Consider the following 57,671-nt stretch of genomic DNA (forward strand, 5'->3'; position numbering starts at 1 on the left):
TTTAATATCGATATTTGTGCCTATGCCATCATGTCTAACCATTATCATTTAGTGTTGCATGTGGATGAACTGCTTAATGAAGGGCTAAGTAATGAACAGGTCTGTGAACGTTGGTGTGAGCTCTATTCTAAGCCTGTATTAGTAGAGCGGTGGTTGAGTGAACAAACCATCTCAGTAGCGGAAAATAAAGCGGCATTAACTATCATTCATGGTTGGCGAGAACGTTTAGTCGATATATCTTGGTTTATGCGTTGTTTAAATGAGTTTATCGCTCGTAAAGCGAATAAGGAAGATGAGTGCTCTGGTCGGTTTTGGGAAGGTAGATTTAAGTCTCAGGCTTTGCTAGATGAAGATGCATTGTTAACTTGCATGGCTTATGTCGACCTTAATCCAATTCGAGCCAAAATGAATAATAGCGTTGAAACGTCAGAATACACTTCTGCTTATGAGCGCATACATGGTGTTGCTTTTAAAGAGGAAAACAACAAAGAGTCTTCTTTGGTCGGGTTAAGTTTTAAGAAAAAGCCATTATTGGGCTTTATAGGTGATGAGCATGAAACTCAATCTCTTGTAAGTAGTCAGAAGGGTATACCATTCTCACTGCTTGATTATATCGAGTTGGTCGATTGGAGCGGTCGTATTTTACGAGATGGTAAACGCGGTGCAATTGTTAGGCATCATCCTAAATTGCTTAACATACTTGGACTTGACAGTGAAAGTTGGTTATCACTAGCGAGTAGTTTTGGAAAAGACTACCAAGGCGCGGTAGGCTCATTAGATGAATTAGCCGCATTTGCAGCGCATACCGGTAAGCGTTGGATTGCCAGTAAAAACGAATTACGACGAAATATGCATTAATTTATTGCTTTTTTTCTTTCTTTCTTTCTTAATAAGCTATTAGCGAAAGCTAAAATATTTACCTGTCTAAAACACTATAAAATCTATTTTATATTCAGAAATTTCTCTTCAGCTTTCACCTGTTGACGAGAATCTACAGTTTTTTGACCATATTTCACTCAGCTTTGTGCATCATTAACTCATTAACTAATTATAAAAGTTTTTGGCTGTCTAGAAGTTTTATTTTTGGCTGTCTAGAAGTTTTATTTTAATGGCCATGAATTATGGAAAGGTCGTTTGCCTGCTGGTGGATAAGCAACACCTATGACTTATTTAAATAGTAACGGTGAGCAAATGGTGGTTCAAGTTGCAGGTGGGCATGGTTCTATCGGTACAACTATCGGAGACTATGTTGTTGCTTACAAGTTAAATAATAAATTATCTACAAAATAAATATTACTCGCATTGCAGGCATATTTATAACGTTTTAACTGCGAATCCCGAGTTGCGGCTCGTTGTTTTATATTGATGGATAAACTTATTGTCCTTGTATGCTGGCGTATCGAGTCCAATAATAGACTACTGATAATGACTCTTCTATCTCTTAGTTATGTCGCTTTTACATGCTAAGAGATAGTTGTTATGACTCAGTCTCGCCAATCTTAAGTGTCGTTATCAGATACACCTTATTACCACTGTAATTCACGTTATTATTTATGTGGCGAAGATAAATACAATAGCTTTTCCACAGAAGTAAAAATCCAAATTCCTCCTTATGATAACAATATCGAAAGCACAACTTATTGCTTTGTTATTTTTGATCTTATTTTAAGCGAGTAACGTATAAATAATTTTTAAACTGTTGGATTTTTCAATGAAACGCTCTCTCTACTTTGTCACTAAAGACCTTCGAATCAATGATAACCTAGCACTCAAATTAGCCAGTGACAGTGAGCAATTACTTTGTGTTTTTGTTGTTGATAAGAAATGGTTTAAACCTAGTAAATACCAATCTAAAGCATTGGGTGATAATCGTTGGCATTTTTTACAAAGCTGCTTAAGCGATTTTAATCGCAGTTTATTAGCTATAGGACAACAGTTGCATATTGTTTATGGTGATTCGTTGTCGGTATTGGTTGATCTTTGTCAGCAATATCAAATTACTGATTTAATTAAAACTCGCTTACCGGGTACTAATGAAAATCGTTTGATGGAATCTCTTGCCACTCACATGCCATCGGTTGCTATACATCAAGTTGAACAATTCACTCTTTTTGAAGAGAGCATACTACCTTTCGCTATTAAAGAATTACCTGGCAGTTATTCAAAATTTAAAAAATTGATGAGTAACATAATAGTACCTGAGCCACTATCTGAAATTAATAGCTTGCCTAACATGTTTAACCAGTGGTTAGCACCAACAATTAACAGACCTGAATGGCTAAATAATAAACCCTATAAGGAAGCCCAACAGGGGCATTATTTTGATGGAGGAGAGCATGAGGCTTTAGAACATCTTAAAAGCTATTTTTCATCAGATGCTCCTCTCACTTATAAGGAAGTGAGAAACGAGTTAGACGGGTTTCAAAATAGCACTAAGCTATCACCCTGGTTAGGTTATGGCTGTATTTCTCCACGGCAAGTATTTCATACTCTTACGCAGTTTGAACTTCAACGTGAAAAAAACAGTTCTACCCAATGGATTTATGCTGAACTATTATGGCGTGAATATTTCCAATGGTTACATTTCAAGGTAGGCGAAAAAACCTATCAATTTAAGGGACTTGCAACATCTTACCCACTGACTTCTTTTTATCCTGAACGTTTTACTAAATGGTGTTTGGGGCTCACGCCTTATCCCTTAGTCAATGCATGTATGAATGAACTCAGACTAACGGGATACTTAAGTAATCGTGGCCGACAAATTGTGGCGAGTTGCCTAGTCAATGAATTAAGTGTTGATTGGCGATTTGGTGCTGCCTGGTTTGAAGAGCATTTGATTGATTATGATGCTGCCGTCAACTGGGGGAATTGGCAATACATTGCGGGTGTTGGCGTTGATCCTCGAGGTGGGCGACATTTTAATATCCAAAAGCAAACGGCGCTTTATGATCCTGATGGTTTATATCAAAGCAAATGGATTGAAGATAAAGCTCTGTTAAATGAGCCGTTAGACTCGGTTGATATGGCTGATTGGCCATTATTAAATATAAACAATGGTTGAAAAAAACGCGACTGAGCAGACTGTCTTGAAAAACACCGAACATTTAAATGTAGTTTGGCTTAAAAGAGATCTGCGTTTGAGTGATCATGAACCCTTAGCGAATGCGCTAAAATCAGGTAAAACCTTACTCTATTACGCTTTTGAACCTGAGCTGATTGCCGATGCCCATTATGATGAACGCCATTGGCGATTTGTCTTACAGTCTATCGAGGACATTAACCAACAACTTTTAGCTTTCAACGCTAAAGTGTATGTCTATTTTGGTGACGCTATAAAGGGGCTAATTGAAATAAATGAAAGCTTCACGATAAATCATTTATTTAGCCATCAAGAAATAGGTTTGCTTAACACCTTTAATCGCGACAAATTGGTTAAAAAATGGTGCGAGCAAAAACAGATTGTTTGGCAAGAAACACCTTCAGGAGGTGTTATTCGTGGCAAGAGAAACCGAGATAACTGGGACGAAAATTGGCAAAAAATAATGAGTGCTAAGCTAGTGCAACCTACTTTAACCTCTGAGTCTTTATTGACTCTAAAATCGATTCAAATGTTAAAAACAACCCCCTTTCCAGAGTCATGGTCTATCCCTAATCAGCTTATGCTAACAGGTGGTGAAGGTTGGGCGAAAAAAATACTGTTCTCTTTCCTATCTGATCGTGGCAAAGATTATCATTTTAATATTTCCAAGCCTTTGCAAAGTCGTAAAAGTTGTTCACGAATTTCGCCTTATCTCGCTTGGGGAAATATCAGTTTAAGGCAATTATACCAACAAATTTTATTAAAGCGGTCGCAGAAAGGTTGGCAAAAACCTATAAATGCTTTGGCTTCTCGATTACATTGGCATTGCCATTTTATTCAAAAATTTGAAAGTGAACACCAAATGCAATGTCGGCCTGTCAATAATGCATACAGCCAGTTAACTTATCCTGAAGTGCATTGTATGTTAACCATAGAAGTGCGTTTAGAACGATGGAAAACAGCACAAACAGGATATCCGCTGGTGGATGCTTGCATGCTTTGTTTGATCAAAACGGGTTACCTTAATTTTCGTATGAGGGCCATGCTAGTGAGTTTCTTATGTCATCATCTTCTGGTTGACTGGCGGTTAGGCGCTGCTTATTTGGCAAGCTTATTTCTTGATTTTGAACCTGGTATTCACTACCCTCAATTTCAGATGCAATCAGGCGTGACCGGTACCAATGTTATTCGTGTTTATAATCCTGTTAAGCAGTCTACCGACAAAGATCCCGATGCTGAGTTTATCTGTCAATGGTTACCTCAATTAGCTGAATTACCAAAAGAAATAGTCCATAGCCCTTGGTTATTATCACCTATGGAACAACAGTTTTATCAGTTCGAACTAGGAAAAGATTACCCACATCCAATGATTGATATTGAGATAACAGGAAAAATAGCTCGCGATTTACTTTGGGGATTTCGAAAACGGGCTGATAGTAAAAGTGAAGGGCGTCGTATCGTTGCTAAACATGTGCGCACAGCTTCATCAGCTAAAAAGAAAAAGAATAGATAATGCATAAAAAATTAACCTTAGCGCATAAGACTTGCCTTACCTGTGAAAAGGATTTTGCATGGCGGAAAAAATGGCGATCCTGCTGGGAAAGAGTCTTGTATTGCTCTGAACGATGTCGACGAAATAAAAAAGTAGCAAACGCTAATAATACCAATCCCAATCGTAATATTTAGCTGAACAATTTAAATGCTCAGAGGTCGTTGTTATGACTCAGTCTCGCCAATCTCAATTGTCGTTATCATATACACATTATTATTACTGTATTTCACCTTGTGTTCCTCGTACTTATTTATGGGCAGAAAATATTGAGCAGACATCGAAGCTAGCGCTTGATAAAGCATATTGAAGTAACACGGTTATAACCCAACAGATTAAGGGGTTAATCTGTTGGGAAGCTGTAAATAGTTCTGTGAGTGATTTTATCGTTCCTGCAAATTAACCGTTAATACACACGTTCCTGTGTATCGGGGTCAAAAAACACTACCTTTGACATATCTAACAATAATGGCATTAACTTATCGACTTTGCTTTCTGCAGTTGGGTGGATACGACAAACCGTTTTTACACCATTTATCCTCACTGTCACTAGGGTATCTGGGCCTGTTGGTTCTATAAGTTCGACATCACAATTCAACATGGCGCTATCGGGTTTTTCTTCACCTTGCTGAGTAATTTGCTCTGGTCGAATACCCAAAATAACAGATTTGCCAGCGTATGCTTCTAATCCTTTAATATTCTGTTTAATTGGCACCTTCACTTTCTCATTGCCGCTTTCAAGAGTTATTTGCATAGTCGGCATATCACCATCCACTTTTTCAGCCTGACAAGGGATGAAATTCATTGAAGGGCTTCCCATGAAGCTGGCAATAAATTGATTACGCGGATTGTCATAAATTTCTTGTGGTGGTCCAAATTGCTGTATTTCACCATCTTTCATCACTGCGATAACATCACCCAATGTCATGGCTTCAATTTGATCATGAGTAACATAAACAATGGTGGTTCCTTCTCGCTGATGTAATTCTTTAATTTCACCTCGCATCTCAACACGTAATTTAGCATCAAGATTTGATAGAGGTTCGTCAAATAAGAAAATCGAAGGATCGCGGGCTAACGCTCTGCCCATTGCAACACGTTGCCGTTGGCCACCAGAGAGTTGCTTGGGTTTTCTGTCCAGCAATGATTCTATTTGTAATAACTTTGACACTTTTTCTACAATCTTTTTTTGTTCTGATTTTTCCGTCTTACGAATGGTTAAACCAAATTCAATATTCTGACGAACGGTCATATTTGGATAGAGTGCATAGGATTGAAATACCATCGCAATATCACGGTCTTTTGGATCTAAGTGCGTGACGTCTCTATCTCCAATAAAAATATTGCCATTACTGACAGGCTCTAAACCGGCAATCATATTAAGCAGGGTTGATTTACCACAACCAGATGGACCCACTAAAATCAAAAACTGACCCGGTTGTATCTCTAAATCAATGCCCTTGAGTACTTTGACTTTTCCATAGATTTTTTCAATATTTTGTATTTTTAAAGCGTGCATATAATGTCCCTTAACCTTTAACAGCGCCTGCTGTGAGTCCTTTAACGAAATACTTGCCGGCAACGATATACACGAACAAGGTAGGTAGTGCTGCAATAATGGCAGCTGCCATATCTACGTTATATTCTTTAACACCCGTACTCGTGTTAACAAGATTATTCAGTGCAACTGTAATGGGTTGTGAATCTCCTGATGAATAAACTACGCCAAATAAGAAGTCATTCCATATTTGCGTAAACTGCCAAATCACCGATACAACAATAATTGGTATTGAAAGAGGTAGAATAATACGGTGGAAAATCATCCAAAATCCAGCACCATCAATACGTGCGGCATTGACTAATTCTGAAGGAATACTGATGTAATAATTACGGAAAAATAATGTAGTAAATGCCAGACCATAAATGATGTGTACCATGATCAAGCCAGAGGTGGTTCCTGCAAGCCCAAGAAAACCTAGCATGCGCGCCATTGGCAATAGGACAACCTGAAATGGGATCATCGTACCAATCAGTAACATGCCAAAAAATAGAGTACTACCACGAAACTTCCATTTGGTCAGTACATATCCATTTAATGCACCTATTACCGTAGAGATTATGACGGCAGGGACTACGATCAATACTGAGTTCCAGAAGTAGCCTTTCAAGCCCTCACAAGTTACTCCTGTACAGGCAGAGCCCCATGCTTTATCCCACGAATCGAAGTTCAAAGCCTGTGGCATTGATAATAGGGTGCCTGAACGGATTTCGTCCAAGTCTTTAAGCGAAGTGATCACCATAACTACGAGAGGCAATAAGTATATAAGGGCGGCAAAGCTTAGAATGCTATAAATCAAAACTCTTTTAATGTTCATTATTTTTCTCCCTTAGCTCCGAATACAGATACGGGACGATAATGGTAATAACCGCCATTAACATCATCATAGAAGCTGCTGAACCCAATCCGATTTGTCCGCGAGTAAAGGAAAAGGTATACATAAAGGTAGCAGGTACATCGGTTGCGAATCCGGGGCCTCCTCCTGTTAAGGCAATAATGAGGTCGAAGCTCTTAATCGCAATATGGGTCAGTATTATAAATGCACTGAAAAATACTGGGCGTAACCCAGGAATAATTATTTTTCGATAGATAAGTGGCATTGAAGCACCATCAACCTTAGCTGCTTTAATTATATTGTCATCAACGCCTCGTAAACCAGCAAGGCACAGTGCCATAACGAAACCTGATGATTGCCAGACACCAGCGATAACCACGGTATAAATGGCCATATCCGTGTTGACTAACCAATCAAAAGTGAATGATTCAAATCCCATTTCGCGCACTAATCGTTGGATCCCCAGTTCAGGATTCAATATCCACTTCCAGGCCGTACCGGTAACAATAAAAGACAGTGCCATCGGGTATAAATAGATGGTTCGAATAGCGCCTTCCGCACGAATTTTTTGATCCAGAAAAATCGCCATAAACAATCCAAGTACTAAGCAAATTACAATGAATAAAACACCGAATATAAATAGGTTTTCAGCGGCTACCCACCAACGATCATTGGCAAACAGCTTTTCATACTGAAGAAATCCTGCCCAATTATATTTTGGCAACATACGGGATGAGCTAAAGGATAACCAAGCATTCATCAACATAAAGCCATAGATAAAAATCACTGCCACAACAAAAGTTGGCGCTACGACTAGTTTTGGTAATAATTCCCCTAGCGATTGACGGGGAGTGCTGGATTTATTCATAAGAAGATCGATCCTCTTAAATAGCTAAATGAGATAGCTAAAATGAAAGCCGGATAGCAACTAGAAATAGCTGATATCCGGATGAACTAAAGGGTTAAACTTTATTGAGCGGCTGCGACTGCTTTTACTAGTTTTGCAGCTGCGGCTTCTGCCGTTATTGAATCTGAGTTGTAAAACTCAGTAATGGTGTCGAAGATTGCACCTTGAGTAGAAGAGAACGTAGACATACCGTGCGCCATACTAGGTAATAAGGTGTTTGCTTTAGCAGTTCTGACAAAGTCTTTTGCTGATATTTTTGCACAGTCATCAAACTTATCCATAGGTAGGTTTAAACGAGCAGGAATTGAGCCTTTATTCAGGTTGAATATCTCCTGAAAAGCAGGACTTAGTATAGTACTCGCTAAATCGTTTTGGCCTTTTTGTAGTTCTTTGTCATCCACTTCAAACATAACAAAACTGTCGATATTAAAGGTGTAATCATTGGTTGTACCTGGTGCAGCTACACATAGATAGTCTTTACCCGGCATTTTACCCGCAGCAGTGAATTCACCTTTTGCCCAATCACCCATGAATTGCATACCCGCTTCGCCATTAATCACCATGGCTGTCGCTAGATTCCAATCACGTCCTGGTGAACCTGCATCGGTGTAGTCTTTGATTTTATGAAAAACCTTCAAGGCCTTAATCATGGTAGGGCTATTCAATGATTTAGGATCTAAGTCAATGAATGCTTTGTTATAAAATTCTGCACCAGCGGTACCTAATACAACTGTTTCAAACGTTGTTGCGTCTTGCCAAGGCTGTCCGCCATGGGCAACAGCTGTCATGCCCGCTGCTTTAATTTTGTCTGCCGCAACAAAGAACTCATCCCACGTTGTTGGTACAGTCGCACCCGCTTTTTCAAATACTTCAGGGTTTGTCCACATCCAGTTTACACGGTGGACATTGACTGGAACGGCTACATATTCACCTTTATATTTCATTGTGTTCGAAACAACGGTAGGTAACAGATTGTCCCAATCTTCTGTTTTAGCTAGGTCATCAAGGTCAGCCAATACGCCTTCTTCACCCCACTCTTGAATACTTGGGCCTTTGATTTGGGCAGCTACAGGAGGATTACCAGAAACGACACGAGATTTTAACACCGTCATGGCACTTTCACCGCCACCGCCAGCAACAGCAAAGTCTTTCCATACATGGCCTTTCGCTTCTAACATTGTTTTCAGCTCTGCAATAGATTTTGCTTCACCGCCAGAAGTCCACCAATGCAATACTTCTACTTCTGCAGCTTGCGCTGCCACTGAAAGACCGAGTGCTAATGAAACACCTAGAACCACTTTTGAAATTTTCATATGACTTCCCTTATCAAAGAAACCTGATAGCCGTAATGCTGATCAGACTAAAAATTTAGCGAATAGCCGTTATTTTTTAATGCTAAATAATGTAATTTACGTTGTAAAATAAGTGCTTTAACAACTATTTAAAATAGTCGGCTAATCAAAAGACTATAACCGAAAACTAAAATGTGTGGTGATTAAACAAACAAGAGTTGTGATATTGATGTTAATAATATGTGGTTAGTGTTTGCTTTAAAATATAGAAGTTTAACAATGGAAAGTGGGGGCCTGTCTTTCATTTTGAACTGATGAATGGCTGTGGAGTAGTTGGCTTGTATGGTCGGAAAACAAGCCTCTCTAAAAGGGTTAGCAGTGGATGCGCTGTTAAATTATTTTAATAAAAAAGCTCAGTTGCGATGACAGAATGCGATGAAAGAACAAAACGATAACTCACGGCGAGTTTTAAACTGGCCGTGAGTAATTAAATAGTTTATTCGAGGTCCCTATACATAATTATGGGTTAAGGATCATGTTTTGCATAAACATCATGCTAAAGTTTTCTTTTGCATTTAAGCTCGCATTACGTACTTTTGGTGCCCAACGTTCAACAAATTTTGCTGCACATAACTCAGCGGCGAGATCAATCCCTTCTCTGTAGTTCCACCACTCAGAACCATCTTTATAGCGAAGTCCAGCTTCTTTCATCGTTGCATGGAAGCCATCCGATTTAACCACTTCCCACATGATCTTTTGCATATCTGCAATTAAATCTCTGTATTGTTCTAGATCTTCGTGTGTCGCAACTATTTTTTCATGTCCGGTAATGACAAATTCAAAATCAGGGTAATCATCTAACAATATTTGTGGGATTTTCCAAGTCATCATAGGATCGCTTGCTTCACCAAAATGGATCCAAGGAGCTGATTTCGCGTGGAATGTATCCGTAGCAAATAGGATTTTTTGTTTAGGTGCATAAACAACGGCATCATCATGAGAATGCCAGTTTCGGCTATAGTTTTTAAATTCTAAGCGCAGTCCTCCGGTTTCAAGTACATACTCATCATCCCAGACAAGGTTTGGCATTGGACGCATATTTGCTCTTTCTGCCGGTAAATCTTCATGGGCAATTTTTAAGAATTCTTCTGTTTCACGTTGTGCAATGATTTTGGCATCTTTTGCCATTAGGCCTGATTCAACATAAAGGTGCATACCTTCAGCGTGATCTCTATGATGATGGGAGTAGATTACATGAGTGATTTTTTTATCTGTTAGCTTGGGAATGAGATCTAATACACCTGGTGTTAGTTCTGGTCTTGCATCATAAACGACCACACCAATATCGGTAATAAAAAAGACCATGCTATCGAACTCATTATGAATATAGTAAGCATTGTCAGCAACCTTGTAGTAGTTGTATCCTCGCTCTGGTATGGACGTATATACGTAATCTATTGAATTATATTTTGTTTTTACCGCTTCTATATCAAATTTATCCGAGGCTTGTACATTTCCGCATAATGAAGAGAGGGCGACAATAGCGCATGCACCTAGTACATTATGCATACGTCTCGGTAACAATATTTTTAACAACCTTTTTGGCAATTTTTTTGGCAATTTTTTTGTTATTTTTTTTGATAATGTCATTGTTCATACTCCTTTGTATTACTCGATGATTGGCATCACTAAAAAGTAAAAGCCTCTCAACAGGTATGTTTCATTCAGGAGTATATTTTCTGCCTTGGCACTGGTTCTATAAAGAGACTGAACGCATATTTTCTGGCACTTTCCGCGGTTCAATAATATAGTTTATCGATGTGAGAAAAAATTAAATTTTTGCTTGGGATCTATTCTGGTGAGATTTGATATTTATTCCTAACTTGCTGTCTAAAAGCAATAGGGCTCATACCTGTTTCGCGTTTAAAAAAACGACCAAAGTAGGAAGCATCTTCGAAGTTCAAACAATAACCAATTTCAGCAACAGTGACATTACTATGAGCAAGTAGTCGTTTCGCTTCAACAATAAGCTGTTGACGGATAATACTGCCCGGCGCAGATCCCGTAATAGCTTTTACCGTGTCTTTAAGATGGCTGGTAGTAATCCCCATTCTTTTTGCATAATCATGAACCCCATGTTCTGTAATAAAATATTCAGATACTAATTGCTTAAATTGGCGAACCAAAGATGATGAGGTTACAGAGCCCATTTCGGGATGGTCAATGAGATATAATCGATAGATTTTAGTAAGCAAGATATGTAGATAAGCACGTAACACAGAAATACTTCTGGCATTTTCGTGATGAAATTCCTGCTCAATGTCGGCAAATAATCCATTAAACACACTCAATTTTTCATCTGCAACAGAAAGCCAAGGACTATCAGTTGTATCATTAAAAATGCAAAAGTCCTGAGATCGGATAATATTAGAAGATGAAAAACCTAGAAACTCCTCAGTAAAAAGAAGGGTATAGCCGTTTAATGGTTTTATCAGTTGCCAAAAATGAACTTGATCTTTTGATAGGAAAAAAAACATCGGTGGTTTAATTTGGTATGGCACAAAATCAATAATATGAATCCCTTCACCTTCGCTGATATATAACACCTCATAACAATCATGACGGTGAGGATAATTAACCACGCCAACGCCACTCATTAACTCAAATCTTGTTACTAAGAAAGGTAATTGTGGGTCCAGTAATGGGTGTGATTGTTCGAGAGCACGTTGAACTTTATCAAACGCTTCAGTGTAAGAATGTGAGGGTATATCTAGACGTTTTTTCATGAACAATCATCTTTTCGAAGAGTACACAATAAAAGCTATATTAATACAAACAGACACTATGCTCAAAAGCTTAGGACTGATTATGTACTGGTTACCCTTTATATTTTGCAAGCAGGGACTTGCGAGTTGCTTTTGTTCATTTTGGCTAACAATTTTTTATACTCTTTTCACCTGTACTCTTTTTGTCCACTTCTTATTTTACCTGCAAATAAATTAGTCGCTTAGGTTGAAAATATAGCTAACCGTTCATACTCTCATTTGGGTAAGTAATGCCATTATATTTTTTACCATAATTTTATCATTATTTATGGCCGCTTAATTAAATTGTTTGGTGAAATTATTTGGATGAATTGTTGATTGCAATCGCAATGGGCTTATCTGTAGACTCACTATATAAACCATTTTTACTCTAATCCTTAGTTTATTTTGTTGGTGAAAGTAGGGATAACAATCACGATAGCTAGTTAAGTTACTTGAATAACATTGGGGCAAGGTGAGTCGAGTTAGCCTAATATTAACGTTTATCAAAGAAAGTATTTATTTTCTCCTGTAAATAGTCGTAACAGCATGAACGTTTCGTATAAATTGTAATTTAAAGTACTGTACTGAAGAGGAATCTATGAGAGTCACTAACCATAATTATAAAAACTTAGCTGATTTAAAACAAAATTTAGATTTATCCCATGTCGATTCTAAAAATACATTAATGCAAGTTTTCAGTGGCTTGGTGACAGAAAGTGAAGTGAGACAAATTCAATCCATTATTAATGAAAAATGCAGTGGTATTACATTTATTGGTACAACGACGGCAGGAGAGATCCATAACGGACAAGTTTTTAAAAATACCATCTCGATTTCTATTATGGAGTTTGAATTCACAGGCTTTAATTCTTATTATTTTCACCATGATGATGATTATGAGCTTGGTAGAAATATCGCAAAGACAAGTTTTAAGAATGATACAAAAGTTGCCATCATCTTTATTGATGGGCTGCTAACCAATGGAAGTGAAGTTGTTGATGGCATCTCCTCAATCAATTCTAACATTCCTATCGCTGGTGGTATGGCGGCAGAAAATGGGGCGTTAAAAAACACGTTTTTATTTAATAATGAAGGTGTATACCGCAAAGGCGCTGTTGTCGTTTCCCTTAATAGCGACGTTTTAAAAGTATTTACTGATTACCAATTAAATTGGCAACCTATTGGTAAGTTTATGACGGTGACGAAGGCTGATAAGAATCATCTTTACGAAATAGATAATATTTCAGTGAGTGATATTTACAAAAAATATTTAGGTGATGCAGTTGGCGATGGATTACCGCATTCTGCAACCGAGTTTCCTTTATTAAAAATTGAAGATGATGGTATGGAAGTATGTAGAGTCTTTACCCATAAATTTGAAGAAGATGGATCGCTTCTATCAATTGGAAACTTACAGGTCGGCGACAAAGTCAGGCTGGCGTTTGGGAATGTTAATTTAATTCTTCAAAGAGCAAGAAAAAATATTCAAGAATATTCTCTTTTACAATTTGAAGCTATTTTCACCTATAGCTGTGCGTCAAGAATTGCTTTTTTACAATCTGATATTGTGCAGGAGTTAGAGCCTCTGAATTGTGTTGCACCTATTGCTGGTTTTTTTACTTTCGGTGAAATTTTTCATAAGCACGGTAAAAACAATTTTCTTAATATTAGCCTGACAATACTCGGGCTGTCTGAAAATACTAATCAACAGATCATACATACAGTGCAAAAAAATACAGTTAAAAATGAAGAGAAGAATGTTTTTAAAAACAAACACTTTATCGTGTTGGATGCGCTCACTAATTTATCGAATACTGTGATTGACGAATTAAATAATGCCAATAAAAAACTTGAAGAAGCACAAAATAAACTCACAGAACAGGCTAATCATGATTACCTTACTAATTTGTATAATAGAAGGTATTTTAATGAAGTTGCACAGGGCTTTTTACAAGTTGCTAAAAGAGAGAGTAATAATTTTAGTGTCCTTATGCTAGATATCGATAAATTTAAAGGTATTAATGATAGCTACGGGCACCTCATTGGTGATGAAGTCATTAAAGTATTATCCGCAATATTAATAGACAACACGCGAGCTGCTGATATTGTTTCAAGGTTCGGTGGTGAGGAGTTTGCAATATTATTACCCTCCACTGATAGCACCGGCGCATTGGCAATAGCTGAGAAGTTAAGGCGTGTAGTTGAAAATAACACGATAAGTATTGAACGATATAATATAAAATTTACTATCAGTATAGGCATATCGAGCACTAACTATCGCGATGATAATCATATAAGTGAAGCATTAAATAGAGCGGATAAGGCGCTTTATGAAGCCAAAGAAAATGGGAGAAATAGAACAGTTGTATTTTCAAATAAAGTTTTTTCAGATAGTTAATCGATTGACTCTGGAAATCACTTCTAAAACCTAACTGCCATACTCAAGCTCCTTTACTCAATTACTTTTAAGCATGTACTTTTAACCTTGCACTATTTAACAAATAGCTATGTGTGCTAAATGCATTCATTTGTTGAGCATGCTACTTAGTTTATTAGCCTAGACCGCTGCATCTTGCACCGCTAAAGCTCCTTGTAGCCGACACGTTTTATATGAGGTAATGATGAACAAAGAAAATATGATGCTTGGAATGGAAGCGCTTAGCCTTATTGATGAAGATATTAAACAGGCGTATACAGAGATTGGGTTACCTGCTGAGAGAAGCAGCCCAGAGGGTTTTGAAACTTTCCTTTCTACCATCATTAGCCAACAATTATCGACGAAGGTGGCTATGGTCATTAAAGATCGCGTTGTTGCTTTGATGGAGGATCTCACTCCTGAAAGCCTTCTTAATATTCCGGATCAGAGCCTTCGAGATGCGGGGTTATCTTGGCGTAAGGTTGAATATGCCAAAGGCCTAGCTGAAGCGATCGCAACGAATCGGTTTGATATAGATAATTTGGGTAAGCTGAGCGATGATGATGCGATTAAAGCAATCACCGAAATTAAGGGGTTTGGCCGCTGGAGTGCGGAAATATATCTCATGTTTTCTTTAGATAGAAAAGATGTGTTTCCGGCTGACGATTTAGGTTTATTAGTGGCCTTGAAACATCTCAAAGGGTTACCTGAAAAACCAACGGCAAAACAAGCACGTGAAATTGTAAAGCATTGGTCACCTTGGCAAAGTGCGGGGGCTCTTTTCCTTTGGCAGTATTATCATCAACTTAACTTACCTAAAAAAGCCTAAGCTAAAAAACCTTAAGTTAAAAATCCTAATATTTTATTGAGCATCTACTGTTTGAACATCTACCGAACAGTCAATTTATCACCGACTCTGATTACTAATCCTTTTGCTTATTGCGTTTTAACTCTGTTAAACGCAGTTGTTCCTTGCCAGAGCAATGCGCTTTCAAATTACATTCAGTGAACTTTCAGTTTTTCTAAAGTAAACCTTAAGTTTCAAGGGATACGATATCTGCATTATTTAATTGAGCAGATATTTTAATGAAAACAATGAATCCTATGACTCTCCAGCTTGTGTCAATAAAAGTACTTCAAGCTGCCTCATCTCTTACCTATTTTATCATTTATATCAATGTTTTAGTTTTGTTTATGGTCGCGCTGTTGTTGGCCGCTATTGCTTGGCTTTGTGCTTCCATACATTTGTCGTTAAAACCATTTATTGTATCTTTATCACATTGTTTAAGCTCTTTTTTTAGATCTGAGTTTCCTTCTATTACCTTTCCAATATGTTGTTTTAAAAAGAAATAAATCGCTTTAACTGAACTGATTTAAATCCTTGAAATCAGTTCATTAAGGTTAACTACTGTTTTGAAAAAATGATGTTTCAATTCGACTCAATATAATTAAGAGAAATAAATGCAACGTTTAAAAGCAAAATTAGGCCCAATTTATCCTATTTTGATCACCAGCTTAATTATATTGCTGATCTTTACTGTGTCACGTTTAGGTTTGTCTATTTGGCAGTTCGATAGAGTGAGTGAAGCCGACGGATGGTTACGTGTTCTTAGTAGTGGTCTTAGAATAGATATTGCCTCAATTAGTTATCTATTTGTATTACCTGCATTATTGATGAGCTTACTATCAGGTAAACATTTAATGGGGAGGATCTGTATTTGGGGGCTGAGAGGTTGGATCACTTTTGGACTTTGGTTGATTGTTTATATGGAAGTGGTCACGCCTGCTTTTATCATTGAATATGATCTTCGCCCTAATCGTTTATTTATAGAGTATTTGATTTACCCAAAAGAAGTCTTAGCAATGCTTTGGGGCGGATATAAAATTGAACTATTGATCGGATTACTAGCCTCCATTACAGCGCTAACCTTAGGTTGGAAGTTAAGTTGTCGGGTGACTCAGGGGCTTACGGTTACGCAATGGAAATGGCGTCCACTCGTTGCGCTTGTTGTGGTTGCAATAGGAGTGATGGGAGCCCGTTCAACCTTAGGGCACCGTCCATTAAATCCGGCGATGGTAGCATTCTCAAGTGATCCTCTGATTAATGATTTAACTTTAAACTCTTCTTATTCTTTAATGTTTGCTATTAAACAGATGGCCAGTGAACAAAGCGCTGAAGATTTTTATCCTCGTATTGGGCCTGACACTATTATTTCAGAAGTACGAGATTCAATGAATATAGAACAATCTGCTTTTGTTACGGAGGGGAAAGTAACAGATGCTAAGCCGACGTTGGCAAATCATAGGGCAACGTACCAGGGTAAACCCAAAAATATTGTCATATTATTGTTAGAAAGCCACGGTGCACGATATGTTAAAAGTCTTGGGGGTCAGGATTTATCACCTAATTTAGATAAGCTTTATCAACAAGGGTGGGGGTTTGAGCGTATTTATGCCTGTGGTACTCGTTCAGTGCGCGGTATTGAAGCGGTAACTACAGGTTTTTCTCCAACGCCTGCTCGCTCTGTGGTTAAGCTAGGTAAAAGCCAAACTAACTTTTTTAGTATTGCTGACTTATTAAAAGAGAAGCAATACCACACTCAATTTATTTACGGCGGAGAAAGTCATTTTGATAATATGAAAAGCTTTTTTCTAGGCAATGGTTTTGCTGATATGCAAGATCTTGCGACTTTTAAATCACCGGCGTTTATTGGTTCTTGGGGTGCTTGCGATGAGGATTTATATGATAAAGCCGACCAGCAGTTTACTGCATTATCTGCGCAACATAAGCCATTTTTCAGTTTGGTATTTTCTTCTTCAAACCATAGTCCTTATGATTTCCCTGATGATAAAATTACGTTGTTTAATGAGCCTAAACAAACTGTTGAAAACGCGGTTAAATATGCAGATTATGCGTTAGGTAAATTTGTTGAAAAAGCAAAAAATTCAACCTATTGGAACAATACAGTATTTGTGGTGGTTGCCGACCACGATAATAGAGCGGGTGGAGCGTTGAATGTGCCCATTGGACACTTTAAAATTCCTGCTGTTATTTTTGGAGGTGGTATCGAGCATCGTGCTGATAACCGTTTAGTAAGTCAGTTAGATTTGCTGCCTACTTTATTATCATTAGCGGGTATTGATAGTCAGAATCCGATCATTGGACATGACTTAACACAACAAGTGCCTATTGAAAAACAACGAGTAATGATGCAACGCGGTCAAGATTTTGCTTGGATGACAGAAGATAATCAGGTAGTTGTTTTTAGTCCTGGCAAAGCAGCAAGTTCTTACTTATATGATCCTGAGTTAGATTTGTTGAGTGAAAAGCCGATACAGCAATCCATCATTAGGCGTGCCCATGCTAATGCGATGTGGGGAAGTTTAGCCTTTAAAAATGACTATTATACGGCACAAAAAAGTTACCTTATTAGTGATCAGTAAAGCACCTCAAAATAGCTTAGCTAGTAATGAAAGCTGCGAGGCTGTTTGTAGTTTAAAGTTTGTTGGCCATAAAATGGTCTATTTACTCTAAGAAGTTTTGTGTCACCAATAATATGCATTGTATGGGAAATAATAAAGACAAGAGACAATGGTTACTCACTATTTTGGGGTACTGACTATTTGGTGTAGTGCAATTTTCGAGTAATACAATAAAGTGCAGTATCGATCTAGCTGTTCGCAAGTTTTACAAATAGCCAGTAATTCGTTGTAAAATGGTTGGAAAATTGTACTTTGGGTTTCTTTTATACCGCTTATTGTAGCTGTCATTACATTAGCCCTAATAAGAATGAAGCGTACGCAAAGCGAGCAGTTACCATCACAAAAATGAGTGAATTCCTATCAAGGATTACCATAGTAAAGTGGTGGTAAGTATATTCATTACTATTACCCGGAGAATCTGTATACCTTAATGCCTAAGCAGCAGTTTTTCCGGTGCTTTAAAGTTTATATACCCATGCTACCTCAAGATGCAAAGTCAGCAAGGCAAATTGTACCGAGATGCTAGGCATAAAATCGAAGTATAGTTATTCTACATAGAGATTTTATAACAACGCAGATTGGTGCAAGTTGCCTTACCCTAAGGGGCGCAACCTCGAAAATTAGCCCTGCGTTGCAACAATCAAAAAGGGAGTAACCATTACCTCGTGTTGCGCCTGACAAAGCATTTTGAGGTGGCATGGGTATATTTATTTGTAAAATCTAGTTATTTAAATAGGTAATCAGTGAACCTTCAGTTTATCTAAAGCAAATCTTAAGTTTCAGGCAATAAAATATTTACACAATTTAATTATGTGAGTATTTTAATGAAAATTCAGTCTTTTTTTTACCTTAAAAACATTGCAACAAAAACGCCACGTTATTTTAGTTTTTTGTTCTACTTTATATGTTTTATCAATCTATTAGTGTCTTTAACTGGTGATAATTTTATCACTCATTATCAGTTAGTTTCATTGCTGCACTCTTATTTTTCTTAACGTTCAATGGTTGCGGTAAGCACTGCTTTAAGTAAGTCTTGAAAGTTGATTAAGTGATTATCTTTGCTACCTATTTAGGTATCACTGAATGCCATGAGTGAGAGGGGTATTAAGTAATGCTTATCTCAAAAAAAGAGGTTGGTGTGACAAAGAGGTTATTGGTGTGACTTGGCTAATGATATAAACAATATTTTTACATTGTTCTACATTATTATGTTTATTCAGTTGTTCGATCATAAATGAGAGTTTTTCACGGGCTACTTATCTTTTATTACTTGAATTCAAGAATATGATCTCATCTGCAGAAAATGAAAACCTAATGCTATTAACTATCAATATGTTAATCTTTTTCATATTAAGCTGTGTCGTTCGTTTGGCTTCCTCAACAATGCTTATACATTTAGACGATATTAAAATAGGATTTAAAATGCTCAAATCAATTCATCATGCCGCTATTATTTGTTCGGATTATGCCGTTTCAAAACGTTTCTATACTGAGATTCTAAAATTACAAATAGTAGCTGAAAATTATCGAGAACAACGTGACTCCTATAAACTTGATTTGCAATTACCCGATGGTGGGCAAATAGAATTGTTTTCTTTTAATAATGCGCCACAACGTCTAAGTTATCCTGAAGCATTAGGGCTCAGACATTTAGCCTTTAGTGTCGATTCAGTAGAGTCTGTTAAAGCTTATTTAATTGCTGCTGGTATTGAGGTCGAGCCGGTTAGGGTTGATGAATATACCAATAGAAAATATACTTTTTTCAGTGATCCCGATGGGTTACCGTTAGAAATTTATGAATAAAGTATTATTTATGGCTGATGATTTCTTATAATTTCGTATCCTTTTTTAAGGAGTGAGCAATTTATCGAAGTCACTACCCCATATTAATCAATAAATTAGGTGGAAAATAGGTTAAGCCAATATGTTTGAATTACTTTATACCAGTATTGCCCCGCAAGGTTTATCGGAACAGGAATTGCTAGAGTTATTGACTAAAGCTCGCATCAAAAATAAACAACTTGGGATCTCGGGTATGATGATTTATCACCAACGCGAGGTCATGCAAATTTTAGAAGGTGAGAAAAGTGCTGTTCAAGCCTTGTTTGATACTATTGTTGAAGATCCTCGACATACTCGCGTGAGTGTTTTTTATGAGGGTGCAATTCATGAAAGAGCATTTAAAGATTGGTCTATGGCTTTTAAATCACTAGACCAAGCTGCAATTAATAAAATTACCAATGGGTATGAAGGATTGGATAAAACACTTTCGCCAATTAATATGTTGAAAGAGAGTAACAATAGAGGAAAGAAAGTATTTATTTCCTTATGTGATAACTTTACTTAACATTACATACCTTCACATAGCTTTAAAAAAGTATTGATAACCTTGTATTTAAACCAGAAAGGAAGTGTATGAGCCTTTGTTATGAAGTGGCTATTTTCAAAGTTGAAAAAAAACATATTCCAAGAGTTATGGCATTGAGTTTATTACTGTTTGATGAAATAAACCAAGCGGGTATTGTGATTAGCTCTTACGATATTATTCAAAATACAGAGTCAGATGACCAGCTTTGTTGGCAATTAACTTGGGTTAACCAAGACGCAGTGAAAGCAACGGCTAAAAAATGGGCCTCTTTTCCGAGCAGTCTGGAAATTGAATCCTTGGTGGGCGAAAAAATCTATTATGGTCATTTTTTAAGTTTGCTATAGCTTTAAAATTCACTATAAAACGTATGCTTCATTTAGCAGTAATTTTTTATAAATATAAATTTGAAAAAGCAGAATTACTTGAAAAACAAGGTGATTTGAAGAAAAAGTACTCTCGTTTAAGCTGCTCCTCATCTTGATATCTCCATCAAGCAAAGTTAGATGAATTTTTTGCATCATTTGGCTTTGCCCATCAATTAACTTCGTCCGTTACCTCCGCAATCTGTGCTTGTTTGTTACTGTGAATTGCAGCTGTCAGTGCTGTCGCAGAAGATATCAGCATAATGATAACCACCGGTTGTAGATAACCCATGCTAATAAAAGCGGCAAAGGCACTAATGGCTGCACCCATGGTACATTGAAAAGCGCCTAATACGGCGGAAGCTGTTCCGGCATCTTTACCAAAGTGTTTCAAAAAGCAGGCATTGGAGTTGGCCATGATGCCACCATTTGCACTGATCGTAATGACAAACGCGACCACAGTAAAGGCTAGAATTTTAGTCTCTAACAGGCTGGATATCACTAACAATAGAGCGCCAAACACTTGCATAGTCAGGAAGCAACGTAATAAAGTAGCGGGTTCAAAACGGTTTAATAAAAACGTATTCAAGCGATTGATAACAATTAATCCTGCGATGTTAGCCGCAAATAACATTGAAAAAACATCACTGCTTACTTCAAAAATACCCATATAAATCATTGCTGAATTGGTCACAAACGTCATCATCACTGCAAACGCAAAGCCCTGAGCAATCATGTAACCAATGCCATGTTTGTGCTTAAACACATCAATGAATCGAATCCCTTTTCTACGTTCGATGGTGATGGCTAACTCTTTTTTTCGTTTCGATGATTGATGGGGGACGAACTTAATAGCCATCAAAATAGCGAAGCAAGAGGAGGCGGTCATAAAGTAGAAAACCCCGTGCCAATTATGTAAAGATAAAATGAAATTACCGATAGTAGGTGCGATAGAGGGCGCTATCATCATTATTAATGAAACTAAGGCAAACAATTTCGCGGCTTCTTTGCCTTCTGCATTATCTCGAATCGTGGCTGGTACCCCGACAATAGCAATGCCACCACCGATTGATTGCAAAATTCGCCATATCCATAACATACTAATATGGGAGCTAGTAGTGAGCAACATGCTGGCAAAAGCGAAAATACCTAAACCTAGAATCATGATCGGTAATCGACCATGTCTATCTGATAACGGGCCACCAATTAACTGACCAATTGCCAGACCAAAAATGTATAAACTCACGGTAACAGACAGCATCGAAATATCGACTTGCATTTCCTCTGCAATAATCGGTATCGCTGGCAGGTAACTATCAATAGCAAAGGGCGAAACTGCATAAATAGATGACAGTGTTATCACTAATGTCATACTGACTGTTTTTGGTTGGGTTTGAATCATTTTTGACCTCTATTATATCTTGCTAGTAAGATAATAAGTGGATCATATCTTTCTCGCAAGATATATTGGTGTTAGATTATTAAAACCTCTGTTTAAAGGAAGTCCGGTGAAAAATAGTGTGCGAGAAATTGAGTTAGGGATGCAACAGAATTGGCCCGAATGTGCTAAGACGATGTCATTTTCTTTATTAAAAGTGTCACGATTGCATAACCTTTTTAATAATGGCATCGACCAATGTATTGAACAATTTCAGTTACAACATGCAGATTTTATTGTATTAACAGCATTAAGACGAAGTCCTTTACCCTATTGTTTATCGCCAACTGAATTATATCAAAGCATGTTCTTTAGTTCGGGAGGGTTAACAAAAGTGTTAGTACGATTAGCTGAGGCGGGGTTAATTGAGCGATTAGAAAATCCGCATGATAAACGCAGTAAACTGGTACAGCTTAATCAAAAAGGTAAGCAACTTGTTGAAACGATCATGCCGACGATACAGCAGCAAGGGCGGCAGTTACTCGCAGGCTTATCTGAGAATGAAAGTTTACAGTTAGAAAGTTTGTTACAAAAAGTATTAGATCATAATGAGAGTCGAACATCATAAATTTGGAAATCATAAACGCTATAATGAGTCGTGTTTTTCACCAATCAGTGCGTCATAACCGTCAACATACTATTTAGGTTTTATATTATGCATGCTTCATTAAAGCAATATTTTGGATTTGAGCAATTTAGACCCGGGCAAGAACCCGTCATACAAGCGCTATTAAATGGCCACAGTGCAGCGGCAATATTTCCTACCGGTTCAGGTAAATCATTATGCTATCAATTACCTGCATTGCATCTGCCACATCTTACCTTGGTAGTGTCTCCTTTATTAGCTTTGATTCAAGATCAATTAGACTTTTTGCATAGTAAAGGCATTGCTGCTGCAAGTATTCAATCGATGCAGAGTCCCGCAGAATCATCACAGGTTTATAAAAATGTTGCAAACGGAGAGATTGATATCTTGTTTATTTCTGTTGAGCGCCTTAATAGTGAACGTTTTAGGGCATTTTTAAAGAAAGTACCTATTTCATTATTAGTGGTTGATGAAGCACATTGTATTAGTGAGTGGGGCCACAACTTTAGGCCTGATTACTTAAAGTTAGCGCGTTATCGTGAAGAATTTGCTATCCCGCAAGTGCTGTTATTAACCGCTACGGCGACAAAACAAGTGATTGAGGATATGGCCGCTAAGTTTAACATTGCACTCAATCATATTACCTTAACGGGCTCTTATCGCGCCAATCTCAACCTAGCCGTTACTGGGGTAAGTGAAGAGCAGAAATTAGCAACCTTGGTGCCTTGGTTAACGACTCGTCAACAGTCTGCAGGTATTGTGTATGTGACTTTACAAAAAACCGCGCAACAGGTGGCTGAATCTTTATTACGACAAGGGATACAAGCCACTGCTTATCATGCGGGTTTAGGTAATGAACAAAGACAACAGATTCAACAGCAATTCATGGCGGGGCAGATATCTTTAATCGTCGCTACCATTGCATTTGGTATGGGTATTGATAAAAGTGATATCCGTTTTGTAGTGCATTATGACTTGCCTAAATCAATTGAAAATTACGCACAGGAGATTGGACGAGCAGGCAGAGATGGTAACAGGTCTGAATGTTTAGTATTAGCCAACAAAAATAACTTGAACGTATTAGAAAACTTTGTTTATGCAGATACACCAGAAGGGACGGCGATCGATTTTATTATTAATGAAATAGATCGGACTGAAGGGAACTGGGAGGTGGTTATGAATAGCCTCTCAACACAGTCTAATATCCGTTTGTTAGCACTCAAAACTTTATTGGTGTATTTAGAATTAGAGCATGTGATAGAACCGGCCTATAGCTATTATGCTGAATATAAATACAAACTCTTAGTGCCAGAGCAAGAGTTAGTTAATCGCTTTAATGGAGAACGCGCACAATTTGTGCAAACTATTTTAGCGACGTCAGATAGAGCGCGTACGTGGTTTACATTAAACTTCGAAAAAATGCAGCAAACTTATCAAAGTGAAAGAAGCCGAGTGTTAACAGCCATCGACTATTTAGATCAACAAGGTTTGATCGAGTTACAAACAAAGCAAATGACGCAGGTGTATAAAGTTAATAAAACACAAATCAGTGCACAATTACGCGGTGAATTAACGCAGCGATTTTTACAAAAGGAAAGCAGCGAAATTCAGCGTATCCATCATTTGTTGGATTTCTTTGCCAGTGACCAATGTTTAAACTTACAACTTGCAAACTATTTTGCTGATAATAATTTAACGGGGCCCTGTGGACATTGTTCCGTGTGTGCTGGACACCCCGCAATCATGCCTGTGGTTGAGGCTTTAACGCCTCTACAACAATACAATGCTGCTCAATTGAGTGCTGAAATTACAAGTAAATTGGGTGAGCATAATAGCGAGGTATTACAGGCTCGCTTTTTTTGTGGTCTGACAACACCGATTTTTACACGTATTAAAGCACGTCAACTCTCTGGATTTGCAGCCTTAGAACGTTATCGTTTTGCCGATGTTTTAGCTTGGATACAGAATCAATAATTGATTTTCTAGCGATAAAGATTTTAGCAACACGACTTTAAAGTACAGCATTTTAACAACAATACTTTTAAATAAACTATTCAAATAAAGATGTATGAATATAGCGGAGTGAATATGTACAAATTAATCGCCTTAGATCTTGATGGCACCTTACTCAATAGCGATAAACAAATCTCTAGTGAAAATAAAGCTGCGATTAACGCTGCACGAGCAGAAGGAGTACGAGTCGTCCTAGTATCAGGTCGTCCAACGAGTGGCATGAGAGAGTCTTTAGAAGCGTTAAATATGTTGTCAGATGATGACTATGTATTAAGTTATAACGCTTCTGTAGTGCAAAAAGTAAAGAGTGAGACCATTATTCGTAGCCAGATATTGACAGGGCATGATGCGAAACAACTGGCTAATCTTGCTAAACAATTGGATATAAATATTCATGCTTTTTCACCTCAAAAAGGACTAATTACACCCGCTCATAATGATTACACCACTCATGAATCGGTAATAAATGGCGACACAATTACACTCATCGATTTTGAAGAGTTAACTGATGATGAAGCCATTTTAAAAGTAATGTTAGTGGATCATGCTGACAAATTATCTGCAGCTATTGCGCAATTACCTGCCGCTTTATATGAGCAGTTTACTATTGTGCAAAGTGCTCCATTTTTCTTAGAATTTTTAAATAAAGACAGTAATAAAGGTATTGGGGTTAAAGCTTTAGCTGATCATTTATCAATTCCTGCTGAACAGGTTATTTGTATGGGGGATGCTGGTAATGATTTTCATATGATCCAATATGCAGGGTTAGGTGTGGCAATGGGTAATGCGACCGATGATATTAAAGCAGTGGCAGACCACATTACCGTGACAAATGATCTGCATGGTGTTGCTAAAGTAATTAACGATTTTGTATTAAAGGTATAATCCAGCTATATCATTCTAAGTTAGATCTTAATCTTTATGCCTAATAGGTTTTACCTGGCAGGATGCTCGTTTGTAGTGGTACAGTAATTTTGAATGCTAGCGAGTGTAAATAATCTCACCTACAAAAGAAAAATAATTGAGTGCATGCATAATAAGCATGCATTCTTATTCTCCTATGATTCACATCATTCTTATTCTCCTAAAGTTCATACCATGCCTAGTCTATGTGTTTGTAATAGCCAAGTTGTTATAACCAACTGTAATAGCCAAGCAATTATTGTTTAAATACGTATTCATTTATGATGCGAATCTAGGAAATATTAACGATAAATTGCTCTCAGTTACTTATTTGAAAATTCCTTGAAATACAAAAATACCAATTATGGTGTATATTGATACATTCTTACTGAATTCAAGAATTAATACTTTAGATAATATCGAGCATTCTTTGTGACCAACACTACTACAAAATTTGATAAAGACATGGACCGCGATGCAGCTATATTATTATATGGCAATGCATTCGCTGGCCTTCTTATTACCTTTATTACTTCTACCTTTTTAGTATTTGCATTTACTTATCCTTCCGTTGAGCATTTCACGTTAGATTGGTGGTTCGTGATGACTTTTGTTCTTTTAGTCAGGCTTGTCGATGTAGCATGGTGGAAAATAAAGTTACAAAATACTGAATTTGATGGTAAAAGATCTGTTTTATTTTTTGTCACAGGGGCAAATATAACTGCAGTTTTATGGGCTATCTATTTAGTACATAGTACAACCATGAATGAGGATATTGAAGTAGCAACCACTATTATCGCTATTGCTTCTATGGCTGGTGGCTCTGTTGCTGTACTTACTGCGCATAAATTTACGGTCATGTTTTACCCTTTGATATTGTTACTACCGGGTTCAATTTCGCTACTTTTATCTGATAAATATAATTTTCAATTACTCGGTGTATTAGGGATCTCTTTTACTCTGGTGATCATCGTTATTGCTAGAAAGTCTGCTGACTTTACGCGACATACACTTTTTTTAAAAAATCAAAATGCTAACCTAATTCTCCGTATGGAAGAGAAAGTGAAGCAACGAACTCAAAAAATTTATGAACTATCAAACCTTGACCCTTTAACTCATTTATATAATCGTACTGCCTTCCTAAACCAGCTAAAGCAATTAACAACAACCAACAGTTCTCCTTTTGCACTACTGTTTATTGATTTAGATGGTTTTAAAAAAATAAACGATAGCATTGGCCATAAAGCTGGAGATGAAATATTACGAAAAACTGCTGAGCGGTTAAAAGTATTTATGCTTAATTCACCGCTATTGTGTCGATGGGGTGGGGATGAATTTTTAGTTATATTTGAAGAGTATGATCCCGAACTTATCGTTAAAAATGCGAAGCAATTAATAGACGTTTTATCTCAACCTATTGCTATTGAAAATAGTATTTTGTCGGTTGGTGCGACCATAGGTGTTGCGCTTTATCCACAACAAGCCAATACAGAGGAACGTCTTATTCAATTTGCTGATATGGCAATGTATTATCAAAAAAAACAGATGCGATCGACTGTGGGTATTTTTTCAGAGCAAATGGAAAAGCTTTATTCCTACGAGCTACATTTAAAAAATGGCCTGTCTAAAGCAATTGAAATGCAACAACTTCGTTTGGTCTATCAACCTATTCTATCTGCGCAAGGGCTTAATGTGGTTTCTTTTGAAGCGTTATTAAGGTGGCAAATTGATGGAGAAAATATCCCACCAGATAATTTTATTGGTATTGCTGAACAATATGGGTTGATCCATGAAGTTGGGGCGTGGGTATTACAAACCGCTTGTGCACAAGCAACACAATGGCAGTCCGAACAATCACTTGCTATTTGTGTAAATGTCTCGGTGATCCAACTCCAAGATGCTGGGTTTATAAACATCGTTAAGGATGCATTAAATAACAGCAAATTAGTACCTGAGCGGTTGTATATAGAAATTACTGAGTCTGTTTTTGCGTCTGATATTGTGTTTATAGAGGAACAGATTAAGCAGCTTCAAACAATGGGAATTAAAGTCTCGATTGATGATTTTGGCACTGGCTATTCTTCACTTTCCGTTATGCAAAACTTAGCCGTTAATATGGTTAAAATAGACAAATCATTCGTGGATAACATAGATTGTCATGGTGGGGCCATTATCTCTGCAGTGATGCATATTGCTGCCACACTCGGTTTCTCGGTAGTCGCTGAAGGTGTAGAAACCGAGGCACAAGCCGATGCTTTATTAAAACTTGGTGTACATTATGTGCAAGGCTATAAATACTCCAAACCGATAGAAAGTAAGCAAGTTAATGATTATTTGCAAAGTAATTTTAATCTACTCTCCACAGACTCCAATAAAATTGCTAATTCAACTGAGTGAAGTCATTAATTCTAAGAATAATTATTAATAGCGCTCATGTAACTTATACAGACTATTTAACCTATACGGGCAATTGGAAGTAACTGTTTTTTCTTTTTTCTGTATCACATCAAAGTAATCTGACTAATACCCCTGATCATTATTATCTGATTATTATTATCTGCTCATTCCGTTTAATTTGATTTTTATTTTTTGCTTTATTGAGCACAAAGGAACATGCTTAATGCAGTAAAGTTATTTGAGATTGGTAAGATATCTGGGAGATAGATATGTTTTTAACTTGTGATGGTGTTCCTGACAAATTAGGCGTTACATTTACCTCTGAAGGTGCAAATTTTTGTGTTTATGCTCGTCTTGCTAAAACAGTAGAATTAATCTTTTTCGATCATAAAGATGCACTGTTACCTTCTCATGTTTTTGAATTATCTGATGTAGATAATAGAACGGCCTTTTATTGGCACATTTTTGTAAAAGGTGTAAAAGCTGGGCAATTATATGGTTTTCGTGTTGATGGCCCTTATCGACCGAATAAGAAAGTAAATTTTTATCCTAAAAAAATATTACTCGACCCTTATGCTTTATTAGTTGAACGAGGCGATAATTTTTCTCGCGATGCTGCACTTGGACAACATGCAAATGTTGATAAATGCTTAAAGGGTGTTGTTGTTGATATTGATAATTATGACTGGGAAGATGATTGTCATCCACGTCATACTTTTGCAAAAACAGTTATTTATGAAATGCATGTGGGTGGATTCACACGTCATCCAAGCTCTGGATTGGATCAAGATAAACGAGGCACCTACGCAGGCATTATAGAAAAAATACCGTATCTACAAAAATTAGGCATTACAGCTGTAGAGCTAATGCCTGTTTATCAATTTGACCCTAACGAGCACCATGCTGGCTTAGTAAATTATTGGGGTTATAGCCCCATCTCTTTATTTTCAATACACCGTGAATACAGTGCGGATAAATCTTTGCTTGGGCCAATCAATGAGTTTCGAGATATGGTCAAAGCATTACATGCCGCCGATATAGAAGTGATTTTAGACGTAGTTTATAACCATACAGCAGAAGGCGACTTGCAAGGTCCGACTTATTCATTTCGCGGGTTTGATAGTTCAGATTATTATATTTTATCGCAAGATAAGAAACATTATATGAACTACAGCGGTTGTGGTAATACGCTAAATGGCACTCATTCAGTGGTACGCCGCATGATCATTGACAGCTTGCACTTTTGGGTTGAAAAAATGCATATCGATGGCTTCAGATTTGATTTAGCATCAATTTTATCGCGAGATGAATTAGGACAGCCGATGCTAAGCCCGCCTACATTGTGGAGTATCGATACTGATCCGATCCTTTCTCCGGTTAAATTAATTGCAGAAGCATGGGATGCAGGTGGCCTTTACCAAGTTGGCAGTTTAGCTGGACAGCGTTGGCGAGAATGGAATGGGCACTTCCGTGATGATGTACGTCGCTTTGTCAAAGGTGATAACGGCATGATCAAACAGTTTGTAGCTCGCTTAATTGGCAGTCCAGATATTTATGGAGATCGCTCTCTTGAACCTGCTAAATCGATTAACTTTATTACTTGTCATGATGGTTTTACCTTGGCTGATTTGGTTAGTTATAACGACAAACACAATCAAGAAAATGGTGAAAATAATAAAGATGGTTGTGACCATAACTTTAGTTGGAATCATGGAGTAGAAGGCGAAACGGATGACCCGGAAATTTTAAGGTTACGTGCTCAACAAATGAAAAATATGATGGTGATTAACTTGTTATCCTTGGGCACTCCGATGTTATTGATGGGCGACGAAATAGGACGAACACAAAAAGGCAATAATAATGGCTATTGTCAGGATAATATTGATTTTTGGCTTGATTGGACTGACCTTGAAAAAAATAGTGAACAATTTCGTTTTACTAAAGCGTTACTGGATCAACGTTCAATGTTGGAACTGGTTTGTTTTGATGAGACAAACCGAAATTCATTACATGACATTATCGCGCAGGCCGGTATCAGTTGGCATGGAATAAAACTTAATAAACCGAATTGGAGTGATGACTCACATGCGATTGCACTAGAAAGTCAGCATCCTCATTGTGGTAGTGTTTCATATGTCATTTTTAATGCTTATTGGGAAGAATTACATTTCGAATTACCTACTTCCCCTTCAGGGAAATGGTTACGAGCGGTGGATACGGCTTTGAGTGGTGGAAAAGATATACATATTGAAGGTGATAAAAAGTACTGGTTCAAGGATAGCTACTTAGCTGCACCTCGGTCAGTTGTTATTTTGACAAGTTAAAGAGCGATTTTAGTGTTTTGTGTTAAACATCGATTCTCGAGTCAGGTGATACTTCCTAAACTGGCACTTGCTCGATGCAAAGACTAAAAAGGGGGGGTAGTCTTTGCTAGTTGTTTTGGTGTAAAACGCTTGGTTGTAGGGGTAATGCACCGATAAATGTTAACGACGTTGCATGGGTATAAACGTGAGTACCAGTATAAACAATATAACGTTATTCACGGATTAACGTTATAAAGCGAACCGCACTATAATTACTTTTCAAAACTGCAATAGTCGCTAATCTTTTCTCTTGGTATTGCTAGTCGTTATAATATTTTGTTCCTAAGTATAATTAACTTTAATAACAGCATCAGGCGCTAGGCTAGTCCCCCTAGGTTGTCTGTTATTGATAAAAAACTTCACTTTTCAATGACTGTAAGTTATTGCTATTTCATGTTAGTTTCATTTCGTTCAGGTTAAAAATGTCTATTGGATCATTATCATTTCAAACACATTTTTAATGTTATCGATACTGCAAAGTAAGTCGGCACTGCAATTTAAATCGCTACTGTATAACCTAAATAAGAACAACAACTAAATCGATATCAATTGAGGAATTATGACCAACACAGTCACCAATAAGAGCATATTTAGTAGTAAACTATTTTCTATTAATTATGTCACTTACCCTATTAACCACAGTGTGATGGAACATATTGATTTGGTAGAAAAAGGACGTTATTACAAACTTAATTTTATATTACGACAGCCTAAGGTGGGAGGGGTGTTTAAGTGTGCTAAGAGTATTATTAATGTAGCCAACCGCATCTATTTATTTCGCCCTGATTTATACCCCCATAGCGTTTCAAAAATTGAATCCGGTAAGCGAGTATTACTCAGTTTTGCTTTACACGTTTAGGTGGAAACACTAAGGCTCTGAAAGATGTAAGTGTATTAGCAACGTGGCTTTAATTAGAAATAGCTCAATTAGCAACATGATTAAAGTCACTGACACTTCTACCTGTACATTGAGCTTGTAAAATTAGCTTGTTTAGTCTGGAACTGTGCTTATGTTTACTTTTTTGTACTTTACTAAAATGTAGATTAGTAAATATTTACCAGTTAGCTTTCACGTTAATTACTTATGATCTGAATCTAAGTGCTCAATGGCATCTGTGAATAGCTCTAATTTATAACTTAATAAATTCTTCATGTTGCACTTCAAGTTAATTATACTTTCTCAATCCGTTCTATCTGTTTATCAACATCGGTTAAGTGGCCTGTTTTTATCCATACTTTTGCTCCTTCAGGGCCGGCTTTTGCGTTAAACTCTCCCTTTACCGGTATTCGTAACCAACTGTGTTTTATTAATTTATCGTTCTGCTCTGATAATGCGCCTGCGAGTACTAGTAACTCTGCACCTCCCTCAACCTTCATATTGACTTCACTATCAGGCGAAAAGTACAACAAACTTACCTCTTCATAATTATCTTTGTAAAGTGGGGTTACATAGACTCCTTTATGATCAGGGTGTGCAACTTGCCCCATAAATTGTGTTTGTAATCGCACATGAGTTCTATCTTCAGGTTGAAATTGCCACAACTTAACTAACATTATGCAACCTGTTTCTGAACGAGGTTGGTGTTTAGATTGTGGGGGATTTCTTATATATGATCCCGTTGGAAAACTACCATGTTCATCTTGAAATGTGCCTTCAAGTACCAGAAATTCTTCACCACCTGTATGTACATGTGCAGAAAATTCACTTCCAGGTGCGTAGCGTACGATAGTAGTCGCTCGAGCAACTTCATCTCCAACTCTATCAAGCGGTCTTCTATTAACACCTATCATCGGAGATGACAGCCATTCAAGTGATTCGCTATGTACAACTTTACGTTGGCTAAAATCTGCTGATATTTTCATTTTCATTCCTATTTTCGATTCTTAAATTAAACCAATCATAATAGCGATGCAACCTATTTTACTGGCTCGAATCACTTTTTTTATTACTTTTTTACATGTAAAACATGTGTTTACGTTAATTTAAACATCTAATAAAAAGTAAGGCATACTAACTATGTTAGCTAATATAGTTAGTATCATTGGTATTAAAATACTGGTATTAAAATACTGGTATTAAAATACTGGTATTAAAATACTGGTATGAAAAAATCGTTAAAGATCAACATACCGACATAACACTTGCTCGTTTTGACAGATTTTCTTGCCATTGCAGTAAAGATGTTAATTCACTAGGGATAGAAATTTGTGCGAACCCTGCAAAAATTAACCCAGCAAATAACGTGATATCAGCGACAGTAAAGGTATCGCCGGCGACATAATCTGATTTTGCTAATACGTTATTGAAATAAACCATATTGTGTAGTGCTTTTTTACCTTGCTTCTGACCCCATTCTGCATTTTGATAGGTTTCTAATGTTGGACCTAAGCCATCGGTTGCATGATGAAAGTAGGTAGCAGCTGCATCCAATACATTTTCCTCTGCACGTTTTTGCATCATACTAATTACTGCACGTTGTTTTGGCGTTGTACCGGTTAATGAAGTGCCAGAAAATTCTGCATCAATGTACTCAATGATGGCGGAACATTCTGAGATATAAGTGCCATCATCTAATTCAAGCAGTGGAACAGTGCCCTGCGGATTCTTCTCTAAAAAGGCGTCGCTACGGTGTTCGCCATTCATTATATCAACTGGGATGAACTCAACCTTATCTAGCGCATTTTTTTCTGCTAAAGCAATACGAACACGAAGGGGATTAGGGAAGTTTGCTACGTCATAAATTTTCATGGGGTTTCCTTTATAAGTTTATACTACAATGTTTTTACTTTACCTATCTATCGATAGGTAAGTTATATTATTAAATTTACCTTAAGTCAACATTTAAAATAATATGAGTTAACAATAGAATGCAGCTAAAGCATTAAAACCCCTTGTAAATAAGGATCGACTGGCCGATAATTTCTTTCTAATTAATAGGAAATTTGATAATGAGTAAAAAAGAAGCACTTTTAAAAGCGGCGGAAAATAAAGTTCGTCTTGGTGGTTATAATAATTTTAGCTTTAGAGAACTGGCGAATGAGGTTGGCATTAAAAGTGCCAGTGTGCATTACCATTTTCCAACTAAAGCTGATTTAGGTGCCGCGCTTGCTCATCAATATACTAATTCTTTTTTATCTGCATTAGGTGAGCCTAACGAGATTAAAGAAAAAGGCCAAAATCCTATTGATATTTATACTGACCTTTTTCGACAGGCACTTTTAGAGGATGACAAAATGTGTCTATGTGGTTTATTAGGTGCTCAGAGTGAAAGTTTACCCGATAAAGTGCGTTTAGAAGTTAAACGTTTTTTCGAACTAAATTTATCTTGGTTGCGAACAGCACATAGCGCAAATAATGAACAAGATCCAGCTTATGCAGCTATCATGACAATGAGTGTGTTGGAAGGAGGAATGATGATCAGTAAGGCACTGAATGATCATAGTTATTTTAAGTTGCTAACTAAATAACTTCAATTTTGGATAAGCAAAGCGATACAACATCGTTATTTCCGCAGATTTCTTCGTTAAATAATCTCTCAATAACCAGTTATTGCTTCAATAATTCGCCTTGAACTATGCAAAACTAACGGAACTGCATAACCAAAATAGCCATTAGCCCTCTGTGTCAGACTAGTTGGCTTCTCCGGAATTAATTTACGAAACCCATCTTCGGAACTGATCCCCAGAACTCTTGTTAAGTGTGCTTTTTAAACGATAACTTCGTCGCTGTGGTTGGCTAAGTGTAATGCTTTTAATCTTAGGGTGTTGTTAAATAAACTAGGGTTATTTATTTCTTTTAACATTTGTTGATTGGGCAAACAGTCATCATCAACATAATCTACAAAATCGCCTGCTGAATCAAATACTAAAATATCAAAAGCTAACCTATCTAAACCATATATTCCACGATGGATCATATCCGCAGAGAATACTAATAGATCACCTGCTGCTAATTCAATTTGTTTACCTGTCGATAAAGCATCGCTGCTAAATTTTCTTTTACGCGCTAATCGTACATCTAATTCTTCAGTGCTATCCCAGCGTTTATGGGACCCTGGAACAAACTCCATGCCTGGTTCGTCAAATAGTGGTACGCGAAGGTGCAAAACTTGTGTTTCTTGAATCGCTTTTTGTTGATCGGCAAGATTGTGATCATATTGACAATCTCGATGCCAAAAGTTCTCTTGTTGTTGATTGTATGGATTAAAAAACAATTGAGTATTCATAAAAGCAGGGTGGTTAGGGATCATCGCATTAACAATATCCATTATTTTATTTGAACTGATAAAATTAAAAAGAGAAACTCGATCATCATCATTTAGATACTCACTGCCAGTAATGAGTGACGAGTTAAATGCTTCTTCTTGGTAAAACCTTTTATTGGCCTGCTTCCATGCATTATGAAAGGTTAAAATTACTTCTCTAAGCGCAGTTATTTGAGCATCATTAAAATAGTTACGTATCACAAAGTAACCTTGATGGTCATATGTTTGTTTCAAGTCTTGAGTGTTGTTGACCATTAACGAGCAGTGCCTCGATCGAATAAAAGTATATTTAAGAAATAACAGATATAGCGGATATTAGTTAATGGCTAATTAATCATTGATTCTGAACGTTTAGCTAACTAAATTGGTGCGTATAATAACTGCAAATTAATTAAAATCAAAAAACTAATCATGCCAACACTGCAACAAAATATTGCAACAAAACATCCCAAGAAGTTACAAGCTTAATCCTGTTCTTGTTTAGCGATATAATGACCAAGTTGTTTTATACCCTGTTCACGTTCTAATTCTGTTTTTTCACTAAAATTAAGACGCATACAGTGTCTATATTTACCCGTAGCAGAGAATAAAATACCCGGAGCAATACTGACGCTACCTTGCTTACACTGCGTCGACAATTTGACCGCATCATAACGTTTATTCAATTCTACCCATAGAATATAACCTCCCTCCGGATAGCTGATACGTGTATCACTAGGAAAGTGTTGTTTGATACATTGAATAAGGTGATCTCGCCCTTGTTTATACAGTAAACGTACTTTTCTGGTATGCCGTTCATAACCGCCACCTTTGATGAAATCAGCTATCGCTAATTGCGGTAAAGTTGGACACATTGAACTACTTACATATTTTACGTGGGTCACTTTGTCTCGATAACGACCGGGTGCGATCCAACCAACACGGATCCCTGGAGCAACAGTTTTAGAAAATGAGCTACACAATAAAACACGGCCATCCTCATCAAAGGATTTAATACTTTTTGGACGAGGAGATTGGTAACTTATATCACCATAAATATCATCTTCAATAATGGTGATATCGTAACTCTGAGCGAGCTGATAAAGGCGTTTTTTCGCCGCTTCTGGCATGCTGTAACCCATTGGATTATTACAGGTAGGAGTCACTAAAATAGATTTAATTGGCCATTGCTCTAGTGCAAGCTCTAAGGCTTCTAAGCTTAATCCGCTTTCAGCATTAGTTGGGATCTCAATAGCTTTTAAGTTGGCGGTTTTAATGGCTTGCATTGAACCATAGAAACTCGGTGATTCAACGGCAACTATATCGCCAGGTTCTGTAACAGAACGTAAACAGACGGATAAACCTTCTTGGCAGCCGGAAGTGATCACCAGATCATCAGGGTGCAGTGCACAGCCCGAATAAGTCGCGAGCTTAACTATTTGTTCTCGTAACACTAAGGAGCCCTCAATATTACCATAGGGTAAACTCAGTGAGGCTTGGTGTCGCATCAGTGAGGTCATCTTTTTTAATAGTGGCGCTAAACTGGGTACTGTCATATCAGGCATTGCATGTTGTAGTTGTACTGTTGAAACATTTTCTTTGGCAAGCAGTACTTCTAGTACTTGTTGCCATTGTGAGACTTCGATTGGGCGTTGGGCTGGGCGAGAGGTCACTGGCAGTGTGGCAGCGATCGGTTTATAAGCAACAAAATAGCCAGATTTAGGGCGGGCTTCAATTAAGTTTTCCATCTCAAGCTGGTGATAAGCTTGTTGTACAGTAGAAATACTGACGCTATGTTCTGCAACCAGTTGACGAATTGAAGGTAATTTATCTCCGGCGACAAATAAACCATTGTGAATATTTTCTCGTAAGCCCTTTGCGACTTTATCGTATAATTTCATGCTATCCCTGCTTTCCTATTAATATCGATCTCAATCATTAAGTGATAAATCTTAAATTCAATTTATTGTTTCTAGCTCAATAGAAACGGACTGAAACATTTAAGATACTTTTATCTGTATTAATGTACCCGTAAATATTAAATTATAACCATACAGTTTGATGTATTGTAAACCATACAGGTATTTTTATTGGTCATCTGTATCTATAAAGTAATTTTATTTGAATCTGTATTGAGTTGTCGGCTTGTTTACAATGAATATTCACAGTAATTGTTAAGGAGATGGGTATGGAGAATAAAATAAACAAAATAGGAAAGCTGATCAAACTTTATAAAACGCGTAAACAATTACAAAATTTACCTGATTTTATACTTCAGGATATAGGGCGAACTAAAGCTGAGATCGCACAAGAATTAAATAAAAATAAGTTACTTAATCTTGCTGCTAGCCATTTTCTCTATCTACTGAAGGGAGGCTAATATGGACTCGTCATTATTGTTGGCTATTGCCGTGTTTGCATTTGTTATGTCGGTAACGCCAGGTCCTAACAATGTTATGTTGCTTGCCTCTGGCGCCCAATTTGGTTACCAAAGAACCTTACCGCATATTTTTGGTATTGTGATTGGCATTGCCTGTTTATTAGCGTCTATATTATTAGGCTTTGGTGTTGTGTTTGAGCGTTACCCTGAGTTATATCAAGTATTAAACATCGTCGGCTCATTGTATTTATTTTGGCTTGCTTGGAAAATAATAACGGCATCTACTGAGGTTGCAACGTTAGCTCCTTTACAAGTTGATGACCAAAATATTAAGAGTAAACCAATGAGCCTGTTTTCAGCATCCTGCTTTCAGTTTGTAAATCCAAAAGCTTGGGCGATGTGTGTTGGAAGTATCAGTAGCTTTACGATTGCAGGAGAGCAGTATATTGAGTCTGGATTATGGATCATGCTCTGTTTTGCTATCACTGGTTTTGTTGCAATTAGTCTTTGGGCTTATCTCGGTGTAACCATTTCTCAACTATTAACCACGCCAAAACGTAAAAAACACTTTAACTATGTAATGGGTGGATTGACAGTAGGCACGCTATTTTTCATTTTAAATTAGTTTAAATAGCACATTATTATTCGACTCAAGATCAAGAATTAACTGTAGTGGCAATATTTATATATAGCTATTTTACTGTTGCCATTCTAACTATTAACACTAGTGCTATTAAAACGGATTTTTCTGTGAGTCTTGGGTTTAAATCATAAGTAAATTATGTGCAGGAAATATGACATGAATGTCAGACGCTATAAAACAGTATTGAGTATTTTTAATAATATTCTTGAAATATAAAACCACCGATTCAGTTAAATATGAACCGGTGGTTTTTAATAAAGATAGATTTAAAAAATGATTAGAGGCTATTTATTAATTTCTTTTATTGGCTTTTGTATGATTCCTTATTTCCGATTAGAAGCTTCCGAGTAGCAGCTTTAGATTGCCTACTTCAAATTATTCACTCGCGCTGTCTTCTTTGATTATTTGCTCAACCACTTGTTGCATATTTGTAGCTGTAATAGCGGGTTTTAAATACTGTGGATGATAAGGTGTTCCTGAACGGTCAATATAGGCCGCCATCATACCTGCGGACATTGCACCATGTGTATCCCAATCATGTGTCGCCACTAAACGTAGGGATGAAATAGGTTGCCCTAAGTGATTAGCCACAAATTGATAAACCTTAGGATCGGGTTTAAAGCTACCGGTTTCTTCAACGGAAACAACTTCATCAAAGTAATCCGTTAATCCTGCGTTTTGTATTTGTTTGTTAATTAAGGTTAATGATGAGTTTGAGAAAGCAATAGTGCGGTAACCCTGCTCACGTAAATGTGTTAATGCAGGTTTTATATCATCATGAGCCGCTAGGCTAGCGAAAGTTGCAAGCAATTCATCTCGGTCACTAGCCGATAAATTAATGTCTTTTCGGGCGGCTATGTTATCTAAAATATCAGCAGCTAATGCTGCGAAACCAGTTTTTAATCCGGTTAATGAAGCTACCGTTGATGAATGTAATAGGGTAGAAAACCAAAGTGCGGTGACCGATTCATCACCAAAGGCTTGAGCAAACTTAGGTTTTAATAAATTTAAATTAAGCACGGTTTCATTGATATCAAATAATATGGTGTTGCGAGTCATCGTTATTCCTCTTTAGCTTAATGGTTTCAGTTCTTCCAATTGGTTCAGTTGGTTCTACTTTGAAAGTTAACTTAATTATTTGCTAAACAATACAAATAAAAAGCCACACATGCAAAGTGTGCGGCAAATCTAAAGCAGTTACATTTGGGGTTGGGCGATTACTCATTACCAATCAATATGTAATATTTAGCCCGTTTAAAGCCCATAGTAACCTATCAAAGAGCTTTATAATTTCAGCTCTTTTATAATTTAACGATCAACTTGCCTTTATTAGCGCCGGTGCTGAAAAGATTCAAACCATCAATGGCAGAGGTTAATCCATCCAATAAATGCGTGCGATGTTTTATTTTTCCGGCCATCACATAGGGAGTTAATTTTTCTAATAACTCAGGTACTTGATGAAAGTGATCTGGCATAGTGAAACCTTGAATAGTAATGCGACGTTTAATGATATTTAGCCAACTTGGTCCTGCTGCGGGTACTTCGTTGTGATAATCTGAAATTAAACCACAAACAACTACTCGCCCATGCGCATTGATTCGATCGAAGATTAAATGCTGAATAGGGCCCCCGGTATTTTCAAAGAATAAATCAATACCATCGGGTGCTGCGGTAGCTAATTGAGCATCTAAATCGTCACTTTTGTAATTGATGGCAGCATCAAATCCTAATTCATTAACAATCCAATCTGCTTTTTCCTGGCTACCCACCACACCAATCACACGTAAACCTTCGGCTTTTGCAAGTTGACCAACAATAGAGCCTACTGATCCTGCTGCACCAGTAACGATTAGGGTTTCGCCTTTTTGAGGTTTACCTACATTAAACAAACCCTGTACAGCTGTTAAACCTGGTAGCGCGAACACTGATAAAATACTTTCATCAGGAAGGGGAGCTGTTACTTTGTTAAGACCTTGGCCGTCACTTAAACAGTATTCCTGCCATCCCATCATACCCATTACTCGGTCGCCAACGGTAAAGTCGGGGTGATTACTAACGATGACTTCACCAATGCCAGAACTACGCATTACATCACCCAATGCAACGGGTGGAATATAACTATTAGTGTCCGGACTCATCCAACCAAACATAGCAGGATCTAATGACATGTAATTTTGCTTTACTAAAATTTGCCCCGGTGCAACGCTTGGTATTTGTTTTTGTACTACATCAAATAACGAAGAATCAATTGCTCCGCCTTGAGGGCGTTTAACTAAGTTAATGGCTGTAAATGTTGTCATTGTATGTTCCTTTTATTAAAGATTGAACGTATTGCTTGAAATCATTATGGCAACTTTAAACAGTAAGATATAGTAGCTAATTTAGCATTTACTATTGTCTTAAAGACAATAATAAAGATATTTAATAGATTGATAGCATCTGAACTGGATATTAGAAAATTCAATCCTGAGCGGTATTCATTTCGTTGAGCAATGAATAGATATATACACATAAAAAGTACCTTAAAAAGTAAGCCAAACACTAAAACATTCTAGGAATCTTATGGACCAGCTACGTGCCCTTAAATATTTTGTTCAAGTTGTTGATGCAGGAAGTTTCACTAAGGCTGCAGACGTATTTTCTGTTCCGCCTTCCTCTCTGTCTCGACGGATTGCTGATTTAGAAAAGAGTCTCGGTGCTACGCTATTAAAGCGTTCGACTCGCGTGGTGACATTAACTGAGATTGGTCAGCGTTATTACCAACAAGTCAGTGAAATTTTAAAATCATTGGAAATAACCGATGAGTCTGTACGTTCATATCAAAGTACCCCCATGGGAGTGCTAAATATTAGTTCCACGGTTGGGTTTGGTGAACAAATTCTATTACCTCTGTTAGATGAGTTTTCAAGTTTGTATCCGAAAATAACCTTGAATGTTAATTTAAGTGATGAATTATCTACACTTGCAAGAGATCACGTTGATATCGCGATTCGAGGCGGTTACGCCCCCGATGAACGTGTTGTGGCGATCAGATTAATGGATAATGATTTTATAGCCGTGTGTGCAGAAAGTTATATTGCTAGCTTCGGTTATCCTAATAACGCATTAAGCCTGCAGCAACATCATGGGTTGTATTTTAAAACCCCAAATGGACCAACACCATGGTTATGTGAAATTAATGAACAATGGCAGGATGTATCTGCACCACCCGTGTTAATTTCTAATCATGGACCTTGGTTATTGAAGAAAGCTATTGCTGGTAAAGGTATTTTAATGATGCCTCGTTGGGCGTTAGTGCGTTATTTACAATCCGGTGAATTAATCGAGTTAGTAATAAAACCTGCTTTAGTCATAACTCAGAACCCTAATTTAGGCATATATTTACTGTATCAAAAACAACGTTATAAAGTGCCTAAGTTAAAAGCGGCAATAGATTTTTTGGTGGCAAGGATTAAAGCTTATCAAGTAGACTCCGGGCAAGTATCACGTTAAAAAGTAACCAAACTTATTAGTAGGCACAATTTAATGTCAGCATTTCTAGAGTTTATAAATAGTCTCTCGGTTGAGTGGTTATCTTGGTCAGTGACTCAGTTAGTTACCTTGTGCGGTCATGTGGGTGTGTTTTTTGTATTGGTAGGGATCCTCTTTCTTTTACAAAAATCGATATTGATATTGGCAAATAACATGTTAAGTGGCCGACTCATTTATATCAGTGCTTGGATTGGCACGCCTGTTCATGAGCTAAGTCATGCATTATGTTGTGTATTATTTGGTCATAAAATTCAGCGGATGGTTTTATTTAATCCTGACCGACGTGGCACATTAGGTTATGTGACACACTCTTATGATAACCGTCAATTATGGAAAGTGTTGGGTAACTTCCTGATTGGCATCGCACCTTTATTCGGCGGGCTGGGCTGTATTTATTTACTAACATTGTTAATGTTAGAGGATAGCGGCACTTTATTGCTTATAATCAAAAGCGCACTCCTGAACGACTTATATCCCCTTCAATTGCATTCGCTACTTGCTTTAAGCAGTGACCTTTTCTACTTCTTTAAAAGTGCTTATTTAACTTCTCCTTATCATGTTGCTACTTGGGCTTATTTATGTGCTGCGATCAGTTTACATTTATCTCCATCAAAGAAGGACCTAAAAGGGGCATGGAGCGGATTGATCCTTTTACTGGTCATTTACCTAATAGTACAAGGATTTTATCAATTTTTAGGTGGTGAATGGGATTCTGGTTTAACAGGGGGATTGAATTTATTATCAACGCTGTCTGTGATAGGGATTATCTTAGCCAGTTTGTTATTACTTTGTTTATTAGTCTATAGGATGACGTGGCAGTTATTTAAAGGGCTAAGCCCATTTTAACATTAAGTACAATTATGCATTAAGTACTTTTAAACATTAAGCCCATTTAAACCTTAAACCTAATGTCGAAAGGTGATTTAAAAAATATTGGCATTGATTAAAGTATTATTCATCAATGCCAATTATTAGGTTTTTGTTTTAATAACTATATCGATCACTATTGCTATAACTTTAGTTTATCACCTTTTAAACTAACCACTCTTATTCGAGTTATTAGGCAAAGCGATGCTTTTGTACTGTGTATAGACGTTGACCTAATAGGATCGCAGCTACGGTTAAACCAACCGTAATACCTATCCAAAATCCTTTGGCTCCAAGTGGCGAAACTAACAAGTCAGTCATGCCTAAGATATAACCCAGTGGTAACCCAACTACCCAGTAAGAGATGAAAGTACGTGTGAAAATAGCCGTCATCTCCTTATAACCACGCAATGCGCCGGCTGCCACTACTTGTATCGAATCAACACATTGGTAAATAGCAGAGAAAAGAATCAGCGTAATAGCTAGGTTTATAACTGCTCGGTTATCTGAATATAATAAGGCAATGTTTTCTTTAAAAATAACAGTAGATAGCGCTGTTATTACCGACAGACCTAAACCAATAGCAAGTCCTGCATAGCTGGCTTGTTTTGCCTCTTCGTTTCTTTTTTGGCCAAGATTAAAGCCAACACGAATACTAACCGCATTAGCGATACTCATTGGTAACATAAAGACCATGCTTGAGAAGTTAATCGCAATTTGATGGGAGGCCACAATATTAGCACCTAGTGGTGCAATTAAGACCGCTATTGCGGCAAAAATAGTGACCTCAAAGAACAAAGCAACGGCGACAGGCAAGCCTAACTTAGTGATAGACAATAGATGTTTAAAGTCGGGTTTTGTAAATTGTGTAAACAGAGGATAATGCTTTAATTTTCTTGTATAAAAAGCATAACCCGCTAATGCAAATGTCATCAACCAATACACAATTGCAGTGGCGACTCCACAACCTGCACCACCTAAAGCTGGTGCGCCCAATTCACCGTAAACAAACATCCAGTTAAGTGGAATATTTGCGATCAGGCCTAAAAATCCAATCACCATTGCTGGTTTGGTTAGCGATAAACCTTCGATATAATTGCGCAGGGCCTGAAACAGCAAAAAAGCAGGTATAGCAAAAATCATGGCATACAAATATTGTACGGTGATCGACGCTAATAAATCATGAATATCCATTATATTCATTAACAAGCCGGCGTTAAATAAAATCACGGCTATTGGAATAGATAATAATAATGCTAGGTATAAACCTTGCTGCCCTGTTTTAGGAATTTGTAGCAGATCGTTTGCACCATGTGCCTGTGCAGTTAAGGGCACAATAGCCATCAACACACCCACTCCAAACAGAATACAAGGAAGCCAAATGCTCGATGCGATGGCTACTGCTGCCATATCCGTTGAACTTACTCCACCTGCCATTACTGTATCTACAAACCCCATTGCAGTTTGTGCAAACTGCGCAATAAATATCGGTAAGCTGAGTTTAATAATTTTTTTAGATTCAATAATAAAAGGCACAAATCACTCCGAGCAGGGCAAAAGGGCGAGTGTAAGCTTAGTACTCAAAGTGAGCAAATGAATTCGTAAAATATTTAAATGATATGGCTCTGATTTTGTTTAAAAAACACAGCAGGATTCGTTTTAAAGGGTAAACTTATAGCCGTTATATTTTCACTTTTATGTACATAATCTGTTTATTCCGCGGCTCATGATTGGCTTGTCGTGAATGATAGCAAATAGCAATTTTTTTAATGTTTATATGAGGCGAGTTTTCTATGAGTTTGCAGTTACTTAAACACTTTTTCAATCCGCAGTCGATCACCGTTATCGGAGCATCTATTAATGTTAAGCGAGCGGGTTATTTAGTGATGAATAACTTATTAGCTGCAGGTTTTAACGGGCCTATTATGCCTGTAACCCCTAAATATACCTCTGTACATGGTGTGCTTGCTTATAAACAGGTAAGTGACTTGCCAATTGTGCCTGATTTAGCTGTGATCTGTACTAATGAGTTTCGCATTCCAAAAATATTGGAGGCATTAGCGGATAAAGGTTGCCATGCCGCTATTATTGTAACCACCGAAAGCGACCATGTCGTTTCTACCCGTATTTATGATATTGCAGCGACACATAAAATTCGTCTATTAGGCATGAGTAGCCTAGGTATCATTAATCCACATAATTTAGTGAATGCTAGTTTAGCGCACTGTAATGCGCTACCGGGTAATATTGCTTTTATTTCTCAATCTGCTGCGGTTTGTACCACGGTATTAGATTGGGCAACCAGCAAGGGAATCGGTTTTTCTGCCTTTATTTCGCTAGGTGATGCGCAAGATATCTCCTTTGCTGAACTATTAGATTATTTAGCTAGAGATCCTAAAACCCAATCTATTTTGCTGTATATCGATAATATTGATAATGCGCGCGATTTTATATCTGCAGCACGGGCTATTGCACAACATAAAACGGTGTTGGTGATTAAATCAGGTAGTTCAGTACTTGGCGCTAAAGCAGCGGCGTTGCACAGTCGCGGTGATTTTGGCCATGATAGTGTTTATGATGCGGCAATTAAGCGTGCCGGCATGCTTAGAGTACATGATTTACACGAATTATTTGCCGCAGTAGAAACACTTGCCTATTCCAATTATTTACATGGAGAACGACTTGCTATTATTAGTAATGGCGGAGGCTTAGGTGTTTTAGCCGTGGATAATTTAGTGGAAGAAGGGGGCCGGTTAGCGGAACTAGACGACACAGTAATGGATAAATTAAATGCATGTTTGCCAGTGAATTGGTCGCATAACAATCCCATTGATATGATTGGAGATGCGGATCCTAAGCGATATGCTACGGCATTAGGGCATTTAATGGACAATGATAAAGTAGATGCTGTGCTGATCATGCATTCACCCTCTGCTTTATCTGACAGTGAAGAGACAGCTCAAGCAATTATCGATGTAATTAAGCAGCATCCAAAGCGTAAACAGATTAATATTTTAACCAATTGGGCCGGAGAAGAAGCGGCTAAACCGGCGCGACAAATGTTTGCTAATGCAAAAATTCCGACATTTCGTACTCCTAATGGTGCGATCACCGCTTTTATGCATTTAGTACAATATCGTCGTAATAAAAAGTTATTAATGGAAACTCCAACAACATTGCCTGATCATTTAATTTACGAAGCTGATATCGCTGCCGAGTACATTAAGCAGCGTTTTGAACTGCAGGCCACCTGTGAGTTTGCAGATCATGATCGACAACTATTGCCACAAAACGTTAAATTGGATACTTATTTTACTAAGCCTTTATTAGACGCCTATCATCTTAATACCATTGATACCGCTATCGCTAAAGATATTGAAGATGCTATCGAAAAAGCAAAAGTTATTGGTTATCCATTGGCGGTAAAAATTAATTCACCTGATATTCAGTATAAATCTCAAGTGCATGGTGTGATGTTAAACATTAATAACGCCAGAGAATTAGACTCTGCCTTAAATTCCATTAAATTACGTATTAAAACCGCTTTGCCTGATGTGCGATTAAATGGTTTTACGTTACAGAAAATGGTGGCGTCTGGACTAGCATTAGAACTACGAGTAATGATCAAGCAAGATGCTATTTTTGGTCCTGTTATTGCTATTTCACAGGACAGCGATGCGCGTGACTTACAAACCACTTTAGAAAATGCAGTGGTTGCCTTGCCTCCATTAAATATGGCGCTTGCACGTTACCTAGTGATTCAAGGTATTAAGGATAAAAAAATCAAAGTGAAGCAACATGCTAAGGACTTTGATATGCAAGCGGTATGTTTGATGTTAACGCAGATATCTCAAATGTTGTTGGATAACCCAGAAATTAACGATTTAGATTTAAATCCGGTATTAGTTTCTGGCAGTGATGTGATCATCGTTGATAGCCAAGTGAAATTATCTCGCACTAACGCTAACAATAGCGATAATTTAGCTAATCGTTTTGCTATTAGCCCTTATCCAAAGCAATTAGAAGAGGTAGTCACGCTCAAAGATGGTCAGAAGGTATTAGTTCGCCCGATTAAAGCTGAAGATGAAGTCAGGCATCAAACTTTTGATGATGGGTTAACCAAAGAAGATAGATACAAACGCTATTTCTCACAACGAGGATCAATGACTCACGAAGAGATGGCGATGTTAACGCAAATAGATTATCAGCGAGAAATGGCTTTTATTGCTGTGCGTTTAGTGGGTTCTGAAGAGCAAGAAACGTTAGCAGTGATTCGCGCTTCGACTGATCCAGATAATACCGAAGCTGAATTTGGGATGGTGGTTAGTTCCGAGATGCAAGGGTTAGGGTTAGGTAAAGTTCTGCTCAATAAATTAATTAGTTATCAAACATCAAAAGGTACTAAATATCTGGCTGGAATGACCATGCTGAGTAATCGAGGCATGGCAACATTGGCCAAAAAGTTAGGCTTTTCTACAGAAAGAGATATAGAAGAAGGGGTGATTAATATGCATATGGAACTAAACAAAGGTCCTTCGGTCTGATTAGCCGAGATTACATATTTGTTCAACCGTATTAACATGACTAATTCAATGTTTAGATCATTGTGTGTCAAGATTCTATGCAAATAAGGCTTAGTAAATAGTAAGCCTTCTTGTATATTAAGCGTATTATTTCCCCAGACTTAAGAGTGTATAAATAATGAGCCAAGTCGACTCTCTCGTAGCAGAGAATATAGAAAAAAATCCACAAGAAAAACACCTAAGTGATTACCGTCCATCAGATTATACAATTACCAGTATTGACCTTGAATTCGATTTGTTTGATAACCAAACAAAGGTCAAAGCCGTTAGTCGTGTTGAACGTGTTAGCCAAGCGAGCACGCCTTTATTTTTATTTGGTGAGGCACTAAATTTAGTTTCTATTTTAGTAGATGATGTTGATTATACTGATTTTGAATTGGTTGAGGGAGGTTTGAATATTAACAACCTGCCTGCGTCATTTAAGTTAGAAATCAATACTGAAATAGACCCCGCAGCGAACCAAGCTTTTGAGGGTTTATATAAATCGGGTGATGCTTTCTGTACACAATGTGAAGCTGAAGGTTTCCGTCGTATTACTTATTACTTAGATCGTCCCGATGTGTTGGCTAAATTCTCGACTAAAGTGATTGCAGATAAAACGCTTTATCCTTTTTTGTTATCTAACGGTAATCAAGTAGACCAAGGTGAGCTCGATAACGGTCGTCACTTTGTTTGTTGGCAAGACCCATTCCCTAAACCTGCTTATTTATTTGCATTGGTAGCTGGTGACTTTGATTGTTTAGAAGATAGTTACGTAACAAAAAGTGGACGCGATGTGAAATTGGCTTTGTTTGTTGATAAAGGCAACTTAGACAAAACACAACACGCGATGATATCGCTTAAAAAATCCATGCAATGGGATGAGCAACGTTTTAATTTAGAATACGATTTAGATATCTATATGATCGTTGCCGTTGATTTCTTTAATATGGGCGCGATGGAGAACAAAGGGTTAAATGTTTTCAACTCTAAATTTGTATTAGCTAATTCCCAAAGCGCAACAGACCAAGACTACCTGGGCATTGAAGCAGTAATTGGACATGAGTATTTCCATAACTGGACGGGTAACCGTATTACTTGTCGAGATTGGTTTCAGTTAAGCTTAAAAGAGGGATTAACGGTTTTCCGAGATCAAGAATTCAGTTCTGATTTAGGTAGCCGCAGCGTTAATCGTATCGCTAATGTGATGACTATGCGTGACCATCAGTTTGCTGAAGATGCCGGGCCGATGTCTCACCCAATTCGTCCTGAAAGTGTGATGGAGATGAATAATTTTTATACTTTAACCGTGTATGAAAAAGGTTCAGAAGTTATCCGTATGTTACATACACTATTAGGTGAAATAAAGTTCCAACAAGGTATGCAATTGTATGTGCAACGCCACGATGGTCAAGCCGTTACCTGTGATGATTTTGTTGCTGCAATGCAAGATGCAAGTGGTATTGATCTCACTTTATTTAAACGTTGGTATTCACAATCGGGTACACCTAATGTCTTTGTTACTGATCATTATGATGCGACTAATCGCACCTATCAGCTTACATTTAAGCAAAAAACGATGCCAACTGCAGACCAAAGCAAAAAACTCGCACTGCATATCCCTATCGATATTGAGTTGCTAGATAGCAATGGTAATTCAATTGAATTATTAGCGGGCAAAAAGAATCGCGTGTTAAGTTTGACTCAAAAAGAGCAAACCTTTGTATTTAAAAATATTCAAAGTCACCCGGTGCCATGTTTATTCCGTGGTTTCTCTGCGCCGGTTAAATATCAATATGCTTATAGTGATGAGCAGTTATTAGATATCATGAGCTTTGCTACCGATGAGTTCTCTCGTTGGGATGCAGGGCAAACCTTATTTAATAAATATTTAGTAAGTAATGTACGTGCCTTACACAAAGGTCAAACACTGTCATTACCTTCTATTTTCATTGATGGATTTAAATCTGTATTAGTTAGTGAAACATTAGATCCTTCTCTAGTTGCTGATATGTTTACTTTTACTAGTGAAAATGGTGCGCGTGAACTGTTTGAAGTAGTTGATGTGGATGCTATTCATGAAGCACGTGATTTTATGTTGCAAGAGATTGCAACACAGTTGCATGAGTTGTTTGTAGATACTTATTTACGCCATAAACAGTTAAAAGCTTATCAGCCCGATATTAATGATATTGCGATACGCAAATTGAAAAATTTAGCGTTAACCTTCATTGCCCGTGTTGATAAACAATTAGCAGATGAATATGTGTCAGCACAAATTACAAATTGTAACAACATGACCGATTATCTTGGTGCGTTAACTGCCGCTAACAATGGTTTATTAGCTTGCCGTGAAGCTGTTATGCAGGCTTTTGATGATAAATGGTTTGAGAATGGTTTGGTGATGGATAAGTGGTTTGCACTGCAAGCTAGCATTCCTTCAGATAATGCACTTAATAATATCGAAGCGTTATTTACTCATCGCAGTTTTGATTTTAATAATCCTAATCGATTACGCTCTTTAGTGGGGGCATTTGCACAGAACAATACTTATCGCTTTCACAATATTGATGGCAGTGGTTATGCGTTCTTAACGGATCAATTGATTAAACTTAATCGTCAAAATCCACAGGTCGCTTCACGTTTGATAACGCCATTAACTCAATTTAAACGTCTTGATAAAAAGCGTATTGAGCTAATAAAAGTGCAGTTAAATCGCTTACTCGCATTACCTGATTTGGCTGTTGATCTGTACGAAAAAGTGACTAAAGCATTAGCGCAAAAATAAACTTACATTTGCTAAGCTGTTATTTTAAAAACGCTCAATTGTAGTGGTACAGTAATCAAATTTGAGAAAAAGCCTTTCTAAATTAGAAAGGCTTTTTTGTAGAAATAAGAATCGAAGGATAGATCTTTAAAACTTGTATTCAATGCCCGCTAATAATTCTGCGTCGACATACAGATGATCAGAAGCATCTAATAAACAGCTACCATTATCACAAAACATCTCGTCACTGTTTTCTAAAAAGGTCCCATAAACACGTAAATCACTGCGTAGTGCAAACTGCTCAGTCAATTGATAACGTATACCCGCTGAAACGCTACCAGAAAAAGCAAATTTTGCATCATAACGACTACCCGATGGATTAAAGTGAGTCGCACCCATCCCTAATCCAATGCTTGATGAGAATGGCGAGTTAGTTCTAAATAATATTCTGCCACCCACGTGTAGGTATTGCACATAAACATCAATATCGAAGTCATTTGGAGATGAGAAGTTTTGCTTACTATTAGAAAATATTAACTCACCCTCTGCGTTTTTAGCGTAATACCAGCCGAGAGAAATGGCCTGTGCGAGCTCAGAACTAATGTCAACATCTTGCCCACTGTAATCATTCTTAATATCTTGATTGAGACGAGCGCCTAAATAGCCTGTAATGGTCACATAATCGTTACTAGCTAAGGTTTCCGTGCTTAGGCTTTCTGCCAAAGTAGGCAATGAAAAAGTACTAAGTAGTAAAGTAGGCATTATGTATTGATACATTTTCATGGGCGTTTCCAATGTTAAAATTTTGAAGATCATCACTAATAACTGACTTTATTAAAAACAACTAAAGTTGAAGGATTAGGGCTAACCGATAATGAGTAAGCATTGAGAACAATAAAAAATATTTAATAATATTGACAATGCTGATGTAGAGATAGAATAAATTAAATAATCCATAAACTCGAGCGCTTTATTAGCGTTCAGTTAATACTTGAATTCAAAATTTGATAATTAGCTTTGAAGTGCGAAAATGAACCGAACTGTAAAATGTAATTTATTATCACAATGACAGCGTTCAATTCTATTGTTCCAAGCAATCTCAAGCAAAAATTAAATTATCCCAAGACAAGAGTAAATGGAAGTGTCATATCAATCCGTCTAATGCATTAAGCGAAATCACATAGACTTGATGGCTATTTACTCTTCAATTTAAGTGACAAATGCGAGGGAATTTGAACCAAATATTGAGAATGAATATTATTTTAGCGATTGTCATCTAAGCTTAATGATATTTTTGGCATAGAATTTAATCGTTAGGTTATTACTTTAGGTTCAAAGTTTAATAGACAAGTTAACGTTTTGGCGTACGTTTTCTTTTTTTCCATTTCTGTGCAGAACTATAACGCCAGAATACGGTAAAGCCCCAATAACCAACAAATGCACTAATACAACCAAGAATAAAACAACCTAAAAACATAACCGGTGCAATGGTTTCTAAGGCATTAATAATCCAATGAAATGAAAGTTTAAAATGAAAGTCCATTAAAGGTTGTTGCAGGATAAATGCACCCAAACGATAGGCGCCATAAAACAATGGCGGCATAGTGAATGGATTAGATAACCAAACCAGAGCAACTGATATTGGTAGGTTCACAGAAAAAAACATCGCCACAAAAGTGGCAAGTAACATTTGAAAAGGGATCGGCATCCACGCACAAAATAATCCAACGGCAACCGCACCTGCTGCACTTCGCCTATTTATATGCCATAAATTGGGGTTTTGTAATTTAGCGCCAAAGTGTTTTAAATGCGGGTGGGCTTTTAATGTTTCTGGATTAGGGGAAAAACGTTTAATAAATTTTTTTGGCATATAATTAAACTTTATCTTTGTAAACGGGAAAAAATGAGAATAACAATATGGCTCTCAATCGCTGTTTTTGTTACCACTCTGTATTGGCCACAATTAGTCAATTATAGTGGTATATTCAGTTGTGCGCTGTGTATTTTTGTTTTTTTATGTTGGCCAAAGTGGCGGTATTTGGCAATTTTGCCATTTACAGCACTTTATTTTAGCCTTTTTAGTTACGTTAGTTTATTTGGCGGGTCTTTTGATTCCATTAACTATAAACCGCTACTTGCCAATGATCTGTTAGCAACACCTTTATTAGCAAAGGATTTAGCTCATCTGCAGTCAACTTCGCGTACTTCACTATCCAATTTTGAACCAGGGAATCATCAATTAGTAAATAATATTTCAAACATTAAGAAACATAAGCAACAAGTAAGTCAGACCTCTTCTACACTTAGCAAACAAGACAATACCATAATTGTCAGGGTTAAATCATTAATCAATACAAAAAATACTGGTTATTTTATAGCAAGTATTATTTCCATCAATGAACAACGTTGTGATTTTTGCCCATTAGTTGAAATGCGTTGGTATAAACCTAGCCTGCAAGTTCAAGCGGGCCAAGTGCACCAATTCAAAGTGAGGTTAAAAGCGTTACAAGGCAAAGCTAACCCTCATGGTTTTGATCGGCAAAAATGGCGTTATTCACAGCACATCGCTTACATTGCAAATATTAAACAACATATGCAAGTTATTGATAAGCGTATATCAATACGGGCAAGCTTATATCAAAAAGTGATGCAAGCTACAAACGAGCTGCCACAGCAGGGAAGTTTACTGGCACTTATTTTTGCCGATAAAAGTTTATTAAATGAGCACGAGAAAAGCTTGATTAAACAACTTGGAATTGCCCATTTATTTGCCATATCAGGATTGCACATCGGGTTGTTGTTTATATTTTCTACGGTTATTTTAAATGCAGTATTTAAGCAACTTTTACCTGTCAGATATTTAGGTTGGTTTTCCTGGCGTTTAGTGAACACGGTCGGGTTGTTAGTGTGTTTAAGTTACGGCTATATTTCCGGGTTTTCTTTACCCACAGAGCGTGCATTATTGATGTTGTTAATCAGTGTGTTAGTACTCTCAAGTAAACTGAAAATTAGTCTATTGGATTTACTTCTTTTATGCTTATGGATCATTTTATTGCTGGATCCATTATCCATTTTGAGCAGCAGTTTATGGCTATCTTTTATGGCCATGAGTACGATATTGGCATTTATTTGGCTATTGCAACGGCCTCAGGAAACTACAGAACAGAAAAATTCATGGTATAAGGTCAAATTACAACGATTATTCATTACCATTAAAGGTTTATTACTATTGCAGTTAGTTCTAACCTTATTTATGTTGCCAATTCAATTAATTAATTTTTCAGCAATTAGTCTTTATGCACTACCGATTAACCTCATTGCTATTCCATTATTTTCTTGGTTTATTATTCCATTAACGTTACTCGGTGTAATGTTTTTACTGTTAATAGAGCCCGTCGGGGTAGCTCTATTCTCAATTAGTGACCAATTTCTTAGCCATTTTCTCGATTATTTCTCAATACTGTCTGCGGGATATGTGACGTTATCTCAATTGCATATTGTATTGATCTTAACCTTCATTCTTTTCAGTTCATTATTTTTATTATTAAACTTGATACACCGTTTTTTTAATATCACTAAAACGAAAATGTGGTTATTACCGTCAATATTGTTAGTCTTTGTAGGCATTAGAGTTGTGGAACAAAGATGGCAAAATGAGCAACAGTGGCAACTAGAGGTTTTTGATGTTGGACAAGGCTTAGCAATCCTTATTTACAGTAATGGCCAAACTCTATTGTATGATACAGGGCCAAGTTATGGTGGTAGTTATGCTGTGGCAGAGAGCACTGTCTTACCTTATTTACAAGCTCGTGGCATAACGCAGTTAGATTATTTTTTTATTAGCCACAGTGATAATGACCACGCGGGGGGAAGGGCAGTCATTCAAGATAACCTTGATATAAAAAAAGCGTATGCGGGTGAAGCTGATTTGATGAATCAAAATCAAACTCATAGTCACCAAACTAATAACCGTCTATCTAAAAAACATAAAAATAAGCGTCATACACAGTATCAACAGTGTTTCAGTGGACAAGTACACCAGTTAGGTAAATTAACGTTGACTACCTTATCTCCTTCATCAATAGGGAGTAATAACAATAATAACTCCTGTGTATTACAGGTCAGTGACGGTGTTAATAGGGTGCTACTAACGGGCGATATCAGTAAAGCTGTAGAACAAAAATTAATAGTCGAAAACCGTCAATCAATAGCCGAAAAAAATGTTAACAATTTACATGCTGATATTCTAATCGCCCCACATCATGGCAGTAATACCTCCTCAAGTTTGGCATTTATAAAGCAAGTTAACCCGCAATGGGTGGTGTTTTCCGCAGGGTACAAAAATCGTTGGCGTTTCCCTGTTGAGCAAGTGGTACAACGTTATCAACAGTTAGGAATTAAGCATTTAAGCACAGCAAATACTGGATTTATTCGATTTAATGTGCAAAATCATCACATTGAAGTAAAAACTTATAGAGAAGATCTTGCCGCTTATTGGTATCATCGGCATCTTGCATTGTAAATGGCTTAATTGGTGTATTCATGAAAGAGAATAAAGAAAACGGCTGGTCGATATTAAAGCGACTAGTGAGTTATATTAAAGAATTTAAACTGGCGTTATTTGGTGGGATTATCGGCATGGTAGGTTACGCCGCAGTTGATATGGCGCTTATCTGGTCCCTACAGCCTTTAATCGACGATGGTTTCACTGGTAAAGATCCAAGTGTGCTAGAAATGATGCCTTATTTCGTTGTCATTATTATTGGACTACGTGGTGTATCTGCATTTTTGAGTTCTTATTGTATGGCTTGGGTAGGCACACATGTTGTGATGAAGCTACAACGACAGCTTTTTTCACAGTTGATACTGCTACCTATCTCATTTTTTGATAAAACCAATACCGGTGACTTATTATCAAAAATCACCTATGACGCTAGCCAAGTTTCTAACGCGGCCAGTAATGCACTTGTTAAAATTTTCCGTGAAGGTGCCACTGTTATTGGCCTTGTAGGGTTAATGTTTTATCAAAGTTGGCAATTATCGTTAGTGTTTTTTGTAGTTGCACCGATCGTGGGTATTGCTATTAGTATCGTTAGTAAACGTTTCAGAAAAATAAGTAAAAACTTACAAAATGCGATGGGCCTAGTAACCACGTCATCGGAACAAATGTTAAAAGGACATAAAGAAGTCTTGATGTTTGGTGGTCAAAAAGTCGAGAATGAAAAATTCAAAAAAGTCAGCAACACGGTACGTTCTCAAAATATGAAAATGGCCAGTGCAAATGCGATTAGTGTTCCTGTCATTCAAACCATTGCCTCATTTGCTTTAGCGTTTGTGCTTTATCTTGCTACCTTCCCGCAAATCATGGATACCTTATCATCGGGTACTTTTGTAGTGATCATCAGCTCTATGATGGCGTTAATGAAACCGATTAAAAATGTTACGCAAGTTAATAACGAAATTCAAAAAGGTATCTCCGCTAGTACCAGTCTTTTCAATATGTTAGACATGACACAAGCGAAGGATGAAGGAACATATGACGCTGAACGAGTGAAGGGTGATATAAGCATTGATAATATCGTTTTCACTTATCCTACGGCTGAAAAGCCAGCATTAAATCAAGTCAGTTTTGAAGTTAAATCAGGCCAATCTGTGGCGTTAGTAGGTCGCTCTGGCAGTGGTAAATCGACCATTGCTAATTTGTTAACTCGATTTTATGACATTGACTCCGGTGTAATAAGATTAGATGGTAAAAATATAGAAGAATATCGTTTAACCTCATTACGTAGTCAAGTTGCTATTGTGTCTCAAAATGTACATTTATTTAATGACACTATTGCTAATAATATTGCGTACGCCAGTGAAGGTAAATTCTCTGAACAAGATATCATTGATGCTGCAACTACTGCCCATGCGATGGAATTTATTAATGGATTTCCTGACGGACTGAACACTATTATTGGTGAAAATGGCGCGATGTTATCCGGTGGTCAACGCCAACGCTTAGCTATTGCTCGTGCGTTATTACGTGATGCACCTATTTTGATTTTAGATGAAGCAACTTCAGCACTAGATACTGAATCTGAGCGTCATATTCAATCTGCATTAGATGAGTTACAGAAGAACAGAACTTCGATTGTCATTGCGCATCGTTTGTCTACCATTGAACATGCCGATCAAATTTTAGTTATTGACCATGGTAAAATTGTAGAGCAAGGTACGCACGCAGAATTATTAGCACAAGGAAAGATTTATCATAGCTTAAACCAGATGCAAGCATCGGGAGAGTTGTAATGCCATTTTGGTATCAACCAACACGTTGGTGGGCATGGAGCCTATGGCCTTTTGCGTTGTTAATGCAATGTATTAATGTTATTCGTCGCTATTGTTATACAAAAGGTTGGCTAAAAAGTTATCAAAGTGCATTACCCGTGGTGGTGGTCGGCAATATCTCCGTAGGTGGTAATGGCAAAACCCCTTTTGTGATCAGCTTGTGTGAATTATTAATGGCACAAGGTTATAAACCCGGTGTGATCAGTCGAGGCTATGGCGGTAAAGCCAACAGTTATCCTTTGTCAGTGAACATGGATACCACCGGAAAAGAAGCGGGTGATGAACCTGTTTTAATCCACAAACGTTTAAATATTCCGGTGGTGGTTGATCCAGTACGCGCAAATGCTGCGGCTTACCTTAATCAACATTGTGATGTTGATGTCATTATTACCGATGACGGTCTTCAACATTATGCGCTGCAGCGAGATATTGAAATTGTAGTCGTGGATGGTAAACGTCGTTACGGTAACCAGCATATTATGCCGATGGGGCCATTAAGAGAACCAACTAGTCGCCTAAATAGTGTAGATTTTATTATTAATAACGGTGAACAGCACGCAGGTGAATTCACAATGTTATTAGCGCCATCTGCTGCTAAGAAAGTGAATGGAGAGGCTTCTTCTTTATCCGTTCAAGAGGTTAATGCCTGTGCCGCTATTGGTTATCCACCGCGTTTTTTTGATACCTTGGTAAAACAAGGTTTTAGTGTTAGAAAACAAGTGGCGTTTGCTGACCATCATCCTTATAGCGAAGAAGATTTCAAACAATTTGAATCTAATCTACCACTATTGATGACAGAAAAAGATGCCGTTAAATGTGTTGCATTTGCGCAACCAAATTGGTGGTATTTACCTATTGATGGACAACTATCCATTGACTTTACTCAGCCTTTTTTAGAAAAATTAAAACAGATTAAGGAATCAAAATGTTAGATATTAAATTACTGGATATTATTGCTTGCCCAGTGTGCAAAGGTAAATTAGCTTATGACAAAGTTAATAATGAATTAATCTGTAAATTTGATCATTTAGCTTATCCTGTGCGAGACGGAATTCCGGCTTTATTGTATGTTGAAGCTCGAAGATTGAGTGCGGACGAGGAATAATTATGTCATTTATTGCTGTCATTCCTGCCCGTTATCAATCAACACGTTTACCAGCGAAACCACTGGCTGATATTTTGGGTAAAACCATGATTGAACGCGTTGCAAATCAAGCTCTGCTGAGTGGAGCAAAACAAGTTATTGTTGCAACCGATGATCAACGTATTGTGGATGCATTACTCAATGTACAAAATATCGATGTTTGTTTAACGTCTCCTGACCATGAGTCAGGAACTGATCGACTTGCTGAAGTTTGTGCTATTTATCAGTTTGCCGATGATGAAATTATTGTCAATGTTCAAGGTGATGAACCACTTATTCCGCCGGTTGTTATAGAGCAAGTGGCCAATAATTTATTTACTAATCAACAGGCCAGTGTCGCAACATTAAGTGCGCCTATCACCGACCAAGAGGATGCATTTAATGTTAATGCGGTCAAAGTGGTGACCGATAAAAACAATCTCGCATTATATTTTAGTCGAGCAACAACGCCGTGGGATAGAGATAACTTTACGCCACAAAATCAACAGGCCAAACAAGTCAATTTAACGCATTTACAACGCCATATTGGTATTTATGCCTATCGAGTTAGTTTTTTAAAACAATATGCGGAACTCTCGGTTTCACCATTAGAAGTCATTGAAAAATTAGAGCAATTGCGTGTATTGTGGCATGGTTTTAAAATTCACGTCGATGTCGCTTGTGAAATACCACCTGCTGGTGTTGATACCGCTGCAGATCTACAACGTGTGATTGATGTTTTAGCAAACGCAACCCAACACTCTATGGAGTCATAACACTTATGCGTATTTTTATTATCTGCTGTGTGAGTTGGTTATTAATCGCTTGTGGTGATGAGCGAGATGATCGTTTACAAGCAAATATT

At 37.3% G+C, this 57,671-nt stretch carries 47 protein-coding genes (1 of these 47 running past the window's edge); 31 read left to right on the forward strand and 16 right to left on the reverse strand.

Annotated features, from left to right (window positions below; all coding sequences use genetic code 11):
• From GQR44_RS02730 to GQR44_RS02750, 6 genes are all read left to right on the forward strand, one after another.
• On the forward strand, positions 1-858 hold an 858-nt coding region (locus GQR44_RS02730), incomplete at its 5' end, for a transposase (protein WP_166369023.1).
• A 303-nt stretch (positions 859-1,161) separates the two neighbouring features.
• Positions 1,162-1,290, forward strand: coding sequence for a hypothetical protein (locus GQR44_RS19605; RefSeq protein ID WP_277344344.1), 129 nt, complete (start codon positions 1,162-1,164; stop codon positions 1,288-1,290).
• Positions 1,291-1,711: 421 nt separating this feature from the next.
• A complete protein-coding gene (locus tag GQR44_RS02735) occupies positions 1,712-3,061 on the forward strand; it encodes a DASH family cryptochrome (RefSeq protein ID WP_166369025.1) in 1,350 nt (449 codons plus the stop codon).
• Positions 3,054-4,592, forward strand: coding sequence for a deoxyribodipyrimidine photo-lyase (locus tag GQR44_RS02740; RefSeq protein ID WP_166369027.1), 1,539 nt, complete (start codon positions 3,054-3,056; stop codon positions 4,590-4,592). Before GQR44_RS02735 ends, GQR44_RS02740 begins: the two co-directional genes overlap by 8 nt.
• Positions 4,589-4,765, forward strand: a complete 177-nt coding sequence (locus GQR44_RS02745; RefSeq protein WP_346774321.1) for a DUF2256 domain-containing protein — start codon at positions 4,589-4,591, stop codon at positions 4,763-4,765. Before GQR44_RS02740 ends, GQR44_RS02745 begins: the two co-directional genes overlap by 4 nt.
• Before the next feature lie 32 nt (positions 4,766-4,797).
• On the forward strand, positions 4,798-4,938 hold the full coding sequence (locus GQR44_RS02750) for a hypothetical protein (protein ID WP_166369031.1): 141 nt from the start codon (positions 4,798-4,800) through the stop codon (positions 4,936-4,938).
• 96 nt (positions 4,939-5,034) lie between these two features.
• Here the strand turns inward: GQR44_RS02750 and ugpC are convergent, their stop codons facing one another.
• The 6 genes from ugpC to GQR44_RS02780 all read right to left on the reverse strand — a co-directional run bounded on the left by ugpC (position 5,035) and on the right by GQR44_RS02780 (position 12,006).
• On the reverse strand, positions 5,035-6,147 hold the full coding sequence (ugpC, locus tag GQR44_RS02755; protein ID WP_166369033.1) for a sn-glycerol-3-phosphate ABC transporter ATP-binding protein UgpC: 1,113 nt from the start codon (positions 6,145-6,147) through the stop codon (positions 5,035-5,037).
• Positions 6,148-6,157: 10 nt separating this feature from the next.
• A complete protein-coding gene (locus GQR44_RS02760; RefSeq protein ID WP_166369035.1) occupies positions 6,158-7,003 on the reverse strand; it encodes a carbohydrate ABC transporter permease in 846 nt (281 codons plus the stop codon).
• The gene (locus GQR44_RS02765; RefSeq protein ID WP_166369037.1) at positions 6,993-7,889 is read right to left on the reverse strand and encodes a sugar ABC transporter permease; all 897 of its coding nucleotides are present in this window, start codon (positions 7,887-7,889) and stop codon (positions 6,993-6,995) included. Before GQR44_RS02765 ends, GQR44_RS02760 begins: the two co-directional genes overlap by 11 nt.
• A gap of 101 nt (positions 7,890-7,990) precedes the next feature.
• Positions 7,991-9,241 (reverse strand): ABC transporter substrate-binding protein, encoded by a 1,251-nt coding sequence (locus tag GQR44_RS02770; RefSeq protein ID WP_166369039.1) that lies wholly within the window; start codon positions 9,239-9,241, stop codon positions 7,991-7,993.
• Positions 9,242-9,739: 498 nt separating this feature from the next.
• Positions 9,740-10,870: an MBL fold metallo-hydrolase gene (locus GQR44_RS02775; RefSeq protein WP_166369041.1), complete on the reverse strand. Its 1,131-nt coding sequence runs from the start codon at positions 10,868-10,870 to the stop codon at positions 9,740-9,742.
• Between the two features lie 200 nt (positions 10,871-11,070).
• A complete protein-coding gene (locus GQR44_RS02780) occupies positions 11,071-12,006 on the reverse strand; it encodes an AraC family transcriptional regulator (RefSeq protein ID WP_166369043.1) in 936 nt (311 codons plus the stop codon).
• Positions 12,007-12,625: 619 nt separating this feature from the next.
• On the opposite strand from GQR44_RS02780, the gene GQR44_RS02785 reads away from it, so the two are divergent.
• From GQR44_RS02785 to GQR44_RS02810, 6 genes are all read left to right on the forward strand, one after another.
• On the forward strand, positions 12,626-14,425 hold the full coding sequence (locus GQR44_RS02785; protein WP_166369045.1) for a diguanylate cyclase: 1,800 nt from the start codon (positions 12,626-12,628) through the stop codon (positions 14,423-14,425).
• A gap of 223 nt (positions 14,426-14,648) precedes the next feature.
• Positions 14,649-15,272: a DNA-3-methyladenine glycosylase 2 family protein gene (locus GQR44_RS02790; RefSeq protein WP_166369047.1), complete on the forward strand. Its 624-nt coding sequence runs from the start codon at positions 14,649-14,651 to the stop codon at positions 15,270-15,272.
• Between the two features lie 632 nt (positions 15,273-15,904).
• Positions 15,905-17,887 carry an LTA synthase family protein gene (locus GQR44_RS02795; RefSeq protein WP_166369049.1) on the forward strand — a complete coding sequence of 661 codons (1,983 nt, stop codon included), beginning with the start codon at positions 15,905-15,907 and terminating at the stop codon, positions 17,885-17,887.
• A gap of 1,461 nt (positions 17,888-19,348) precedes the next feature.
• A complete protein-coding gene (locus tag GQR44_RS02800; protein WP_166369051.1) occupies positions 19,349-19,729 on the forward strand; it encodes a VOC family protein in 381 nt (126 codons plus the stop codon).
• A gap of 121 nt (positions 19,730-19,850) precedes the next feature.
• Positions 19,851-20,273 (forward strand): BLUF domain-containing protein, encoded by a 423-nt coding sequence (locus GQR44_RS02805; RefSeq protein ID WP_166369053.1) that lies wholly within the window; start codon positions 19,851-19,853, stop codon positions 20,271-20,273.
• 68 nt (positions 20,274-20,341) lie between these two features.
• On the forward strand, positions 20,342-20,638 hold the full coding sequence (locus GQR44_RS02810) for a hypothetical protein (protein WP_166369055.1): 297 nt from the start codon (positions 20,342-20,344) through the stop codon (positions 20,636-20,638).
• Positions 20,639-20,828: 190 nt separating this feature from the next.
• On the opposite strand, the gene GQR44_RS02815 is transcribed toward GQR44_RS02810, so the two are convergent.
• Positions 20,829-22,058, reverse strand: coding sequence for a multidrug effflux MFS transporter (locus tag GQR44_RS02815; protein WP_166369057.1), 1,230 nt, complete (start codon positions 22,056-22,058; stop codon positions 20,829-20,831).
• A gap of 106 nt (positions 22,059-22,164) precedes the next feature.
• Here GQR44_RS02815 and GQR44_RS02820 point away from each other — a divergent pair, with 106 nt between their 5' ends.
• The 6 genes from GQR44_RS02820 to GQR44_RS02845 all read left to right on the forward strand — a co-directional run bounded on the left by GQR44_RS02820 (position 22,165) and on the right by GQR44_RS02845 (position 31,215).
• Positions 22,165-22,662: a MarR family transcriptional regulator gene (locus GQR44_RS02820; protein WP_299664659.1), complete on the forward strand. Its 498-nt coding sequence runs from the start codon at positions 22,165-22,167 to the stop codon at positions 22,660-22,662.
• A gap of 87 nt (positions 22,663-22,749) precedes the next feature.
• Positions 22,750-24,654 carry a RecQ family ATP-dependent DNA helicase gene (locus GQR44_RS02825; protein ID WP_166369059.1) on the forward strand — a complete coding sequence of 635 codons (1,905 nt, stop codon included), beginning with the start codon at positions 22,750-22,752 and terminating at the stop codon, positions 24,652-24,654.
• 114 nt (positions 24,655-24,768) lie between these two features.
• Positions 24,769-25,578 (forward strand): Cof-type HAD-IIB family hydrolase, encoded by an 810-nt coding sequence (locus GQR44_RS02830; protein ID WP_166369061.1) that lies wholly within the window; start codon positions 24,769-24,771, stop codon positions 25,576-25,578.
• 450 nt (positions 25,579-26,028) lie between these two features.
• Positions 26,029-27,993, forward strand: a complete 1,965-nt coding sequence (locus GQR44_RS02835; RefSeq protein ID WP_346774314.1) for an EAL domain-containing protein — start codon at positions 26,029-26,031, stop codon at positions 27,991-27,993.
• Between the two features lie 269 nt (positions 27,994-28,262).
• Complete coding sequence (gene glgX / locus GQR44_RS02840) at positions 28,263-30,317, forward strand: glycogen debranching protein GlgX (RefSeq protein ID WP_166369063.1); 2,055 nt, start codon at positions 28,263-28,265, stop codon at positions 30,315-30,317.
• 598 nt (positions 30,318-30,915) lie between these two features.
• Positions 30,916-31,215, forward strand: a complete 300-nt coding sequence (locus tag GQR44_RS02845) for a 2OG-Fe(II) oxygenase (RefSeq protein WP_166369065.1) — start codon at positions 30,916-30,918, stop codon at positions 31,213-31,215.
• 311 nt (positions 31,216-31,526) lie between these two features.
• On the opposite strand, the gene GQR44_RS02850 is transcribed toward GQR44_RS02845, so the two are convergent.
• Both GQR44_RS02850 and GQR44_RS02855 read right to left on the reverse strand, forming a co-directional pair.
• Entirely contained in the window at positions 31,527-32,219 is a 693-nt protein-coding gene (locus GQR44_RS02850; protein ID WP_166369067.1) for a cupin domain-containing protein, read from the reverse strand.
• A 259-nt stretch (positions 32,220-32,478) separates the two neighbouring features.
• Entirely contained in the window at positions 32,479-33,105 is a 627-nt protein-coding gene (locus GQR44_RS02855) for a glutathione S-transferase (RefSeq protein WP_166369069.1), read from the reverse strand.
• Between the two features lie 200 nt (positions 33,106-33,305).
• On the opposite strand from GQR44_RS02855, the gene GQR44_RS02860 reads away from it, so the two are divergent.
• Entirely contained in the window at positions 33,306-33,824 is a 519-nt protein-coding gene (locus tag GQR44_RS02860; protein ID WP_166369071.1) for a TetR/AcrR family transcriptional regulator, read from the forward strand.
• Between the two features lie 239 nt (positions 33,825-34,063).
• Here the strand turns inward: GQR44_RS02860 and GQR44_RS02865 are convergent, their stop codons facing one another.
• Positions 34,064-34,876, reverse strand: a complete 813-nt coding sequence (locus tag GQR44_RS02865; protein ID WP_166369073.1) for a phytanoyl-CoA dioxygenase family protein — start codon at positions 34,874-34,876, stop codon at positions 34,064-34,066.
• 209 nt (positions 34,877-35,085) lie between these two features.
• The gene (locus GQR44_RS02870; RefSeq protein ID WP_166369075.1) at positions 35,086-36,501 is read right to left on the reverse strand and encodes a PLP-dependent aminotransferase family protein; all 1,416 of its coding nucleotides are present in this window, start codon (positions 36,499-36,501) and stop codon (positions 35,086-35,088) included.
• 287 nt (positions 36,502-36,788) lie between these two features.
• Between GQR44_RS02870 and GQR44_RS02875 the strand changes: the two genes are divergently transcribed.
• Together GQR44_RS02875 and GQR44_RS02880 are read left to right on the forward strand one after the other, a co-directional pair.
• Positions 36,789-36,980, forward strand: coding sequence for a hypothetical protein (locus GQR44_RS02875; protein ID WP_166369077.1), 192 nt, complete (start codon positions 36,789-36,791; stop codon positions 36,978-36,980).
• 1 nt (position 36,981) lies between these two features.
• A complete protein-coding gene (locus GQR44_RS02880; protein WP_166369079.1) occupies positions 36,982-37,605 on the forward strand; it encodes a LysE family translocator in 624 nt (207 codons plus the stop codon).
• A 393-nt stretch (positions 37,606-37,998) separates the two neighbouring features.
• Here the strand turns inward: GQR44_RS02880 and GQR44_RS02885 are convergent, their stop codons facing one another.
• Together GQR44_RS02885 and GQR44_RS02890 are read right to left on the reverse strand one after the other, a co-directional pair.
• Entirely contained in the window at positions 37,999-38,682 is a 684-nt protein-coding gene (locus GQR44_RS02885) for a haloacid dehalogenase type II (protein ID WP_166369081.1), read from the reverse strand.
• 242 nt (positions 38,683-38,924) lie between these two features.
• Positions 38,925-39,923: an NADP-dependent oxidoreductase gene (locus GQR44_RS02890; protein ID WP_166369083.1), complete on the reverse strand. Its 999-nt coding sequence runs from the start codon at positions 39,921-39,923 to the stop codon at positions 38,925-38,927.
• A gap of 262 nt (positions 39,924-40,185) precedes the next feature.
• Between GQR44_RS02890 and GQR44_RS02895 the strand changes: the two genes are divergently transcribed.
• Both GQR44_RS02895 and GQR44_RS02900 read left to right on the forward strand, forming a co-directional pair.
• Positions 40,186-41,115, forward strand: a complete 930-nt coding sequence (locus tag GQR44_RS02895; RefSeq protein ID WP_166369085.1) for a LysR family transcriptional regulator — start codon at positions 40,186-40,188, stop codon at positions 41,113-41,115.
• A gap of 33 nt (positions 41,116-41,148) precedes the next feature.
• Complete coding sequence (locus GQR44_RS02900; protein WP_166369087.1) at positions 41,149-42,000, forward strand: hypothetical protein; 852 nt, start codon at positions 41,149-41,151, stop codon at positions 41,998-42,000.
• Between the two features lie 213 nt (positions 42,001-42,213).
• On the opposite strand, the gene GQR44_RS02905 is transcribed toward GQR44_RS02900, so the two are convergent.
• Positions 42,214-43,557: an MATE family efflux transporter gene (locus GQR44_RS02905; protein WP_166369089.1), complete on the reverse strand. Its 1,344-nt coding sequence runs from the start codon at positions 43,555-43,557 to the stop codon at positions 42,214-42,216.
• A 257-nt stretch (positions 43,558-43,814) separates the two neighbouring features.
• Between GQR44_RS02905 and GQR44_RS02910 the strand changes: the two genes are divergently transcribed.
• A complete protein-coding gene (locus GQR44_RS02910; RefSeq protein WP_166369091.1) occupies positions 43,815-46,565 on the forward strand; it encodes a bifunctional acetate--CoA ligase family protein/GNAT family N-acetyltransferase in 2,751 nt (916 codons plus the stop codon).
• A 157-nt stretch (positions 46,566-46,722) separates the two neighbouring features.
• On the forward strand, positions 46,723-49,371 hold the full coding sequence (gene pepN, locus GQR44_RS02915) for an aminopeptidase N (protein WP_166369093.1): 2,649 nt from the start codon (positions 46,723-46,725) through the stop codon (positions 49,369-49,371).
• 126 nt (positions 49,372-49,497) lie between these two features.
• Here pepN and GQR44_RS02920 read toward each other — a convergent pair whose 3' ends face one another.
• Positions 49,498-50,133, reverse strand: coding sequence for an outer membrane beta-barrel protein (locus tag GQR44_RS02920; protein WP_166369095.1), 636 nt, complete (start codon positions 50,131-50,133; stop codon positions 49,498-49,500).
• Between the two features lie 568 nt (positions 50,134-50,701).
• Positions 50,702-51,220, reverse strand: coding sequence for a DUF2062 domain-containing protein (locus tag GQR44_RS02925; protein ID WP_166369097.1), 519 nt, complete (start codon positions 51,218-51,220; stop codon positions 50,702-50,704).
• A 33-nt stretch (positions 51,221-51,253) separates the two neighbouring features.
• On the opposite strand from GQR44_RS02925, the gene GQR44_RS02930 reads away from it, so the two are divergent.
• The 6 genes in view from GQR44_RS02930 to GQR44_RS02955 are tightly spaced (at most 20 nt apart) and all read left to right on the forward strand, a layout consistent with a single transcriptional unit that may run on beyond the window.
• A complete protein-coding gene (locus GQR44_RS02930; protein WP_166369099.1) occupies positions 51,254-53,872 on the forward strand; it encodes a DNA internalization-related competence protein ComEC/Rec2 in 2,619 nt (872 codons plus the stop codon).
• Between the two features lie 20 nt (positions 53,873-53,892).
• Positions 53,893-55,644, forward strand: coding sequence for a lipid A ABC transporter ATP-binding protein/permease MsbA (gene msbA / locus GQR44_RS02935; protein WP_166369101.1), 1,752 nt, complete (start codon positions 53,893-53,895; stop codon positions 55,642-55,644).
• Positions 55,644-56,615 (forward strand): tetraacyldisaccharide 4'-kinase, encoded by a 972-nt coding sequence (gene lpxK / locus GQR44_RS02940; RefSeq protein ID WP_166369103.1) that lies wholly within the window; start codon positions 55,644-55,646, stop codon positions 56,613-56,615. Before msbA ends, lpxK begins: the two co-directional genes overlap by 1 nt.
• Positions 56,609-56,788 (forward strand): Trm112 family protein, encoded by a 180-nt coding sequence (locus GQR44_RS02945; RefSeq protein WP_166369105.1) that lies wholly within the window; start codon positions 56,609-56,611, stop codon positions 56,786-56,788. Before lpxK ends, GQR44_RS02945 begins: the two co-directional genes overlap by 7 nt.
• A gap of 2 nt (positions 56,789-56,790) precedes the next feature.
• A complete protein-coding gene (gene kdsB / locus GQR44_RS02950; protein WP_166369107.1) occupies positions 56,791-57,582 on the forward strand; it encodes a 3-deoxy-manno-octulosonate cytidylyltransferase in 792 nt (263 codons plus the stop codon).
• A 5-nt stretch (positions 57,583-57,587) separates the two neighbouring features.
• A protein-coding gene (locus tag GQR44_RS02955) for a hypothetical protein (protein WP_028867717.1) crosses the window boundary here: on the forward strand, positions 57,588-57,671 show its 5' end (the start). 861 nt of this gene lie beyond the right edge of the window; the window shows 84 of its 945 coding nt (coding positions 1-84); its start codon is at positions 57,588-57,590; its stop codon lies beyond the right edge, outside the window.

Source organism: Psychromonas sp. SA13A (assembly GCF_011378715.1).
GTDB lineage: Bacteria > Pseudomonadota > Gammaproteobacteria > Enterobacterales > Psychromonadaceae > Psychromonas.

Bases quoted from the DNA above. Each gene is read 5' to 3' on its own strand.
- pepN (WP_166369093.1), top strand. From the start codon at position 46,723: ATGAGCCAAGTCGACTCTCTCGTAGCAGAGAATATAGAAAAAAATCCA.
- GQR44_RS02760 (WP_166369035.1), bottom strand. From the start codon at position 7,003: ATGAACATTAAAAGAGTTTTGATTTATAGCATTCTAAGCTTTGCCGCC.
- GQR44_RS02780 (WP_166369043.1), bottom strand. From the start codon at position 12,006: ATGAAAAAACGTCTAGATATACCCTCACATTCTTACACTGAAGCGTTT.
- GQR44_RS02880 (WP_166369079.1), top strand. From the start codon at position 36,982: ATGGACTCGTCATTATTGTTGGCTATTGCCGTGTTTGCATTTGTTATG.
- GQR44_RS02785 (WP_166369045.1), top strand. From the start codon at position 12,626: ATGAGAGTCACTAACCATAATTATAAAAACTTAGCTGATTTAAAACAA.
- glgX (WP_166369063.1), top strand. From the start codon at position 28,263: ATGTTTTTAACTTGTGATGGTGTTCCTGACAAATTAGGCGTTACATTT.
- GQR44_RS02735 (WP_166369025.1), top strand. From the start codon at position 1,712: ATGAAACGCTCTCTCTACTTTGTCACTAAAGACCTTCGAATCAATGAT.
- GQR44_RS02875 (WP_166369077.1), top strand. From the start codon at position 36,789: ATGGAGAATAAAATAAACAAAATAGGAAAGCTGATCAAACTTTATAAA.
- ugpC (WP_166369033.1), bottom strand. From the start codon at position 6,147: ATGCACGCTTTAAAAATACAAAATATTGAAAAAATCTATGGAAAAGTC.
- GQR44_RS02895 (WP_166369085.1), top strand. From the start codon at position 40,186: ATGGACCAGCTACGTGCCCTTAAATATTTTGTTCAAGTTGTTGATGCA.
- GQR44_RS02865 (WP_166369073.1), bottom strand. From the start codon at position 34,876: ATGGTCAACAACACTCAAGACTTGAAACAAACATATGACCATCAAGGT.
- GQR44_RS02765 (WP_166369037.1), bottom strand. From the start codon at position 7,889: ATGAATAAATCCAGCACTCCCCGTCAATCGCTAGGGGAATTATTACCA.
- lpxK (WP_166369103.1), top strand. From the start codon at position 55,644: ATGCCATTTTGGTATCAACCAACACGTTGGTGGGCATGGAGCCTATGG.
- GQR44_RS02845 (WP_166369065.1), top strand. From the start codon at position 30,916: ATGACCAACACAGTCACCAATAAGAGCATATTTAGTAGTAAACTATTT.
- GQR44_RS02850 (WP_166369067.1), bottom strand. From the start codon at position 32,219: ATGAAAATATCAGCAGATTTTAGCCAACGTAAAGTTGTACATAGCGAA.
- GQR44_RS02945 (WP_166369105.1), top strand. From the start codon at position 56,609: ATGTTAGATATTAAATTACTGGATATTATTGCTTGCCCAGTGTGCAAA.
- GQR44_RS02810 (WP_166369055.1), top strand. From the start codon at position 20,342: ATGAGCCTTTGTTATGAAGTGGCTATTTTCAAAGTTGAAAAAAAACAT.
- GQR44_RS02885 (WP_166369081.1), bottom strand. From the start codon at position 38,682: ATGACTCGCAACACCATATTATTTGATATCAATGAAACCGTGCTTAAT.
- GQR44_RS02775 (WP_166369041.1), bottom strand. From the start codon at position 10,870: ATGACATTATCAAAAAAAATAACAAAAAAATTGCCAAAAAAATTGCCA.
- GQR44_RS02750 (WP_166369031.1), top strand. From the start codon at position 4,798: ATGACTCAGTCTCGCCAATCTCAATTGTCGTTATCATATACACATTAT.
- kdsB (WP_166369107.1), top strand. From the start codon at position 56,791: ATGTCATTTATTGCTGTCATTCCTGCCCGTTATCAATCAACACGTTTA.
- GQR44_RS02770 (WP_166369039.1), bottom strand. From the start codon at position 9,241: ATGAAAATTTCAAAAGTGGTTCTAGGTGTTTCATTAGCACTCGGTCTT.
- GQR44_RS02870 (WP_166369075.1), bottom strand. From the start codon at position 36,501: ATGAAATTATACGATAAAGTCGCAAAGGGCTTACGAGAAAATATTCAC.
- GQR44_RS02860 (WP_166369071.1), top strand. From the start codon at position 33,306: ATGAGTAAAAAAGAAGCACTTTTAAAAGCGGCGGAAAATAAAGTTCGT.
- GQR44_RS02805 (WP_166369053.1), top strand. From the start codon at position 19,851: ATGTTTGAATTACTTTATACCAGTATTGCCCCGCAAGGTTTATCGGAA.
- GQR44_RS02795 (WP_166369049.1), top strand. From the start codon at position 15,905: ATGCAACGTTTAAAAGCAAAATTAGGCCCAATTTATCCTATTTTGATC.
- GQR44_RS02825 (WP_166369059.1), top strand. From the start codon at position 22,750: ATGCATGCTTCATTAAAGCAATATTTTGGATTTGAGCAATTTAGACCC.
- GQR44_RS02925 (WP_166369097.1), bottom strand. From the start codon at position 51,220: ATGCCAAAAAAATTTATTAAACGTTTTTCCCCTAATCCAGAAACATTA.
- GQR44_RS02910 (WP_166369091.1), top strand. From the start codon at position 43,815: ATGAGTTTGCAGTTACTTAAACACTTTTTCAATCCGCAGTCGATCACC.
- GQR44_RS02790 (WP_166369047.1), top strand. From the start codon at position 14,649: ATGAACAAAGAAAATATGATGCTTGGAATGGAAGCGCTTAGCCTTATT.
- GQR44_RS02920 (WP_166369095.1), bottom strand. From the start codon at position 50,133: ATGAAAATGTATCAATACATAATGCCTACTTTACTACTTAGTACTTTT.
- GQR44_RS02740 (WP_166369027.1), top strand. From the start codon at position 3,054: ATGGTTGAAAAAAACGCGACTGAGCAGACTGTCTTGAAAAACACCGAA.
- GQR44_RS02800 (WP_166369051.1), top strand. From the start codon at position 19,349: ATGCTCAAATCAATTCATCATGCCGCTATTATTTGTTCGGATTATGCC.
- GQR44_RS02890 (WP_166369083.1), bottom strand. From the start codon at position 39,923: ATGACAACATTTACAGCCATTAACTTAGTTAAACGCCCTCAAGGCGGA.
- GQR44_RS19605 (WP_277344344.1), top strand. From the start codon at position 1,162: ATGACTTATTTAAATAGTAACGGTGAGCAAATGGTGGTTCAAGTTGCA.
- GQR44_RS02930 (WP_166369099.1), top strand. From the start codon at position 51,254: ATGAGAATAACAATATGGCTCTCAATCGCTGTTTTTGTTACCACTCTG.
- msbA (WP_166369101.1), top strand. From the start codon at position 53,893: ATGAAAGAGAATAAAGAAAACGGCTGGTCGATATTAAAGCGACTAGTG.
- GQR44_RS02900 (WP_166369087.1), top strand. From the start codon at position 41,149: ATGTCAGCATTTCTAGAGTTTATAAATAGTCTCTCGGTTGAGTGGTTA.
- GQR44_RS02855 (WP_166369069.1), bottom strand. From the start codon at position 33,105: ATGAAAATTTATGACGTAGCAAACTTCCCTAATCCCCTTCGTGTTCGT.
- GQR44_RS02815 (WP_166369057.1), bottom strand. From the start codon at position 22,058: ATGATTCAAACCCAACCAAAAACAGTCAGTATGACATTAGTGATAACA.
- GQR44_RS02830 (WP_166369061.1), top strand. From the start codon at position 24,769: ATGTACAAATTAATCGCCTTAGATCTTGATGGCACCTTACTCAATAGC.